The 57,671-nt window shown below is 45.6% G+C and carries 55 protein-coding genes, 1 tRNA gene, 2 rRNA genes and 1 pseudogene (1 of these 59 running past the window's edge); 25 read left to right on the top strand and 34 right to left on the bottom strand.

Annotation, left to right across the window (positions count from 1 at the left end):
- Positions 1-603: 603 nt before the first annotated feature.
- Positions 604-1,254 carry a ribosome biogenesis GTP-binding protein YihA/YsxC gene (gene yihA, locus EXU30_RS10875; RefSeq protein ID WP_130599967.1) on the bottom strand — a complete coding sequence of 217 codons (651 nt, stop codon included), beginning with the start codon at positions 1,252-1,254 and terminating at the stop codon, positions 604-606.
- 255 nt (positions 1,255-1,509) lie between these two features.
- On the opposite strand from yihA, the gene EXU30_RS10870 reads away from it, so the two are divergent.
- The 4 genes from EXU30_RS10870 (at position 1,510) to EXU30_RS10855 (ending at position 5,121) form a co-directional block, all read left to right on the top strand.
- A complete protein-coding gene (locus EXU30_RS10870) occupies positions 1,510-2,133 on the top strand; it encodes a c-type cytochrome (protein ID WP_130599965.1) in 624 nt (207 codons plus the stop codon).
- Positions 2,134-3,165: 1,032 nt separating this feature from the next.
- Positions 3,166-3,831 (top strand): class I SAM-dependent methyltransferase, encoded by a 666-nt coding sequence (locus EXU30_RS10865; RefSeq protein ID WP_130599963.1) that lies wholly within the window; start codon positions 3,166-3,168, stop codon positions 3,829-3,831.
- A 65-nt stretch (positions 3,832-3,896) separates the two neighbouring features.
- The gene (gene yihI, locus EXU30_RS10860; RefSeq protein WP_130599961.1) at positions 3,897-4,436 is read left to right on the top strand and encodes a Der GTPase-activating protein YihI; all 540 of its coding nucleotides are present in this window, start codon (positions 3,897-3,899) and stop codon (positions 4,434-4,436) included.
- Between the two features lie 217 nt (positions 4,437-4,653).
- On the top strand, positions 4,654-5,121 hold the full coding sequence (locus tag EXU30_RS10855; RefSeq protein ID WP_130599959.1) for a DUF2489 domain-containing protein: 468 nt from the start codon (positions 4,654-4,656) through the stop codon (positions 5,119-5,121).
- A gap of 50 nt (positions 5,122-5,171) precedes the next feature.
- Here EXU30_RS10855 and EXU30_RS10850 read toward each other — a convergent pair whose 3' ends face one another.
- Positions 5,172-5,591 carry a YybH family protein gene (locus tag EXU30_RS10850; protein WP_130599957.1) on the bottom strand — a complete coding sequence of 140 codons (420 nt, stop codon included), beginning with the start codon at positions 5,589-5,591 and terminating at the stop codon, positions 5,172-5,174.
- Positions 5,592-5,764: 173 nt separating this feature from the next.
- On the opposite strand from EXU30_RS10850, the gene EXU30_RS10845 reads away from it, so the two are divergent.
- Positions 5,765-6,322: a lysophospholipid acyltransferase family protein gene (locus tag EXU30_RS10845; RefSeq protein ID WP_130603425.1), complete on the top strand. Its 558-nt coding sequence runs from the start codon at positions 5,765-5,767 to the stop codon at positions 6,320-6,322.
- 27 nt (positions 6,323-6,349) lie between these two features.
- Here the strand turns inward: EXU30_RS10845 and EXU30_RS10840 are convergent, their stop codons facing one another.
- Positions 6,350-7,606 (bottom strand): mechanosensitive ion channel family protein, encoded by a 1,257-nt coding sequence (locus tag EXU30_RS10840; protein ID WP_130599955.1) that lies wholly within the window; start codon positions 7,604-7,606, stop codon positions 6,350-6,352.
- Positions 7,607-7,797: 191 nt separating this feature from the next.
- On the opposite strand from EXU30_RS10840, the gene EXU30_RS10835 reads away from it, so the two are divergent.
- Positions 7,798-8,334: a TonB-dependent receptor gene (locus EXU30_RS10835; RefSeq protein ID WP_130599953.1), complete on the top strand. Its 537-nt coding sequence runs from the start codon at positions 7,798-7,800 to the stop codon at positions 8,332-8,334.
- 108 nt (positions 8,335-8,442) lie between these two features.
- On the opposite strand, the gene hutH is transcribed toward EXU30_RS10835, so the two are convergent.
- From hutH to hutC, 3 genes are all read right to left on the bottom strand, one after another.
- Positions 8,443-9,981: a histidine ammonia-lyase gene (hutH, locus tag EXU30_RS10830; RefSeq protein ID WP_130599951.1), complete on the bottom strand. Its 1,539-nt coding sequence runs from the start codon at positions 9,979-9,981 to the stop codon at positions 8,443-8,445.
- Positions 9,981-11,654, bottom strand: coding sequence for a urocanate hydratase (gene hutU, locus EXU30_RS10825; RefSeq protein ID WP_130599949.1), 1,674 nt, complete (start codon positions 11,652-11,654; stop codon positions 9,981-9,983). Before hutU ends, hutH begins: the two co-directional genes overlap by 1 nt.
- A gap of 115 nt (positions 11,655-11,769) precedes the next feature.
- Entirely contained in the window at positions 11,770-12,477 is a 708-nt protein-coding gene (gene hutC / locus EXU30_RS10820) for a histidine utilization repressor (protein WP_130599947.1), read from the bottom strand.
- Between the two features lie 147 nt (positions 12,478-12,624).
- Between hutC and hutI the strand changes: the two genes are divergently transcribed.
- From hutI to EXU30_RS10805, 3 genes are all read left to right on the top strand, one after another.
- On the top strand, positions 12,625-13,851 hold the full coding sequence (hutI, locus tag EXU30_RS10815) for an imidazolonepropionase (RefSeq protein ID WP_130603423.1): 1,227 nt from the start codon (positions 12,625-12,627) through the stop codon (positions 13,849-13,851).
- Between the two features lie 156 nt (positions 13,852-14,007).
- Entirely contained in the window at positions 14,008-15,126 is a 1,119-nt protein-coding gene (locus tag EXU30_RS10810; protein WP_130599945.1) for an acyltransferase, read from the top strand.
- Between the two features lie 94 nt (positions 15,127-15,220).
- A complete protein-coding gene (locus EXU30_RS10805; protein WP_242620196.1) occupies positions 15,221-15,583 on the top strand; it encodes a metalloregulator ArsR/SmtB family transcription factor in 363 nt (120 codons plus the stop codon).
- 169 nt (positions 15,584-15,752) lie between these two features.
- Here the strand turns inward: EXU30_RS10805 and arrB are convergent, their stop codons facing one another.
- The 4 genes from arrB to EXU30_RS10785 form a co-directional block, all read right to left on the bottom strand.
- The gene (gene arrB, locus EXU30_RS10800) at positions 15,753-16,457 is read right to left on the bottom strand and encodes an arsenate respiratory reductase iron-sulfur subunit ArrB (RefSeq protein WP_130599941.1); all 705 of its coding nucleotides are present in this window, start codon (positions 16,455-16,457) and stop codon (positions 15,753-15,755) included.
- Between the two features lie 11 nt (positions 16,458-16,468).
- A complete protein-coding gene (gene arrA, locus EXU30_RS10795) occupies positions 16,469-19,030 on the bottom strand; it encodes an arsenate respiratory reductase molybdopterin-containing subunit ArrA (RefSeq protein WP_130599939.1) in 2,562 nt (853 codons plus the stop codon).
- A gap of 361 nt (positions 19,031-19,391) precedes the next feature.
- Positions 19,392-19,835, bottom strand: a complete 444-nt coding sequence (locus tag EXU30_RS10790) for a dCMP deaminase family protein (RefSeq protein WP_130599937.1) — start codon at positions 19,833-19,835, stop codon at positions 19,392-19,394.
- A 140-nt stretch (positions 19,836-19,975) separates the two neighbouring features.
- Positions 19,976-21,175, bottom strand: a complete 1,200-nt coding sequence (locus EXU30_RS10785) for an alpha/beta hydrolase-fold protein (RefSeq protein ID WP_242620195.1) — start codon at positions 21,173-21,175, stop codon at positions 19,976-19,978.
- Between the two features lie 233 nt (positions 21,176-21,408).
- Here EXU30_RS10785 and mtnC point away from each other — a divergent pair, with 233 nt between their 5' ends.
- Positions 21,409-22,089, top strand: a complete 681-nt coding sequence (gene mtnC / locus EXU30_RS10780; RefSeq protein ID WP_130599935.1) for an acireductone synthase — start codon at positions 21,409-21,411, stop codon at positions 22,087-22,089.
- Between the two features lie 103 nt (positions 22,090-22,192).
- Here the strand turns inward: mtnC and EXU30_RS10775 are convergent, their stop codons facing one another.
- Entirely contained in the window at positions 22,193-23,251 is a 1,059-nt protein-coding gene (locus EXU30_RS10775; RefSeq protein WP_130599933.1) for a hypothetical protein, read from the bottom strand.
- Between the two features lie 197 nt (positions 23,252-23,448).
- On the opposite strand from EXU30_RS10775, the gene EXU30_RS10770 reads away from it, so the two are divergent.
- Positions 23,449-23,877, top strand: coding sequence for an acyl-CoA thioesterase (locus tag EXU30_RS10770; RefSeq protein WP_130599931.1), 429 nt, complete (start codon positions 23,449-23,451; stop codon positions 23,875-23,877).
- A gap of 289 nt (positions 23,878-24,166) precedes the next feature.
- Here the strand turns inward: EXU30_RS10770 and EXU30_RS10765 are convergent, their stop codons facing one another.
- The 7 genes from EXU30_RS10765 to EXU30_RS10735 form a co-directional block, all read right to left on the bottom strand.
- Positions 24,167-24,568, bottom strand: a complete 402-nt coding sequence (locus tag EXU30_RS10765) for an acyl-CoA thioesterase (RefSeq protein ID WP_130599929.1) — start codon at positions 24,566-24,568, stop codon at positions 24,167-24,169.
- A gap of 47 nt (positions 24,569-24,615) precedes the next feature.
- The gene (locus EXU30_RS10760) at positions 24,616-25,404 is read right to left on the bottom strand and encodes a lipase family protein (protein WP_130599927.1); all 789 of its coding nucleotides are present in this window, start codon (positions 25,402-25,404) and stop codon (positions 24,616-24,618) included.
- Positions 25,405-25,568: 164 nt separating this feature from the next.
- Positions 25,569-26,180 carry a GyrI-like domain-containing protein gene (locus tag EXU30_RS10755; RefSeq protein WP_130599925.1) on the bottom strand — a complete coding sequence of 204 codons (612 nt, stop codon included), beginning with the start codon at positions 26,178-26,180 and terminating at the stop codon, positions 25,569-25,571.
- A gap of 138 nt (positions 26,181-26,318) precedes the next feature.
- The gene (locus EXU30_RS10750; RefSeq protein ID WP_130599923.1) at positions 26,319-28,118 is read right to left on the bottom strand and encodes an AMP-dependent synthetase/ligase; all 1,800 of its coding nucleotides are present in this window, start codon (positions 28,116-28,118) and stop codon (positions 26,319-26,321) included.
- Positions 28,119-28,242: 124 nt separating this feature from the next.
- Positions 28,243-29,565: an ABC transporter permease gene (locus EXU30_RS10745; protein ID WP_130599921.1), complete on the bottom strand. Its 1,323-nt coding sequence runs from the start codon at positions 29,563-29,565 to the stop codon at positions 28,243-28,245.
- Positions 29,562-30,431: an ABC transporter ATP-binding protein gene (locus tag EXU30_RS10740; RefSeq protein WP_130599919.1), complete on the bottom strand. Its 870-nt coding sequence runs from the start codon at positions 30,429-30,431 to the stop codon at positions 29,562-29,564. Before EXU30_RS10740 ends, EXU30_RS10745 begins: the two co-directional genes overlap by 4 nt.
- A gap of 75 nt (positions 30,432-30,506) precedes the next feature.
- The gene (locus tag EXU30_RS10735; protein ID WP_130599917.1) at positions 30,507-30,884 is read right to left on the bottom strand and encodes a GntR family transcriptional regulator; all 378 of its coding nucleotides are present in this window, start codon (positions 30,882-30,884) and stop codon (positions 30,507-30,509) included.
- A gap of 87 nt (positions 30,885-30,971) precedes the next feature.
- Between EXU30_RS10735 and EXU30_RS10730 the strand changes: the two genes are divergently transcribed.
- From EXU30_RS10730 to EXU30_RS10715, 4 genes are all read left to right on the top strand, one after another.
- Positions 30,972-32,672 (top strand): alpha/beta fold hydrolase, encoded by a 1,701-nt coding sequence (locus tag EXU30_RS10730; RefSeq protein ID WP_242620194.1) that lies wholly within the window; start codon positions 30,972-30,974, stop codon positions 32,670-32,672.
- A gap of 2 nt (positions 32,673-32,674) precedes the next feature.
- Positions 32,675-33,409: an ABC transporter ATP-binding protein gene (locus EXU30_RS10725; protein WP_130599915.1), complete on the top strand. Its 735-nt coding sequence runs from the start codon at positions 32,675-32,677 to the stop codon at positions 33,407-33,409.
- Positions 33,409-34,542, top strand: a complete 1,134-nt coding sequence (locus EXU30_RS10720; protein WP_130599913.1) for an ABC transporter permease — start codon at positions 33,409-33,411, stop codon at positions 34,540-34,542. The genes EXU30_RS10725 and EXU30_RS10720 overlap by 1 nt, the downstream gene beginning before the upstream one ends.
- 88 nt (positions 34,543-34,630) lie before the next feature.
- Positions 34,631-34,906: a hypothetical protein gene (locus tag EXU30_RS10715; protein ID WP_130599911.1), complete on the top strand. Its 276-nt coding sequence runs from the start codon at positions 34,631-34,633 to the stop codon at positions 34,904-34,906.
- A gap of 120 nt (positions 34,907-35,026) precedes the next feature.
- Here EXU30_RS10715 and mog read toward each other — a convergent pair whose 3' ends face one another.
- From mog to EXU30_RS10695, 4 genes are all read right to left on the bottom strand, one after another.
- On the bottom strand, positions 35,027-35,560 hold the full coding sequence (mog, locus tag EXU30_RS10710; protein WP_130599909.1) for a molybdopterin adenylyltransferase: 534 nt from the start codon (positions 35,558-35,560) through the stop codon (positions 35,027-35,029).
- A 188-nt stretch (positions 35,561-35,748) separates the two neighbouring features.
- Positions 35,749-36,246 (bottom strand): C40 family peptidase, encoded by a 498-nt coding sequence (locus EXU30_RS10705; RefSeq protein WP_130599907.1) that lies wholly within the window; start codon positions 36,244-36,246, stop codon positions 35,749-35,751.
- Positions 36,247-36,293: 47 nt separating this feature from the next.
- Positions 36,294-36,878, bottom strand: coding sequence for a TetR/AcrR family transcriptional regulator (locus tag EXU30_RS10700; RefSeq protein ID WP_165399005.1), 585 nt, complete (start codon positions 36,876-36,878; stop codon positions 36,294-36,296).
- 207 nt (positions 36,879-37,085) lie between these two features.
- Complete coding sequence (locus EXU30_RS10695; protein ID WP_130599903.1) at positions 37,086-38,402, bottom strand: anaerobic C4-dicarboxylate transporter; 1,317 nt, start codon at positions 38,400-38,402, stop codon at positions 37,086-37,088.
- A 290-nt stretch (positions 38,403-38,692) separates the two neighbouring features.
- Between EXU30_RS10695 and gltS the strand changes: the two genes are divergently transcribed.
- Positions 38,693-39,919 carry a sodium/glutamate symporter gene (gltS, locus tag EXU30_RS10690; RefSeq protein ID WP_130599901.1) on the top strand — a complete coding sequence of 409 codons (1,227 nt, stop codon included), beginning with the start codon at positions 38,693-38,695 and terminating at the stop codon, positions 39,917-39,919.
- 49 nt (positions 39,920-39,968) lie between these two features.
- Here gltS and EXU30_RS10685 read toward each other — a convergent pair whose 3' ends face one another.
- The gene (locus tag EXU30_RS10685) at positions 39,969-40,439 is read right to left on the bottom strand and encodes an LPP20 family lipoprotein (protein WP_242620193.1); all 471 of its coding nucleotides are present in this window, start codon (positions 40,437-40,439) and stop codon (positions 39,969-39,971) included.
- 51 nt (positions 40,440-40,490) lie between these two features.
- On the bottom strand, positions 40,491-41,210 hold the full coding sequence (locus tag EXU30_RS10680) for a hypothetical protein (RefSeq protein ID WP_130599899.1): 720 nt from the start codon (positions 41,208-41,210) through the stop codon (positions 40,491-40,493).
- Positions 41,211-41,403: 193 nt separating this feature from the next.
- Here EXU30_RS10680 and EXU30_RS10675 point away from each other — a divergent pair, with 193 nt between their 5' ends.
- The 3 genes from EXU30_RS10675 (at position 41,404) to EXU30_RS10665 (ending at position 44,292) form a co-directional block, all read left to right on the top strand.
- Positions 41,404-42,132 (top strand): flagellar basal body L-ring protein FlgH, encoded by a 729-nt coding sequence (locus EXU30_RS10675; RefSeq protein WP_130599897.1) that lies wholly within the window; start codon positions 41,404-41,406, stop codon positions 42,130-42,132.
- A gap of 3 nt (positions 42,133-42,135) precedes the next feature.
- Positions 42,136-43,323 carry a flagellar assembly protein T N-terminal domain-containing protein gene (locus tag EXU30_RS10670; protein ID WP_130599895.1) on the top strand — a complete coding sequence of 396 codons (1,188 nt, stop codon included), beginning with the start codon at positions 42,136-42,138 and terminating at the stop codon, positions 43,321-43,323.
- 171 nt (positions 43,324-43,494) lie between these two features.
- Positions 43,495-44,292: a substrate-binding periplasmic protein gene (locus EXU30_RS10665; RefSeq protein WP_130599893.1), complete on the top strand. Its 798-nt coding sequence runs from the start codon at positions 43,495-43,497 to the stop codon at positions 44,290-44,292.
- Between the two features lie 15 nt (positions 44,293-44,307).
- Here EXU30_RS10665 and EXU30_RS10660 read toward each other — a convergent pair whose 3' ends face one another.
- On the bottom strand, positions 44,308-45,240 hold the full coding sequence (locus EXU30_RS10660; RefSeq protein ID WP_130599892.1) for a LysR family transcriptional regulator: 933 nt from the start codon (positions 45,238-45,240) through the stop codon (positions 44,308-44,310).
- 321 nt (positions 45,241-45,561) lie between these two features.
- Here EXU30_RS10660 and EXU30_RS10655 point away from each other — a divergent pair.
- A pseudogene (locus EXU30_RS10655) lies at positions 45,562-46,490 on the top strand (sodium-dependent bicarbonate transport family permease).
- Positions 46,491-46,566: 76 nt separating this feature from the next.
- On the top strand, positions 46,567-47,196 hold the full coding sequence (locus EXU30_RS10650; RefSeq protein WP_130599890.1) for a TMEM175 family protein: 630 nt from the start codon (positions 46,567-46,569) through the stop codon (positions 47,194-47,196).
- A gap of 69 nt (positions 47,197-47,265) precedes the next feature.
- Here EXU30_RS10650 and EXU30_RS10645 read toward each other — a convergent pair whose 3' ends face one another.
- From EXU30_RS10645 to EXU30_RS10630, 4 genes are all read right to left on the bottom strand, one after another.
- The gene (locus EXU30_RS10645; RefSeq protein ID WP_130599888.1) at positions 47,266-48,450 is read right to left on the bottom strand and encodes a BaiN/RdsA family NAD(P)/FAD-dependent oxidoreductase; all 1,185 of its coding nucleotides are present in this window, start codon (positions 48,448-48,450) and stop codon (positions 47,266-47,268) included.
- Positions 48,451-48,572: 122 nt separating this feature from the next.
- Positions 48,573-49,589 carry an NAD(P)H-dependent glycerol-3-phosphate dehydrogenase gene (gene gpsA, locus EXU30_RS10640; protein ID WP_130599886.1) on the bottom strand — a complete coding sequence of 339 codons (1,017 nt, stop codon included), beginning with the start codon at positions 49,587-49,589 and terminating at the stop codon, positions 48,573-48,575.
- 5 nt (positions 49,590-49,594) lie between these two features.
- A complete protein-coding gene (secB, locus tag EXU30_RS10635) occupies positions 49,595-50,071 on the bottom strand; it encodes a protein-export chaperone SecB (RefSeq protein WP_130599884.1) in 477 nt (158 codons plus the stop codon).
- Between the two features lie 197 nt (positions 50,072-50,268).
- Positions 50,269-50,703, bottom strand: a complete 435-nt coding sequence (locus EXU30_RS10630) for a rhodanese-like domain-containing protein (RefSeq protein ID WP_130599882.1) — start codon at positions 50,701-50,703, stop codon at positions 50,269-50,271.
- A 270-nt stretch (positions 50,704-50,973) separates the two neighbouring features.
- On the opposite strand from EXU30_RS10630, the gene gpmM reads away from it, so the two are divergent.
- Genes gpmM through EXU30_RS10610 form a run of 4 tightly spaced genes read left to right on the top strand, consistent with a single transcriptional unit; the run spans position 50,974 to position 55,764 of the window.
- Positions 50,974-52,518, top strand: a complete 1,545-nt coding sequence (gene gpmM / locus EXU30_RS10625; protein WP_130599880.1) for a 2,3-bisphosphoglycerate-independent phosphoglycerate mutase — start codon at positions 50,974-50,976, stop codon at positions 52,516-52,518.
- Between the two features lie 10 nt (positions 52,519-52,528).
- Positions 52,529-53,662: a murein hydrolase activator EnvC family protein gene (locus tag EXU30_RS10620; protein WP_130599878.1), complete on the top strand. Its 1,134-nt coding sequence runs from the start codon at positions 52,529-52,531 to the stop codon at positions 53,660-53,662.
- A gap of 58 nt (positions 53,663-53,720) precedes the next feature.
- The gene (locus EXU30_RS10615; RefSeq protein WP_130599876.1) at positions 53,721-54,935 is read left to right on the top strand and encodes a S41 family peptidase; all 1,215 of its coding nucleotides are present in this window, start codon (positions 53,721-53,723) and stop codon (positions 54,933-54,935) included.
- Positions 54,936-54,960: 25 nt separating this feature from the next.
- Positions 54,961-55,764, top strand: coding sequence for a divergent polysaccharide deacetylase family protein (locus tag EXU30_RS10610; protein WP_242620192.1), 804 nt, complete (start codon positions 54,961-54,963; stop codon positions 55,762-55,764).
- On the opposite strand, the gene EXU30_RS10605 is transcribed toward EXU30_RS10610, so the two are convergent.
- From EXU30_RS10605 to EXU30_RS10585, 5 genes are all read right to left on the bottom strand, one after another.
- Positions 55,736-56,194 carry an Rrf2 family transcriptional regulator gene (locus tag EXU30_RS10605; RefSeq protein WP_130599874.1) on the bottom strand — a complete coding sequence of 153 codons (459 nt, stop codon included), beginning with the start codon at positions 56,192-56,194 and terminating at the stop codon, positions 55,736-55,738. The genes EXU30_RS10610 and EXU30_RS10605 overlap by 29 nt on opposite strands.
- Before the next feature lie 43 nt (positions 56,195-56,237).
- On the bottom strand, positions 56,238-56,489 hold the full coding sequence (locus EXU30_RS10600) for a YkgJ family cysteine cluster protein (RefSeq protein WP_130599872.1): 252 nt from the start codon (positions 56,487-56,489) through the stop codon (positions 56,238-56,240).
- A gap of 576 nt (positions 56,490-57,065) precedes the next feature.
- Positions 57,066-57,142, bottom strand: a tRNA-Asp gene (locus tag EXU30_RS10595).
- Positions 57,143-57,229: 87 nt separating this feature from the next.
- A 5S ribosomal RNA gene (rrf, locus tag EXU30_RS10590) occupies positions 57,230-57,345 on the bottom strand.
- 150 nt (positions 57,346-57,495) lie between these two features.
- Positions 57,496-57,671, bottom strand: a 23S ribosomal RNA gene (locus EXU30_RS10585) (it continues 2,713 nt past the right edge of the window).

Genomic DNA, 57,671 nt, shown 5'->3' with positions numbered 1-57,671 from the left:
ACTTCGCACTTAAAAAACAGTAATCACCGCTCGAGAAACTGACTCATTTCCTCAATAGAAACGATTAATCTCAATCATAAGTTAAAAAATTAGAGCAAATACTTTAAATAAGATTAGCAAACGAGTATTCTATAGTCGTTGAGGGTCACCACTATGGTGGCACTTGAGTCTTGTTGAATTTTAGCTTCTCCCCAAAAGAGCTAATTTTTATTTGCCGACAGCCTAGCCTATGGTTGTCGGTTTTTTTTGCCTGAAATTCATGCTTGCCTACGCTAGATTTCATTACCACCGCCTAACTTGGTACAGCCTCTTCTGACTAACCTTCATGATCTATACTTGTGGTGACGTTTAAAGCTGTTGAAAACATGGATGTTTTCGTCGAGCATTCTTGTGAAATAAAGAGGGGGGATGTGCTTGCTGCGTGCTTTAAATGTCATTGCGACGTGAGCAAATAATCAAAGCTGCCAGATATGGAAAAAGCTAGAATTTACAGACAAAGCCAAATCGAATGATAACCACCTACTGAAGTCGGGGGATGGTTTAGGGCCGAAAACAAAAAGGCCAACCTTATGGTCAGCCTCTTTGTTTATCTAAACAAGCTCATTACTCTTGTTCTTGCGTTTGCTCCAGCAACCAATCTGGGTGACACCACTGATTTAAAATGCCTAGCACTTTAGGTTTACCTGTTCCTTTAGTTGATGAAAACGGCTCCACCTTCACCCAATCGCCAAAATCAGCCAGTTCTTTACGCACCTTGTTTACCGCTTTCATCTTGGCACTTTGCGCCAATTTATCTGATTTAGTTAGCAAGGCTAAAACAGGAATTTCACTCGCCACTGCCCACTCAATCATTTGCATGTCTAAGTCTTTGAGTGGATGGCGAATATCCATTAATACCACTACACCACTTAAGCATCGACGCTTCTGTAAATATTCACCTAATGCCGCTTGCCACTTCTTTTTCATCGCAAGTGGTACTTTTGCAAATCCATATCCCGGTAAATCAACCAAACGGCGGTCATCGTCTAAAGCAAACACATTAATCAACTGAGTACGACCAGGCGTTTTACTGGTGCGAGCTAAGTTTTTCTGCTCAGTTAAGGCATTCAATGCACTTGATTTACCCGCATTTGAACGACCTGCAAACGCAATCTCAACACCTACATCACCCGGCAAATATTCGTCTAAATGGGCGATATCTGGGGCACTAATTAAAAATTTTGCTTGGCGAAAGTCAATACGAGATTCTGACACTGTTTGCTCCAGTTAAATTACAAAAAATAGCTATATATGTATAAATGTTTAACAAATGCTGTCTTTTCCACATTTTCGTGTAAAATATTAGCCTGATCACATTATAACCCCAAGCTACAATAATGTGTGCGTTACTGTTTGGCATTGCGCCAATACAGCGCTTTGAGGATGAATGGCTTGGGACGACTATTTTACCACGCTTACAGCTTAACCATGTAAGCTCAGGACAATAAATTAACAAGAAGTTGGAACGCCATGAAAAAGTTAGCTCTTGCGCTGTCTGTACTCGCCACCATGTCATCACCTGCTATGGCTGTAGAAGGTAATGCTGAAGCTGGCCAAGCTAAATCAGCACTTTGTGCCGCCTGTCACGGGCCTGACGGCAACAGCATGATCGATATGTATCCAAAAATCGCTGGTCAACATGCTAATTACCTAGCAAAGCAATTAACTGATTTTCAAGCAGCAATGAAAACAGGCGGTAAAGAAGGTCGTATGGACCCAGTAATGGGCGGTATGACAATGACATTAACCGAGCAAGATATTGCCGACCTGGCAGCATTTTACGCTAGTCAAACTCAATCTACTGTTGACGTTGCAGATGTACCAGCATTAGGCGCATCACTATACAAAACAGGCGATGCAGCTCGCGGCATCACTGCTTGTATCGCATGTCACGGCCCTGACGGCAACGGAACTGAAGCTGCAGGCTTCCCAAAAGTGAGCGGTCAACATGCTAATTATTTAAAAATTCAGCTAACGAAGTTCCGCGATACAAATCGTAACAACGACTTAAACGGCATGATGCAAGATGTAAGTAAAAAGTTATCTGACGCTGATATCGAAGCATTATCTAAATATATATCAAGCATTAAGTAGCTACATCTAGGTATAGAATCCAAACAAGAAAGGGCATTAATTGCCCTTTCTTTTTGACAGCAAGTTGACGTTTACGTCAAGTGCTAAAGATTCTTTCTTGACATCAATCACGCTTTTGGGGTTAAATAGCCCCGTACCGAAATGAACCCAACTGTTTATCCAATAAAAATAAACGCTATTAGACAGATTTCGGCTACTTAACATTTAAGATATAAGAATAAAGTCAACTAATAACAATAATATAATTAAGACCACTCACTAATAATAATAACGAGTAGCGATTTCACCTTGAAATCCCGGTCATTAGAAATTGTAAGACATAGACTAATCTTGGTCGCCTCGCTTTTTAGCACTTTCTTACGCAACAGAGGTGATAAGCCTAACGGATAGCAGTTTGAAGGATTCAAATTGCAGCATTGGATGCTAACGCTGAGGATGCACTCGCTGGATGCTTGTTATCACTGGAAGATCTTGATACACGGATGGTTTACTTACGTCATGGAGACACTTGGATAGTGATGAGTCATTGAGACCATCTACGGAAACTGTGGTCAGGAAGGCAACAGACATTAATAAAGCGTCAAAGAAGACCGATAACTAACTAATAGCACGGAAAGCGCTAAAAAAAAGAAGGATCCGACCGGGAAAGTCGCATAGCAAGTACGGAAACTTGGAATCAGAATAAGGTACTACTTGTACCGACCGTAAGGTGGCTGTTTACAGCCACCTTTTTTTTACTTCAATATTTGCCAAGTCACTAATACCAATTAGCACAAGAATGTGATCATTCTTACTGGTTACTTTTTACTGGAAAAAAGGGCTTATAACTTCGTTAGAAATTTTGTAGGTAGAGCAACTAGCTAGCTGCAATTTCTGCCTTGTTCTAAACGATTTTTCCTGCGTAATATCTGATCACTTATTTATCCCAATTGGTATAAGGTTCTAAAAATTAAAAGCTTAGAGCTTGTTTAACTTTGAATATTGTCGATATACTGAAGTTACCCACCTGCCGATTGGATACTGCTGTCGTTCATGAGCCTTTGCCCTCTTTGTAGCCACCAAGCTGACTTTTTCATCCAAGACAAAAAGCGTGCTTTTTACCTATGCCTACATTGCGGACTTGTATTCGCTGCGCCAAGCTCTCATCTTCTACCGAACGTTGAACGCCAACGCTATGGACGGGCCAATAAGGCCGCCAAGCAAAAGCAACTTTCACAATTTGTATTCCCACTATTAGCGCAAATTACTCAGCAACAACCTCAAACTCATCTTACTGGCCTTAATTTTGGTCGGGTGTTAGATGAAAACAGCATTGACGAAATTAATGCTGCAGGGCACACCTTAAATCAATACGATCCATTTTTTGCAGCCAACCCAGAGGTACTCAAACAAGACTATGATTTTGTTTGCTGCTACCGTGTGTTTGAACACTTTAGAAGCCCGCAAAAAGAATGGCGCTTGTTGTCACAGCTTGTGCGCCCTGGTGGCTGGTTAGCAATCAGCACTCCGCTACTGAGCAACCTCAACCAATTTGCTAAGTGGCACTATAAAACCAATCCGACTCATGTGAGTTTCTATCAGCAAGCAACCTTTGAATATATGGCCGCTGTCAGTGGTTTTGATCTATTATTTGCTTCAAAGGACTTCATTTTGATGCAAAAACCATCAGAATCTGATATAAAGCGCAACCCGATTTAGTATTGCACCTCGTACTACGATACTAAGTCTTTATAGAATTTGATTGATCAAGGTAATACAGCACCATGGCTCGCAGCAGAAAAACTCGCAAAGTTAGTGAAAACGCGGCAAAGCGCGCACCACGAGTAAAAAAAGCCGACCGCAAACAGGTTGAAGGCAAAAAGAAAGATTCAGGACGTAAGTCAGGCAATCGCCACAATGAAGCGCTGCTGAAAACGCAAAACGCTAACAATGCGGCATCTGCAAGCCAAGACCCACGCCATGGCAGCAAAAAGCCAGTTAGCTTAACCTTGCCAAGCAGTATTACTGAGCCACTAAAGCCAAAAGCTAAACAACCAAAACTCACTGACGAGCAGAAACTACTAAAGCTTGAGGAAGACCCAAGACTAAACAAGCTACTTGATATGCTTGAAGAAGGTCGCAGCCTAAGTGACACCGACCAAGCTTGGTTAGATCAACAGCTAGATACCATTGAGCAGCTGATGAAGCGCTTAGGTATGGACGAGTCTGAGCCAGAAGTCGAAACCCGCAAGCCAGCTAGCGATGATGAATTATTTGACCGCTTTGAAAGTGGTGAAGATCTGCTAAACATGTACAAGGACTAAGTTGTAGTTAAGCTTAGTCAGAATTACTCATAGAAAAAGCACCTAAAGGGTGCTTTTTTCATATCTAGCTATGGCAAGCAGTATCTTAAGCGCGACTTGTGCAGTAAAATTAGCCATCAAAACTAGCGTCTCCAATTTGAGCTACCGTGTATTACGCGGGACTTGTGTCTATAGGCAAATTCGCAGGGGCTTTTGCGCAACATAAAAAGGAAAGTGTGTGTCTACATTCGTTATTGTTATTGCCGTTCTCATCCTTGTGGCACTCGGCGGCTACGCTGCTTATTTACTGCTAAAGCTTAAACGTCAAACCCAGGCACAGCAACAAGCTCAAGCTGAGCAACAAAAGCTAGCACATGAACGCCGCCAAAGCGTGTTGACCGATATTCGTTACATCGCTAGCGCCATGTTAGAAGAGCGCTGCGAGTTGTCTGAAGGCGTAATGCGCATAGGTAAACTGTTTGATGCCTTATCAATGTCAGAGCAAGTGCAAGACGACTACCCTAACCTGTTTAAACACTACAGACTCATTGAGTCACACCCGATTAAAGAAGCGCGTAAGGCTTTACCAAAACAGCAACGAATGAAACTTGATTTCACTCGCATGAAATCTGAGGCTGAGCTTGAACAAGCCATCTTAGGTGAGGTCAAAAAAATCAGTGAGTTTGACGAGCCAGCGCTGCACTAATTGCATAAATATAATCAGCATACTCGCAGCGACCGCTAGCCTCAGATAAATTAATCCGACGAATGGTCATGGGTGATCAGCCACTGACCATCAATGCGTTCAACGAGTAAGGTCGATGCGCCAGTTGGCTGGTCTTTATCTCGCGCTAACGTCCATTGCCCAGTCACTAATGCTGAATTATCCGACAGCGATTTAACGCTTTGAATATCAAAACTAAGCTCACCCATGGCGGCTTTGTTAGGGTAACTTTTCTTATAACGACGATACAATTCACCCCAGCCATAAACCAGCTCACCACGGCTTACAAATTGCAGCTTGTCTGAGCGCCAATAGCTTTGCATGTAATCGTCAACATCGCCCTGATTCCAAGCCTGAGTTTGCTTTTGAAATAAGGATTGAATTTGCTCAACTGGTTGCGCACTGGCAAAACAAGCATACATAAATAGGCCAATCGCTAAACAATACTTCATGGCTTACTCCCACAATTAGGTTGTCGAAAATAGCATTTCATGCTTGGATTAGAGTATAGGAAAACAGCTTATAACCACATAAAAATATCATTAAAACCAAGTATGTGCTTAGCCAAATTGGCAGGCATTCCTAATATCAATTGGAGCAGTACTTGGAAAAATGGACTCAAACTATGATGACTGCACTATCTCGATTTATTTTAAAACTAATGGGTTGGCGCTTTGAGGGCGAGCTAGACGCTGACAAGCCTTGCATTATGGCTGTAGGGCCACACACCAGTAATTGGGACTTCATCATCGGAATAATAGGCCGCAGCGCTTTAGGTGTACGCATTCATTTCTTGGGTAAACACCAGCTATTTATACCGCCTTGGGGCTGGCTGTTTCGCGCCATGGGTGGCAGCCCAGTAGATCGCCGCAAACATAACAATCTCGTTGATGCTGTTGCCCAGCTTTACCAGCAACATGACAACTACAAGCTGGCGCTTGCTCCTGAAGGCACCCGTAGCCCAGTTAAGCGTTGGAAGACTGGCTTTTACCATATTGCCGTCAAAGCCAATATCGATATTGTTCCTGTAGGGCTCGACTTTGCACGCAAAACCATAGTCTTAGGTGAGCGCTTTACTCCTACTCAAAACATTGAGACCGATATGGAGCAGCTGATGACATTTTTCAGGCAAATAAAAGGCCGGCATCCCAAACAGATCCCGACCTTTAAACTTGAAGATTAATAGTTGGCCTAATTAGGCGCTAATTTCTCAATTAGGCTTTAACGCACCAAAATCACTACCTGATGGCTGCTGGAAAGCGCGTAAGCCAAACTCTGGCAAGATGGCAAAAATATGGTCAAAAATATCTGCCTGAATGCTCTCATAGTTAAACCACACAGTATCGTTAGTGAAGATATACAGCTCAATTGGCACACCTTCAGCCGTCGGCGCTAATTGACGTACCATTAGCGTCATACCTTTATGAGTTTTCGGGTGCGCCTCTAAATACGCCTGTAAATAAGCCCTAAAGGTGCCAATATTGGTCAAATGTCTACCGTTAATCATTAACTCAGCATCAGCCACATTAGCGTTATCTGCACTAATCTCTGCGATGATGCTCGGCAGGTATTGCTTCAAACAATTAACTTTACCTAAGCGCTCAATATCTGACTCAGTTAAGAATCCGATGCTGCTAATGTCGATATTGATTGAACGCTTGATGCGGCGACCGCCTGAAAGCGACATACCCTGCCAGTTTTTAAAGGCATCTGAAACCAGCGCATAAGCAGGGATCATGGTAATAGTCTTATCCCAATTTTGTACCTTTACGGTAGTTAAGGTGACGTCCGTAACCTCGCCGTCAGCGCCATACTTATCCATCTGAATCCAATCGCCCTTACTCACCATGCGGTTAGCCGCTAGCTGAATACCAGCAACAAAGCCCAAAATCGTATCGCGAAACACCAACATCACTAAACCGGTGGCAACACCTAAACCACTAAAGAAATAAACGGGTGATTTATCAGACAAAATAGCCACCACCACAATCAAACCTATGATAAACATAAACAGTTTGATCAGCTGCACGAAGCTCTTCACTGGAATGCGGCGATTCACTCGATTGATATCAGAGATATCATCAACCGCATTTAAGCCGGCAAACGCCGCGCGAATCGCTACAAAAACCAGCAGCGCACTTAAACCACGGTCAAAAAATGTACTCAGTAACTCATGCTCAGTTAGAACAATTGGTACCACTAAATCAAGCAGCAACACAGGTACAAAAAGCGCCAAACGCTCAAAAACACCATGACTAACAAACACATCGTCCCACTGTACAGCGCTGCGTTTGATCACTAAATTAACCCCATGCACGACAAAGCGGTGGGTTAAGTAATAGCTGATAGCTGCAACTATCAGGCATACAACAATAATGATGCTTGTGGTAAGTAAATCAGAAGGTTGGGCATTTATGCCGATACTGGTTAACCAAGAGGTTAACTCGACACGAAGATCTGTATTCACAATCGGGTTCCTTTTATGGAAATATTTAAACCGAATATCATTAGCAAAAACCGCCACAGTAAATAACAAGCGTGCACTGCAACGTAACAAGCACTCAACAAGCCCTTATTTTAGCTCGTTTTTCCTTGTCGTTATTTGACCAGTTTCAGTGATGCATTAACAATACGGGCAACTAAGAACGGGAGTCAATCATGAAATATTATTCTTTAGTTGTCGCGCTCACCCTCGCTTGCCTAGTTGCAGTACCAAACGCTAAGGCTAATGATGACCAACAAGGTTATCAACCTGCAGTGGCGCTTCTTTTTGATTACGTGAATACTCCAAGCAAGATGTATGGCGTAACCCTTGCTCCTAGGCATTATGACCGTGACTACGCAGATTGGGGCTATTACATTGGTTATGCTAAAGGTCAAAAAACCGATCTAGAACTACAAGAGCCAAGTGAAGGTTACATTCAAGAATACATGTGGCGCTTTGGTGTTAGCTATAGCATGACCGAAGATTTCAGCATTTACTTTGGTGCAACCAACTATGTCTATGAAACCAACACCACCAATAATATCGTGCCATTGATTGAAGGTGGTGAACCAGTATGGGAGCGAAGCAATGACCGTTACTGGGGTGCAGAGGCGGGTCTACGCTACCGTATCGCTAACTCGTTTATGATTGGCGCCGGCTATGACACTCGTACTGAGTCAGCGGTTATTAGCTTTGGCTTTACCATGTAGTTATGTACTGGTTTAAATCGCATTAACAAAAACGGCGTCTCAATCGACGCCGTTTTTCATTTTGAGGCTTAGTAATTAACTTAAGCGTTATTAGCGCAATATCTAGTACTAAAAGCTAGCGAGCATATGCGCTGGTAAGTATTGATTAAAGCTTGCCGTGTTGAGTAAGTCGGTCGCGTTGTCGATATCTGGCGCAAAATAGCGGTCTTTGTCGTAAAACGCCACTAGCTCACGTAACTCAGCTTTCGCTGCAGCCACAGCCTTACTCGGCTCTAATGGCGCTCTAAAATCTAAGCCTTGCGCAGCCGCTAGCAGCTCAACAGCAAGTACGCCGCGAGTGTTATCACTCATGTCACGCAGGCGGCGGGCTGCAAAGGTTGCCATCGATACATGATCTTCTTGGTTTGCTGAGGTCGGCAAACTATCTACCGAGCCTGGGTGAGCAAAAGTTTTGTTCTCAGAAGCAAGCGCAGCCGCAGTTACCTGAGCAATCATAAAGCCTGAGTTTACCCCGCCGTTATCCACCAGAAATGGTGGTAATTTCGAAAGGCTTGAATCAATCAATAACGCAATGCGACGCTCAGCAATCGAGCCAAGTTCGGCAATGGCTATCGCCAGATTATCTGCTGCCATAGCAACAGGTTCTGCGTGGAAGTTACCACCCGAGATAATGTCGCCAGTATCTTGGAATACTAACGGGTTGTCGGTAACGCCATTGGCCTCAACAGCCAGTACTTCAGCAGCCTGACGAATTTGGGTCAAACATGCCCCTAGTACCTGTGGCTGACAGCGCAGCGAATAAGGATCTTGCACCTTTTCACAATCAACATGACTTAGACTAATCTGCGACTCATCACCTAATAAGTGACGGAAAATAGCAGCTGAGTCGATTTGCCCTTGCTGACCACGAGCCTCATGAATACGTGCATCAAATGGGCTACGACTGCCCATTGCCGCTTCAACACTCATAGCGCCAACGACTGAGCTTGATGCGAATAAGTCTTCAGCGTTGAATAAGCCTTCAAGCGCTAATGCCGTCGATGCTTGAGTACCATTAAGTAGTGCTAAGCCTTCTTTGGCAGCCAGCTCAAGCGGTTTAAGCCCGGCAATTTCCAGTCCTTCTTGCGCGCTGATAATTTGCCCTTGGTAGCTCATTTCGCCTTCACCAAGTAGTGGCAAACACATATGAGATAGTGGCGCTAAGTCACCAGATGCACCGACAGAGCCTTTCTCTGGCACACAAGGGTACACGCCAGCGTTAACCAGCGAGATAAGAAACTCAATGACTTCAAGGCGAATACCTGAAAAGCCGCGGCTTAGCGAGTTGATCTTTAATACCATCATCAAGCGCACTGTTTCATCTTGCATGTACTGACCGGTACCTGCGGCATGAGACAACACAATGGAGCGTTGCAGCAACTGCAAGTCATCAGGCGCAATCTTAGTATTAGCTAGCAAGCCAAAGCCGGTATTAATGCCGTAAACAGTGCGACCTTCGCGGATAACATTTTGTACCAGCTCCGCACTTGAGTTGATGTTCGCAATCGCGCTATCAGCAAGTTTCATTGTCACGCCATGACGGCTTACTTGGCGCAGCTGCGCTAACGATAATGTCCCTGGCTCCAGGGTAAGCGATAACTTAGCCATTACTTCGCCTCCATCATAGGTAAATCTAGGCCCTGCTCTTTAGCGCAGCTTTTAGCGATGTCATAGCCAGCATCAGCATGACGCATCACGCCCGTTGCTGGGTCATTCCACAGCACACGCTCAACACGCTTGGCTGCAGCATCAGTGCCGTCACACACGATCACCACACCCGAGTGCTGGCTAAAGCCCATACCTACGCCGCCGCCATGGTGCAGAGACACCCAGGTTGCGCCGCTTGCCGTGTTTAGTAAGGCGTTAAGTAAGGGCCAGTCAGACACAGCATCAGAGCCATCGAGCATAGACTCAGTTTCACGATTCGGACTCGCTACTGAACCAGAATCAAGATGATCACGACCAATCACAACCGGCGCAGACAGCTCACCGTTTTTAACCATTTCATTGAATGCTGCCGCAAGGCGCGCACGGTCTTTTAAGCCCACCCAACATATACGTGCAGGCAAGCCTTGGAAGGCAATACGCTCACGCGCCATATCAAGCCAATTATGCAGATGCTTATCATCTGGGATCAGCTCTTTAACTTTGGCATCAGTTTTATAAATATCTTCAGGGTCGCCAGATAGCGCCGCCCAGCGAAATGGACCGACACCCTCACAGAAAAGTGGGCGAATGTAAGCAGGCACAAAGCCTGGGAAGTCAAAGGCATTTTCAACACCCACTTCAAACGCCATTTGGCGAATGTTGTTACCATAATCGAGTGTCGCAGCGCCATTTGCTTGTAGCGCTAGCATGGCTTTCACTTGCACTGCCATCGACTCTTTAGCCGCCTTAACCACAGCAGCTTCATTTTGCTGGCGCAACTCTGCCGCTTGCTCGAGGGTCCAACCTTGTGGCAAGTAACCATTTAATGGGTCATGGGCTGAGGTTTGGTCGGTGACCACATCTGGAGTAATGCCGCGCTCAACTAACTCGGTAAATACATCCGCTGCATTGGCTAATAGCCCGACAGATACAGGCTTACCCGCTTTGTTGGCTTCATCCATCATAGCTAGCGCTTCATCTAGGCTATGGGCTTTTTTGTCGACATAGCGAGTCCGCAGACGAAAATCGATACGAGTTTCATCAACTTCACAGGCCAGTACCGAGAAACCAGCCATGGTGCCAGCTAGTGGCTGCGCGCCGCCCATGCCACCAAGACCACCGGTTAAAATCCACTTGCCTGCTGCATCACCGCCAAAGTGTTTCTTGGCCACAGCAACAAAAGTTTCGTAAGTACCTTGAACAATGCCTTGGGTGCCGATGTAAATCCACGAACCAGCGGTCATTTGGCCGTACATCGCCAACCCTTGCTTATCTAGCTCGTTAAAATGTTCCCAGTTTGCCCAGTGCGGCACTAGGTTTGAGTTGGCGATCAGCACTCTAGGTGCATCAGCATGAGTGCGGAACACACCAACTGGCTTGCCCGATTGCACCAGTAGGGTTTCATCGTCTTCTAGACGCTGCAGTACTTCAACGATCTTGTCATAACTTTGCCAGTCACGGGCTGCACGGCCAATGCCGCCATATACCACTAAATCTTCTGGGCGCTCAGCAACATCAGGGTGCAAGTTGTTCATTAACATCCGCATTGGCGCTTCAGTTAACCAACTTTTACAACTTAACTCGCTGCCATGGGGTGCAATAATCTTGCGGCTTGGGTCGTGTCTTGTACTCATGCTAAATCACCTTTTCGGTTGTTATTAGGGCAATCTTTGCTGATTGCTCCGTTGCTATTATTTATGCAATGTCTAACAGCTCTCCTTGAGCTGCCTAGTTAATCTTTATTAAGCGCTAGCGCTTAAACGTTAAGTGGCCGCCTAGGCGGAACTTGCTGCCCGGATGTACCAGCCGTGCAAAGCTCACCACTCCTTGGCGTGACCAGGTGCGTCGAAGCACTTGCAAACAAGGCTCAGTGGCCTCAATTTGCAGATGCTGCTGGACTTGCTCACTCGGAATTACGGCTTCAACGGTATGACGCGCCTCGGTTAACGGCGCAACTTTAGATAAGTATTCATGGGGCGTTTGCTCGCTAAAATCTTGTGCAAGGTAATCAGGGATCAACTCTGGGTTAACAAAGCGCTCCTCCATTTGCAGCGGCACACTTTGCTCGCAGTGAACGATTAATGAGTAGCTCACCTTAGCGCCAATCTCTAATCCCAAAGCAATGGCAATTGGCGCTATGGCGATAATTTCAGTTTGCTCTAGGAGCTCAACACTATAGCCATGGCCACGCTCTTTAATCTCATCAGCAATGTTACGAATGCTCAATAAGGACGATTGCGACTTAAGCCCTGCGACAAAAGTGCCTAAACCTTGAGTGCGAGTTAACACCCCTGCTTCCACCAGCTCAGTCAAAGCGCGGCGCGCGGTCATGCGGCTACAGGCAAACAAATCTGTTAGCTGATTTTCAGACGGCACTCGATGGTTCTCTTGCCATTCACCTGACTCTACTTTTGCTAAAATAAACTGTTTAATTTCAGCAAACTTTGCCAACACCATTGCTCGCTCTCCTTGTTGGTAACACACTCTTGCCAGCAGATATAACCAAGCTAGCGGTGATGAATGATTAAACATCCTACCTTGTATATACAAGTAAAAACAAGTATGGTGATTGGCGACAAAAACAACAACGAATTGAGGGATGCTATGTCGTGGGATCAGGTCTGGTTAGATATCAATATCGCCACCATGGACACAGATTTATCAACAGCTTACGGTGCAATTACCGATGCTGCACTGGCAGTAAAAGACGGTAAAATTGCCTGGGTAGGCCCACGCGCTCAGCTGCCAGAATTCGATGTTTTGTCAACTCCTGTTTACAGAGGCAAAGGCAAATGGCTCACTCCAGGCTTAATTGATGCCCACACCCATTTAGTATTTGCAGGCAACCGCGCCAATGAATTTGAAATGCGCCTTAACGGAGCTAGCTATGAAGATATTGCCCGTGCTGGCGGCGGCATTATTTCAACGGTTAAAGCCTGCCGCGAGGCTGATGAGGCTGAGCTGTTTGAGTCTGCCCGTAAACGCTTAAATGCCCTAGGTAAAGAAGGGGTCACAACGGTTGAGATAAAGTCGGGTTACGGCTTAGATACCGACACTGAACTAAAAATGCTGCGTGTCGCTCGCGAGCTTGGTAAGCACCACCATGTGGATGTGCAAACCACCTTTTTAGGTGCTCACGCCATTCCACCGGAATATAAAGATAACGCCGATGCTTATGTCGATTTAGTGATTAACGACATGCTGCCGAAGGTGATTGAGCAAGACCTTGCCGATGCCGTGGATGTGTTTTGTGAAGGCATCGCTTTTGACTTAGCACAAACTGAAAAGGTGCTAACAGCAGCAAAACAGGCAGGACTTAAAATCAAACTGCACGCCGAGCAGCTGTCTAACATTGGCGGCTCTGAAATGGCAGCTAAGCTAGGGGCTAAATCGGTCGATCATATCGAGTACCTTGATGAACAAGGTGTCAAAGCTATTAGCGACAACGGCACCTGCGCGGTATTACTGCCCGGTGCTTTTTACTTCCTACGCGAAACCAAGCTGCCACCGATTGAGCTGCTACGCCAACATAAGGTGCCTATGGTGGTCGCCAGTGACTTTAACCCTGGTTCATCACCGTTATGCTCAACCCAGTTGATGCTCAATATGGCGTGTACGCTATTTAGATTAACGCCGGAAGAAGCACTCGCAGGCGTGACTGTGAATGCGGCAAAAGCGCTAGGGCTGGAAGATAAAGTCGGTCAGTTAAAGCTAGGTATGCAAGCAGATTTTTGCTTATGGGACATCGACTCACCAGCAGAGCTCGCCTACAGCTTTGGCGTAAACCCATGCATTAATGTGGTCAAAAATGGTCAGTTGGTGCATCAATAAACCGAGTTAGCCTCACTCACCTTCTCGTTGTTGTTTCCCGCTAAGGTATATCGGCCTGCATTCGTATGCAGGCCTTTTGCTCTTGATGCCTGCTTAAATAACCCACAACATTAGTTATCCCTTTTATACCACCTTGGCAAAGGCAATGGACTCGCTATGTCAGCACAACAACGTATCGAACATCTTCATAGTTTTCGTGGTGTGGCGATTATTACCATAGTGGCTGCGCACGCCTGGTCATTTGCGATTTTTTGGACCGGCCAATTAGATGACAGCTTAGAGTGGGTATTTGCTGTCACCGAGATGCTGTTTCACGGCTCAACCCTATTCTTTGCCATCATTTCAGGGCTGTTATTTACTCAGGTTCTACACCGGAAACCCTGGCGTCACTTCTACCGGCAAAAACTCTCAAAGGTAGTACTGCCCTATATAGTAATGAGTGCGGTGATGACCGCCATGTACTGGCAATATGTCAGCGCCGATAACCCTGACGCCAATATGTTGCAGGTGTATTTGAACAACCTACTGGTCGGAAAGGCGAGTATTCAATACTGGTATATCCCTGTATTAGTGGTGTTGTTTGCGCTAACGCCACTATTTCAGTGGTTATTAAATAAGTTATCTACGCAGCCTCGCGGCATTGTTGTCGCATTCGCACTCACTTTACAGCCGTTAGTCATTACTCGCAGCCCGTTTCCAGACTTTATTGAGCCGCAGACCTTTGTGTATTTTAGTGGTGCCTATTTGCTGGGGATGATTATCGGCAGTCACTATAAAGCGACGTTAACGCTAATTGAACGCTATCAAATGCCAATATTCACCATAGTGGTGATATCTAGTTTGGCACTTGTTTATGGCTATCTGGTTGATACTTGGAGCTATGGCTTTTTCAGCTTGCGCGAGAGCTTGTACTACCTGCAAAAGTGTTTGCTCGCACTGTTAATACTTCATTGGCTGCACAGCTGGCATCAGCCAACCCGGCAGCAATCAAATCAAACGCCGAAGCAACTAGCTAGGCGACAAGCCAAACCAAAAACTAAACGCCTGTTAAGCCTGTGCGCCGACCACGCCTTTGCTATTTACTTTATCCATGTCGTGCCTATGGGCTGGTTAATTGGCCTTGCCTGGCAAACATTGGCTGATCATCGCAGCCCGTGGTTAATTGCAAGCTTTGGGCTAGCAAGCCTGACTTTGTCCATCACTCTGAGCATCGTCATCAGCCGCATAATACGACTGCTATTTAAACAGCACTCAAGCAAGCTTATTGGCGCCTAGTTTCCAGCAAAAATGTAAATGCAGCGGCTACAAATTGACTCCAATGCCCAAAGGGCATATTGTTAGCGCAAAATTTGTTAATTAGATGACTCGTATGATGCAACTCGACCCAATTAGCCTGTTCAAATCCCTGTCTGATCCTTCACGCTTGGCGATTATTATGATGCTGAAAGCGGAGAACGAGCTATGTGTGTGTGAGTTTACTGAAGCATTAAACGAAGTGCAGCCAAAGATCTCCCGTAACCTTGCATTACTAAAAACCAATGGTGTGGTCGTTAACCGCCGTGAAGGGCAATGGATCTACTATTCAATTAACCCTGAATTGCCTGAATGGGCGCAAGAAGTGGTAAACCAAACCTATGCCGGCAATCACCAGTTAATTGCCGATGCCATGACTAAGCTAGAAAAAGTCGGCCCAAGCGCAGACAGACCAAACATTCTTTGCTGCGGTAGCTAACCCTTTCATCAAGCATAGAAAATGGGACATATAGCCTTAGCAATATGCCCCACCTTGCTCCCAAAACGTTATTCAAACTTTTGCAGCTAACGCATTACTCTTAGCCGCTAAAGTTAGACGTCCTTGTCGTTAACTCTAATCAGCAAAATCATCAGCCAATGCAAAAAACCTAGTAAATACTCTTCACGTTAAAGCTGCGAATGTAGTACACATTAGGCTTAGTGTTGGCTTCTAGATTCAGCTGCTGCGCGCTATTAAGCTTAAGCATGCGTGACGCTTCACTAGTCGGGTCGTCCAAATCACCAAACACACGAGCGCCTGCGGGACATGCCGACACACAAGCTGGGCTTAAGCCTTGGTCTAAGCGGTGGTCACAGAAGGTACACTTCTCAGTTGTGCGACGTGGACGCGTAGCTGGGTAAGTATCGCCACGCGCTGGGTTCATATAAGGGAACACCTTGGCATTCGCTTGCTTAACCAGCGCTTTAGGTGAAGCGGTTGCTCCGGCGACAAGTGCTTCATCATCTTGCCAATTGCGATGCGGCACCTGCTTGTTGTAACTAATCACGCCATACGGACAAACTCGCTCACACTTACGGCAACCAATACACTTGTCGTTGTCTTGCAAGGTTAAGCCACGATCATCCTTGTACATAGCACCTGTTGGGCACACTTCCACACACGCAGCATTCGAGCAGTGGTTACACATGGTCGGGATATAGCTGTACTTCACATCAGGAAAACGGCCTTCAGTTGTATTGATATGATTCGACCACTTAATTCCATCAGCAGTGTTGTTTTCAGCTTTACAAGCTAAGTCACAGCCGCCGCAGCCTACGCACTTTTGTAGGTCAATTACCATTCCGAGTCTCATAATCAATTACCTCAGGCTTTTTTCATGTTAATACGAATGTGACCATAGAAAGCAGACGCGCCGCTTAGCCTGTCATACCTATCGGCAATCAGGTCATTGTTAGAGCCTCCTCGCTCTTGCTGACCAAATACCGCTGACGCATTACGGCCATAAGCCCAGTGGCCTTGACCAAAACACTTCGCTACTGTGCCTGGACGAACCCCTTCCCACAGCACGGCAGTACAACTGACTTCACCTACTGGGCTAGCAATGACCACTTTGTCGCCAGTTTTAATGCCTAACTTCTCACCATCAATTGGATTGATTTTGGCTGAGTCGACACCAGCTAGATCACCCGGGTCAACATCCTTAAACTCGTAGAACCAAGGGGTATTTGCTGAGCGACCTTCTTTGCTCAAGCGTGACTTTTGATCCACCAGCAATAGCGGGAATTTAGTTACGTCACCAAAGCGGTAAGGTTCTTCATAATGAGGCACAAACGCCAGCTCACCGCGCGCCTGGTAGTCACACACTTCCATCACCTTGTCGATGCTGACGTGGTGCTTCTTGGCGTGCTTAGATAGGGCTTTTTGTAAGGTTTTACTGTAAAACTCAAACTGCTTGGTCTCGGTTTTAAACTTGCCCCAGCGCGCTTGATACTTGTACGGATGACTGTTCCAAACCCCGGCATCGGTAAACTGCTTCCAGGAGGTCATTGCCTCACCGTATTTACCGGTAGCATCAGACCAAAGTGGGTAAGTCACGTACTTCACTAACAACTCACCAAACTGGCGCTCATCTTTAGCAGCTTGCTTCGTTTCAGGGTCAAGTAGTTGCTCGTTGATGTAACGCCAAGGCTTATCAAAGCCTTTATCGGCTAGCTTCTTAGCAAGCAAATATGGGATTTCTGACTCATCGTCTTTGGTGTCCCATAGACGCTTAATCGACGGTTGCTGCACCGATACCTGGTGAATACCATTACCAATCGAGTCAAGCACGCCCCACTTTTCAAACATATGATGATTAGCAGGCAGAATGAGATCGGCAAACCAGCTGAACTCAGAAATATTGGTGGTCACATGTGCCATGAAATCAACTTGGCTTAACGCTTCGTTCCAACGTTGGCCTTCTGGCGCAGAAAAGTTGAAGTTATTGAAGTAAGCCAGTAATACCTTGATGTCATATGGGTCAGCCGACAACATGCCGTTAGCGGCGTTACTGGTTACCACACCGCCGCCAGACTTACCCTTCTTAAGCGCTGGGAAGGCAAGCGTACCGCGCTGGTCAATCTTGGTATGTTTAACGCCTTTTTTAGCAATATCATCTAGATACGGCTTAGAGTCAGGGAATTTCTTATTCAACTTAATCTTGTTGCCAGGGAACAAACCACCCTTGCTGTCGATACCGCCGAATAAGCCATTGAGTGAATGACAAGCCATCGCGGTATAAGTGCCACGGGTATGCATGACTGCACCGCGTGAAGTCCAAACCTGTACCGCTGGCGCGGCTTTGCCCATATCACGTGCAATCGCAATAATGGTTGCTGCTGGAATTTGGCTGATTTCTTCAGCCCACTGCGGCGTGCAATCTTTGAGAGAAAGGTTCCACCAATCAACTAAACCATGGGTATAGCGCTCTTCAAACGCTTTTGCATCAACAGTTTTACCAGCCACAAACTGGTTTTGCTTGTTAGCAAAGTCACCCACAAACGGTTTGTGCCATAACCCCTCAACTAAGGCAACGTGAGCAATGGCTAGCGCTAATACGCTATCTTGCGCTGGCTCGATTGGGATCCACTTATGCGCCTTACTTGCTGAAGCAGACAAACGCGGGTCGACGACCACAACTTTGGCGTTATCTAATGCCGCACCAAAGGTTTTTGAGTAGTAAGACACCTGGCGGTTACTGGCAACAGGGTCTGCACCAAAAGACAGAATAAACTTGGTGTTCTCTATGTCATATTGGTTATAGCCCCAGTTGCCATCTTGATAGTACGGCGCCATTTTATGGGCTTCGGCACAAATAGAACTGTGAGAAATGTTATTTGGCGAGCCAATCATATTGGTCAAATGCTTGTACATGAACTCATTGATATGCGAGTAACGACCGCGCATGAGTGCATACTTATGAGATTCATCATTGTTTCTTAGCTTGATGATCTTATCAGCCAATATATCTAATGCTTCATCCCATGAAATTGGCTTGAACATAGGATCATGCTGTTTACCCTTTTTCGGGTTAGTACGAATAAGCGGTGTTTTCACCCGGTCTGGGTCGTACACCTGCTGCAAACCTAATTGCTCGCGCGGACAACTAGAACTACCGTGCACTTTCGAGTTCACGTTACCACGTACTTTTACGGCTTTGCCGTCCATAATATAGGCTTGCTTAGCACACCAGGATGTACACCCTTGGCAAGTGGTTGCAACCCATTGGCCTGTACCTGTTAATTTCGCCTTAGCTGGCAATTCACTCTCAATACCTTTGATTACTGGCTCAACAGTATTGCTGCTGCACCCCACTCCAGAGAGAGCGGCCCCTGCTACTGACGTTTTTAATAGCGCTCTGCGGCCTTTATTTACGTTATCAGTCATTTCTACCCCTCGATATATAACACTAATCGCATATACACATTTATAGATATACCCCTAAAGCGGTACTTTTGACAGTTTTATTACAGGGGCTAATTCACAGTTTTGAACTTTGTGATTTGCTTAATTAATCGACAGGGAAAATTACTTTGTAAATTTATGCAGTTCAGCCGACTAACAAACTAGAACGGCTCATTAGGGAATGATTGAATGCTGCGCTGTTATCACTTACTTAATTTGATATAGGCAACAAAAAACCGACACTAGGTCGGTTTTAGATAAAACAATATAGCGAGCTAACACTTAGTTAACGATAGTTTCGTTATCGATAACATGGTTAGCGATGACTCACGTGATTTAATAATTATTCAAGCTCGTCAACAGGAAGCCAGTTCACTTTTACTCCGGCTTGCAAGAACATATCTTGGCTGATTTTGATTTTATCGCCCCAGCGCGATAAGAAGTCCTGACTTTGCTCTGGGCAATACACGCCGGTAATACCTGTTTGGATAATCTTCGCCGCGCAGTTTGGACACGGAAAATGAGTCACCCAAATATCGCAACCATCAAGGTCGCGCTTAGCGAACAAAATCGCGTTTTCTTCAGCGTGCAAGGTTTTCAGTAGCTTCATATCACGATCGTCAGTCTCTGCACTGTCCGATATGCCATGAGGGTAGCCATTGAAGCCAACAGAGACGATGCGGTTATGCTTAGTGATCACCGCGCCAACCTGAGTCGAGGGATCTTTACTCCAAGAGCCAACTAGCTCCGCCATTTGAAAAAATCGTTTCGCCCATTTTGAAATCATAATCACAGCCCTTATTATCTGAACTCAGGATTTACCTGAACTCTGGGTACGCAAAATGCCCTAACCTACTGATGTATCATACCTTAACTAGATAATATTGCAGAAAGAATTATCAAAGCTAATTAAGCGGCTATCGAAACTTACTCTTTCACCAACTTACCCCATTTATTAAGCCAAAATGGATGCTCGGTCAGGGTCATGGCTTGGCGCAATAAGCTATTGGCTTTGGTTTGATTATCTAACTCGATATAGATTTCAGCGAGCGCGGCTAAAGCGTGTGGATTAGTCGGGTAGTTGGCAATGGCAAGTTCTAGCGTAGCAATAGCTTGCTCGGCATCTGCGGTAAATTGCGACTGCGCCAATGCTGTTAGCGAGCCAACCGCTGACACCTCAAAGCCGTAGACTTGCTGCGACAAGGTTTTATAGTGCGCTAATATCGCCTGCGCCCCTTGTTTACCGAGTTCAGAATCTGGCTGCACTGTGTTGTGGATATCATTGAAGATCATCTCAATACCCATAGCAGTTGCCAACACAGGTTGGGTCATATAATAGCTGCCATCAAACCTTTGCACCTTATAGTTAAGCATCGAGTCATCAGCTTGTTTAAGAAGACTTTCTAACTCAGCAAACGACGGCAACTGACCCTGCTCGTAGCCACTATCGCTAGTTGATACAAACAAGAACCGCTGCTGCTTTAGTTTGAGGTTTTTGAGTTTTTCAGGGGCATCTTTAAGCACATAACCAAAGTCACGGCTCAGCACTGGGCTAGCAGCGATATAAGCGTTAAATAGCTCAGGGCGATTAATCAGGGTATACAAACCAAGCCCTGCGTTACCGGTAAAGCCGTTTAAGATTTTAAAGCCATTAGTACGATAAGTGCGATCAATTGCTGGCAACAAGTCTTGCTCGAAAAAGTCCAACAGTTGCTGATTGCCCTTTTCTTCAATGGCTAACTCTTTTAATTTGCCTAACCCCTGATGCCCATCGGGTGCAGTTATAATGATGGTTTCTAACCAAGGCCAGCCACCGTTGTGACTCATCCAATCGTGCATGCCTGTGTGCAACAAGTGCGAGCGTGGGTGTAAATCAAGCATCACCACATAGGACTTAGCTGAATTTTGCTGATAGTTGTGGGGTAAGCTCACCATAAAGTCAGCGCTTTTTTCAGTAAATAACTCTGACGCAACGCTCAATACCTGCTGTATCGGCTTAGGATAAGCTTCATGCTGCTGAATATTCGATGTTGGCTCGGCAAGAACCTGCGGCATGAACAGCAGCGCAATAAATAGCATGCCTAAAAGCATCAGCGTTGATGACAAGCGATATGATGAAGTAATCATGTGGCTCCTAAAGTTAGCTTGATTAGCTTGAATTAGTAAATGCTAACCTAACAGCTCAAATACAATAGGACAAATCTTAAGCAACCTATTCCTTTGTAACTCATCAACTTGCATTACAAATACGTTTATCTATAAATCCTCAACTAACGAGCAACAAATTCACTAGCCATAAAGGCTAATAAAGCATAGGATCGAGGCTAAGCAAACTTTGTTATTTGGAGTCGTGACACACTATGAGTATTCGAGCAATCATTGTTGATACTGCAGGTACTACTACCGATTTAAACTTTATTCAGGATGTATTATTCCCATACTCCAAATCAGCAATGGCTGAATTCATTAAACAAAACCAAGACAATGTGCTTGTTGATTACTGCATTAGCGACGTGAAAGACATTGCCCTAGAGCAAGATGCCGATCTGGAACGTGTTATTGAGATTTTAGAATCTTGGATTGATGAAGACCGTAAAGTCACGCCACTGAAAACCCTGCAGGGTTTAATTTGGAAGCAAGGTTATGACCAAGGTGAGTTTACTGGCCATATTTACCCAGACTTTATCGAGTTTTTACCAAAGCTTGAGGCTCACAATGTGCGCTTATATAGCTTCTCTTCAGGCTCGGTTGATGCCCAAAAGCTGTTATTTACCCATAGCGATAACGGCGACCTAACACCTAAATTTAACGGCCACTTTGATACTCGCACCGGTAACAAGTTAGACAAGCAGGCCTACAGCAATATTTGCAACACCATCAGCTTGACGCCTAAGCAAATTCTGTTTGTGTCAGACGTAGTTGAGGAGCTAAAAGCCGCTGAGTCTGCAGGTATGGTAACTTGCCAAATGGTACGTGACGATGCGCAGCGTACTGGCAATTTTAAAACGATTAGTAACTTTGCCGAGCTGCAATTAGGCTAATAAATTTGCGTTCTTAACGCCTAAGATTCGGGTGATAAAAGAGAACAGACTTAAAAACAAAACGACCGCTTGCGGTCGTTTTTTGTATTGAGCCTCACGTTAATTAACTCGCAGGAAATGCCGGAGATACGCATTTCTTCACTTCAAAATCAAAGCCATACTTTGCCTTGTTATTTGGAGTTATCTCTAAAAACTCATAATCATTGAGCTCCATCACCTTACTATTCTGCGCCTTACTACAACGAGAGAAACTATCGGCTTCTAGATAAAAAGCAAAAACGGCAATGGCTTCTCGCACCGCGTTAAAATAGTCATCACGAATCACCTGATACTGAATTTCATCGGTCGCAAGATCAGAGTTAATCACCACCAGCCCCGTATCATCTCGCTTCTCATCTGAATCAGCTAACACCTGCACCTCACCTAATTGGTTGTCTTGTGCAAGCTCATCCTTTGACTCTCCAGTATTAACGGCGACTTTAGTTTGCTCGTGGTCTTCAGAGGGCTGCACAAGCTCAGATTGAACTTGCTTTGCCTCTTCGTGTCCATCGTCATCTAAATCATTTACGCCGATAAACATGAGTAAGTGATACATGATCACCCAGGCTAACACCAAACGAACCCAGTAAGTGATTCGATGATAATCTTGATGATCGGTTAGGCGCTTAAATTTAACTCCCATCATCTGAAGCAACCACACGCAAAATGCGTAAACAGGCAGCAACATCTGCATCAATATCAGTGCAAAGCAACTGGTGATAATTATCCACTTAGGGATATAAAGCAAAATGGCGAAGTTATGAGTGTAATTAAAGTGGCTAGCAGAAACGCCAACAACCTCATTTACTACACTGCCAGCAGTGGCTAGTGCAAAATTGGCAACTATCGCATAAAACAGCAAGAAAAACGCTTTGCCTGCTAGGCTATGCCACATACGCTCGAAGATAGGCCAAAACTCAATTGCCATGCCTATCACGCTGAAAATACCTACCCAGGCTAATGACTGAGTGGTAATCAAGATAATCAGAGCCACCAAATAAAGTTTTTGCGACATTGAGAGTTTATCTCTAAGTACTTTAAGCGGTTGCAGCAGGGTTTCGAAGAATGAAGCAACTAAAGCACGACCAGCAACAATTTTAAAGTTGGGCAAGGATTTAAGCACGACTGTTCCTAACAGCTAGATAAACAAGCCTTTAACATATCGCGTTTTAGTGGTTGTTGTAAAAGTAACTTATTGGTAGATTATTTATTCAAAACGACCGTTTGAATAATTTACTTGTCGTATTATCGACAACGAATTCTACAAGACTAAGAACTTAAGCTAATAACTAAGCTAGAAGCTAAGCCAAGGACTGCATCATGGAACAATTTATTGCCAAGTACCCAATTCACACCCATATTCCTGTCGCCTGGGGTGAAATGGATGCCCTGCAACATGTGAACAATGCCAACTACTTTCGTTACTTTGAAACCGCAAGGCTAGACTTTTTCACCCAAATCAACTTTCTCAAAGACTTGCATCAATCAGGTATTGGCCCCGTAGTAAGCGAAACTAATGCTCGCTTTAAGCGCCCAGTGATATACCCAGACAACCTAGTAGTAGGCGTTAGCGTGAGCGAGATTCAGCAAGACCGTTTTACCATGCACTACCATGTTTACAGTAAATCGCAGCAAGCTGTGACCACTCAAGGTTGGGCAAAAATAGTGATGTTTAACTTTAAGACAGGCCAAAAAGCTGATATTTCACCTGAGCTATTAGATGCACTCAAAACCCATGAGCAAGCATAATACCAATTAGCATAAGAATGTGATCATTCTTACTGGTTAAAATCGCTTATAACTTCTTTGCAAATTTTGTAGGTAGAACAACTAGCTAGCTGCAATTTGCGCCTTGTTCTAAGCGATTTTTCCTGCGTAATATCTGATCACTCATTTATCCTAATTGGTATAAACGCGGGTAGATTAAAGCGCAGATACAACAACGGCTTTGTTAATCTGATAATTAACAAAGCCGTTTTTATTCGGTTGGCAGCCTAGAAATAGCTACTCACTGCTCGCCGCTATTAACCCTTCACTATTACTCGCCCGTCAATTGGGCTAGCTGAGTTTTTACCTGCTCCGATAATGGCTCGCTTTTCTCGGTTTTATAGTTGTAGTGCACCATAGTGGTTTGCGCTTCAGCAGTTTTTTTACCTTCTTGCCAGCAGCTTTGGGTGATAACAAAGCTACTGTTACCGATACGGCTTACGTGGGTTTTCACTGTTACAGTTTTACCGTAGAAGGTTGGCGCGGCAAAGGTAATGTTGAAGCCAGCAAGGATCATGTTCCATTTTGTTAAATCTTGCCCTGGATTAACGATTTCAAAAATCGGCTCACGACCTGCTTCAAACCACACTGGGATCACTGTGTTATTGATGTGCCCTAAAGCATCGGTTTCACAAAAGCGCGGGGTAATATCCAGAGAAAATTGAGTCGTCACAGTACATATCCTTATTCAATAATGCTGCGGGCATTGTAGAGCAAGGCTTAAATATCATCAAAAAAGTCCTTATCTCTGATGTATTTGTGCATGTAATGATAAGTAAACGGCGACAATACCCAGCTAACAAGGCTTAATATAAAGCGGTTAACGGGATGAATGTTGTCGTATATGCGCTCATTGTGCAGCCACAACATTTTTCCCACATGAAAGTAGATCCCAGGTAAAGGCGGCAGAAAAGTCACCACATCTAAATCGCAACAAATACGATAGGTTCGTCTACTCAGTAAATAGTGTTTGGCAAAACTGCGAAAGCCAACCGACGGCTGACCGAAAGTCACCACGCGCTTAATTGCGCCAGGGTAAGATCGCTCTAACCTATCGGCCGCCAATACTGCCATAGCGCCGCCTGATGAATGCCCGGTTAAGGTGATGCGCTTACCTTGTGTGATTAATGGGGCAAGCACTTGTTGCAACTGTTGATATACGGTTTCATGGCTTTGATAATTTGGCGGGAGAGGATTAGCTTGTTGCTCTAACAAATAGTTAAAACCCGAGTGCACATTATAAAATCCACCGCGGAATATATGCTTGCTAGGCCAGCACCTTAGATTAATAAACCACTCATTGAATGTTTGCGAACCTCGAAACACCACCAGCACTTCTTGGCGCTTGGGTTGCCACAGTATTCTTGCGCAAATATGCCCCCAGCGGTTGGCAACTTGATGATAATGCTCACTATCAAACCCAAGCTTGAACGGCGTAAAGTCGCGCTTGTAGACCACTTTACACAGCACTGCGTAGCGCTCATATTGGTAGCGTTTGAGTTTCTTCACTAGGCCGCTTATCTTGGCTAACTAGTTTAGGAACTATTGCTGCCAAGCCTCATACATATATGACTCAGCCCAGCTTAAAACACAAAAGTGACAACTCAGTGACTATGGGAAAACGCTAATGACTGTGCTGGCAGCTCTAGAGACAGATCTGAAAGCGCACATTGCTATGCTGAATACGGCTGACGGATAATGGTTTTCCAGTTTTCAGGGCGAGCGCGGCGAATATCAGACAAGTACACCTCTTTATGGCGACCACTCAACTGCCCGCCTAGACTTTCAATATGCTGATGTACGCGCTCAACGGTTGGCCCCTCTTCACTAAACGGCCCCACATGCAGGGTTTGCGCACACTTCCCTTCGGCAATAGATTGAAACTGTACCTTATCTAAGGCAGGTAAGTCTTTCTTGACAGCTACCGTTTGCATGGCTTGCTCAACCAACTCGCGAGTAATTAACTCAGGTTGCATGATCATCATTTGCCATTGCCAGTTTTGCTTATTGCCCGTGATGAAATCATTCATATCATCTGCCCACCACTGACCTTCAAGTGGCATTACCCCATAGTCGATAGCTAATTCAGACTTCTTGATCATAAATTTTAAGGTGTAGGCCACGCTATACAGGGCTTCAATCGCCTGCTGGTGCGACTCGCTACCAGGTTCACCTTTGCCGGTTACGATGAGAAAATTCATTGCAGGTACATCAACCACCACCACTTTCTTGGCAGACGCTTTGTAAAACTCACTCAACAGCTTTTTATAATCTCGTTTTTCCATCGCTAACCTCTATGTATCTTGGTGGCACTCTAGATTTCACTGTTTGCCCACTAAATCGTGCGAAACATCTGCAAATTGTAGGCAATAAAAAAGGACGTGCTTGCACGTCCTTTCAAGTAACTTACGCTCCAACTAACGTTAGTAAGTTTTGCCGTACATGGCGTTAATCTCGCTCATGTATTTGGCATAAATGTTCTTACGGCGCAGCTTCATAGTTGGCGTAATCAAACCTTTCTCAGCCGAGAAAGCTTCAGGCAACAAGGTGAACTTTTTAATTTGTTCAAAGCCTGCAAGCTCTTTTTGCAGCTCTTTTAGGCGCGCTTCAAAGTGTTCAACAACTTGAGAGTGGCGTAGTAACTCTAGTGAGTTTTCAACCTTAATGCCTTTCTCGTGCGCCCAAGCTTCGAGTGACTCAAATGCCGGTACAATCAAGGCTGACACATAGTTGCGCGCATCGGCCACAATCGCAACCTGATCGATAAACGGGCAACACGCCACTTTACCTTCAACACGTTGCGGCGCAATGTACTTACCGTTTGAAGTCTTCATTAACTCTTTAATACGGTCGGTTACGTATAGGTTACCGTGCTCGTCAAAGCGACCCGCATCACCGGTTTTTAACCAACCATCTTCAAATACTGCAGCGGTTTCTTCTGGGCGGTTGTAGTAACCACGCATGACGGTATCGCCGCGCACCATGATTTCGTTATCTTTACCCAGCTTAACCTGAGTTTCCTGCAGCGGCTGACCATTTGAGCCAGGCACGCGGTTGTCTAGAGTATTACAGGTTACAGTCGCTACGGTTTCCGTCATGCCATAGCCGCACAATACAGGCACACCAATAGCATGGAAGAAGTTACCTACGTTATGGTCAAGTGCCGCGCCGCCACATGGCATAAACTTCAAACGTCCGCCCAGTACTTGCTGTAGCTTGCTAAACACTAGCTTGTTAGCCAGCTTGTGTTGCAGTGACAAACCAAGGCTACCTTGAGCGCGATTTTGGCCGACTTCAAACACCTGGGTGCCAACATTAATCGCCCAACCAAATAGCTTTTGACGTACTGCAGGCGCTTTTGCCACCTTGTCATGTACGGCGCTATATACCTTCTCAAGGAAACGCGGCACTACACAAAGGGTATGTGGGCGCACAGTAGCAATGGCTTCTTTAACACGGTTAGTGTCGTTTAGGTAAACGTTGTGACCACCACGGCATAACACATAGAAGCTCCAACCACGTTCAAATACGTGCGAAAGCGGTAAGAAAGCAAGTGACACATCACCAGGATTAAAAGCAAGTTTTTGGTCATGTTGCAAAATCGTTGATGCGATATTGCGGTAGTCCAGCATAACGCCTTTCGGATCGCCTGTTGTACCAGAGGTGTAGATAAGTGTAAGTAGGTCATCTAGCGAAGTTTGCCCTAGGCGCTCAGTCAGAGTCAGGCTATCTGCAGCGCTAAAGGTACGAGCTAAAAGCTCATCAAGATGAATATGCTTGTCAGAGTTAAGCTCGACCTCACGGTTGAACACCACAATGTGCTCAACGCTGTCGCATTGCGCTTGTACTTCGCAAGCCATTTTATACTGAGCGTCGTCACCAGCAAAAATCACTTTCGCCTGAGCATCGTTAACGATATACGCTGCTTGCTCAACTGTGCTGGTTGGATAAACAGGTACCACAACACCGCGAGCTTTCAGAATGCCGATATCGGCACAGGTCCATTGCGGGCAGTTAGCAGATAAGATGACGGCTTTATCTTGTACATTAAAGCCGACTTCAATCAGGGCAAGCGCGATAGCGTGAGAGATCTCATCAAAGCGACGCCAGCTGATTTGCGCCCATGGCGCAGACATTTCAAAGCCCTCTAACGCGACCTTATCGCCTAGTGCGCGGCTTTGTTGCTGCAGTAATCGCACCACATGGTAGTTTTCTAAAGACATCGGCTATAACCCTTTTAGCTTACACGTGTACCGTTTTGACGGCATTCTACATCAAGGGCGGGCGATCACTAAGCAATTTTCGGTAATTCAGTTGAGCAAGATCAGTTTTTCAGTTGATTTGTTATCAGCTACGATCGATAACACCGTTTTGCCATAGTCTGCGTTTACCAAACATTAACAATAGTTGTGCAATTACCACTAAAACCACATCGGCAACTAACCAAGGTAGCAAGCTTTCGCCGTCTCTAAAGTCAACAAAGCTGAATGACATCACACCTGAGTGAACACCAACAATAAACATGGCTAGTGAAATGTGTAAACTAGTCCGACTTGCCGAGCCTGCGCCTAGGGCAAAACCACAGCCCCAATAAGCACTTAAGCCAATGTGTAAGGTAAGTTGCCAAGAGAGATTTTGACTAAGCAAACCGTCAACTAAGCTGCTAAATAGCATGATGGTGACCATCACCGCGATAAGACGATACTGCCCTTGATAAAAGGCTTGCTGCAATCCAGACAAACCATTGAAGCAAGGCAACATAAACAGGCTTTCTGATGCACGTGTACGCTGTACCCGGCTCCAATGCACAATACCGCAAGTGATCACCACAATTTGCCCAATAATAAACTGCAGTGGAAAATCAAAATCAAACATCATGGTTGCCACGCCAATCGCAATGGCAATAAATGGCAGCAGTACAATCACCACGACTAGCGCGGGTCCCATAAAATAATTGACCGGAAATAGCCACTGCTCAAGCTTTTGACTTAACTTGTTGTGGTGCAAACTGGGCAGCCAAAACCAACCCGCTTCCATCCCATTAAGGTAAGTCACTCTCGCCTCACCTTGCCACTCAAAAGCGCTTTTACTAAGCAGCACATAGCCTAAGCTGGCAATCGCCAACAAGGTAGTCAGATAAGGATTTAAATACTCAACAAAAGGCACGGCAAAAAACACTAAGACCGCTGCGTTAAATAGCTGGCTGCGGTGCAGAGTTAACGCTAAAAACACTATAGTAACCGCGGCAGATGAAATCACTTTAGGCCATACTTCACTCAAGCCTAAATAGTTGATAAAACATACGAGATACAGCCACATCACTCCATAAACAGTTGCCGACTGCACTAGTATATTGCGCCGATAATAAGGCACGAGTTGACTCCACTCAGTACCTTTAAGGCGATTGATTTGCCAGATAATAGCAATAGAAATTGACACCACAGCCACTGAAATGATGATCCCTGCGACTTCGACTTTTTCAGGCTCAACCAGAAACGGCAGTAGTAAAAAACCGCCAACGCCAGTCAGTAAAAAGCTTAAACAGCCAAGATCATAAAACCACAAGCGCCACATGCCTTTAAATGGGCTAAATTGCACTCTTGTTGCTGGAGTGAACTGCTGAGCCTCGCCAATATTATTGTCGATATTATCGCCTATCTCACGACTCATGGATGTAGCTCCATAAACAGCTGCTCTAGATTCATTGCCTGTACATTGGTGACACCAGCAACGCCATCTAATGGGGTTTGAGTATCGACGACCCAGCGACCAGAGCGTTGACTCAATATCTGCATCTCATCAGTTAATTCACGCAACGCTGCATCATCGGTAAGCGTGAGTAGTTTGACATCCTGACGCAGATCATCGATTTCTTTAAACAGCACCAATTCGCCATCTTTAATCATGGCAACATGGCTGGCAACTCGTTCTAAATCTGAGGTGATATGCGACGAAAACAGCACTGCAGCACCAGAATCTAGGGCTAAGTCAAACAAGTCACCCATAAACTTACGTCTTGCTGCTGGGTCTAAACTGGCAACTGGCTCGTCTAAAATCAGCAGTTTAGGACGATAGGCCATCGCCATAATTAACGCCAAAGATTGTCTTTGACCGACAGATAGCTTTTGTACTGACTGCTTAATATCTAAATCAAAGCGCGCCAGCCAGTCTTGCTCTAGCTCGGCATCCCAATCAGGGTAAAAGCTGCGGTGTAACTCAAGCGCGCCTTCAACGGTAAAGCCTTCATAGCCAAAGGGTTGCTGCGGCACGTAACCTATTTGGCTTTTAGCCGTGGTAGATAACTGTAAAGGGTTGGCGCCCAGAGTGCTGATGTCGCCACTATCAATCGGCAGAATACCCAAAGCGCAGCGCATCAAGGTCGACTTCCCCGCGCCATTTTGCCCGAGCAAACCCACGACCATGCCTGGATACAAGGTCATCGACAGCTTATTTAACGCTGTTTTGGTTACCTGCTTGGTATTGAACTGCTTTGATACCTGCTGAAAATCCAGTATCGCTGCCATTTCATGTTCCATTAACGACATCCTTTGTTGAAAAATGGTTGCTGCTATAACTCACTGCGCGAGGCTTAAAAGCCGGTGACTAATTTATCAGTCTTGGGGCCACTGCTCGCGAATTAACTCAATCAAGTCTTGTTGTTTTACCCCAAGCTGGCTTGCCTGCTCAACTAATGCAGTCACTTGAGGCTGAAGTAAATTCTGACTATTGCTGGACTCAGGCACATCGCGGTGAGCAATACGAGAGGGTTGACCACGGCGGCGTTCAACCCACCCTTGCTCAACTAACTGCTGCATCGCTCGCGAAACCGTCATCGGGTTCACGGTTAAATGCTCCGCTATTTGCCTAACTGATGGCAGGGTATCGTCGGGCTGAACTTGCCCACCCACAATCAATCGCACGATTTGATCATGTAACTGGCGGTAAATTGGTTCCCCACTACTGGGGTTGACATTGATAAGTTCTAACATTAGCCTAACTGTATTAATACATTGATACACCCATACACTTAGTGTAAGGTAACATAATCATCCTGAATTGCAAAAAGGAAATGCACCATGAACCACAGGACGTTATTCACCCAAGCAACGGCATCACAAGCTGTTACTACTACGCCCAAGCGCGCTGTAGCTAAGGGGTTAAAGACGCTGACGCTAGCAATGGGGTTGGCTACTAGCTCGCTATTATGGGCTGATGTAAGCACTGGCGCTGACACAAAAGATGAAGCTCAGCCAAAGACCGCGGCGGTGAATGAAGCCACTAATACACCGACTAATACACCAACTTCGATTGCTGACGACACTAAAGCCAATGGCGCGATAAAGAGTACTGCAAAAACCCAGTCTTGCTACCTAGATGGTTTGGCTGAGCAGCTCGAGTGCGGCAAGATCAGCGTACCTGAAAATCCAAACGAGCCAGATGGCAAACACATTGATGTTCACTTTGCCATTTTGCCTGCAATCAAGAACTCTTACCCAAATGAGGCGCTACTTGCTATCGCTGGCGGCCCGGGGCAATCAGCGATTGAAAACGCAGCTGGGTTCGACCGCATGCTGACTAAGGTTCGTCAAACGCGCGATATCTTGCTGATTGATCAACGCGGCACAGGTCAATCAAACCAGCTTCAATGCCAAGATGACGCCATGTTTACCTTGTCGTTCAACGATGATGAGCTGAATTTAGGTGAGTCGACCCAAGCCTGTATTGATGAGATAGCGAAGAACAACCCATCAGATATCAGCCAGTACAATAGCGTAACCGCACTAAAAGACTTTGAAGCAGTGCGTGAATACCTTGGCTATCAGCAACTGCATCTTTATGGCATTTCTTACGGCAGCCGCATGGCGCAGCTTTACATGCGTCACTACCCGCAAGCGCTTAAAACCGTCACCCTTGATGGTATAGTGCCGATGCAACAAAGCGTAATCGCCATTGGCGGCGCCATTGAACGCGGCCTGAACCTGTTATTCAGCGATTGCCGCAACAATCAGGCATGTCAGCAAACCTTCCCTGATCTTGAGCAAGATTTTCGCGATGTTGACAACAAGCTTGCCAACGCGCCTATCACGGAGCAAGTTCGCGACCCACTAACCAATTCGCCAGAAACCTTGCTCATGACTCGCGGCAAATTTAACGGTGCAATTCGTATGGCCATGTATTCGCCAACAACCCGCGCACTGCTGCCACACGCGATTCATCAGGCGAAGCAAGATGACTTCCAACCAATTTTAGGCCTTTACGCTCTCACCGCAGACAGCACAGGTATCGCTATGGGTATGCACGCCAGCGTGGTATGTAGCGAAGATATTCACCGGGTGACTGAGCAAATGCGTAAAGATGCCAAGGTGTCTTACATGAGCGGCAGCATGCTTGATGGTTTAGAGAAAACCTGCGATGTGTGGCAAATGCCGTTAATGGACGACAGCTTTAGCGCGCCAATTAACAGCGACATTCCAACACTACTGCTATCGGGCGAAATTGACCCTGCAACGCCACCCAACTGGGGCGCAATGGCTACTGAGCAGCTAAGCAATGCGCAGCACTTTATCGCCCCGTATGCGACACATGGTGTCGCGTATCAAAGTTGTGGCAACGACCTCATTGCCGAGCTAGTCGACACCGCAGACGTAATGAGCATTGATGGCAGCTGCCTTAATAAAGATGTACGCCGCAGCTTTTATCTTAATGCCAATGGAGTCGAGCTGGTGACAGATAGCGACACTAGCACATCAACTACTGCCACCGCTGATAAGGAATAGTCATGATTAAAGTAGAGAATTTATCGAAGAAGATTGGCGATGTGCAGGCGCTTAATAACCTAAGTTTTAGCGCTGAAAATGGTCAAATTACCGGATTGCTTGGCCCAAATGGTGCCGGCAAAACCACCTGTTTACGCACGCTTTTCGGCCTATTAAAACCAGATGCTGGCGTATCAAGCGTTGATGATATTGATGTCGCTAAAGATCCTATTGGCGCAAAGCAACAACTTGGTTTGTTCCCTGACCCATTTGGTCTGTACGAGCGTTTAACGCCAAGAGAGTACATCAGCTACTTTGCCGAGCTAAGTGGCATGGGGCGCAAAGATGCCAAAGCTGCCACTGCCAAAGTGATTGAGCAGCTTAATCTTGAAGATATTGCCGACCGCCGCTGTAAAGGTTTCTCTCAGGGTCAACGCATGAAAACCGCGCTTGCTCAGGCAATCGTTCATCAGCCAAGCAACATTATCCTCGATGAGCCAACCCGTGGGCTCGACGTAATGAGTACGCGCTTGCTGCGTGACATCTTGCTGGAGCTAAAAAGTCAGGGGCACTGCGTGCTGTTTTCAAGCCACGTGATGCAAGAAGTCGCCGCACTGTGTGACCGCGTTATCGTGATGGCAAAAGGTCAGGTTGTGGCTATTGGTAGCCCAGATGAACTCTGCCAACAAACAGGTAAAGACTCACTAGAAGATGCCTTTATCGCTCTCATTGGTACTGACGAAGGAATTGCAGCCTAATGAAAACAATATTTGCTATGGTGCGCAAAGAGCTAATTGATGCCGCGCGCGACAAACGTTCAGTCATGGCGGGTTTATACTACGCCATCGGTACGCCGCTATTAATGTGCGGCATGTTTATGGTGCTGATCGGTCAGCTATCTAGCCCAGAAGACCTGAAAATCACCATTGAAAAAGCTGACAACGCACCTGATTTAGTGCGCTACCTCGACAACAATGGCATCGCCCACGGCGAAGGCGAAGATGTTAAAGACATCACCTTGCGGATCAGTGATGACTACGCCAAAGACATGTCGCAGGCCAAAGCTGCTGAAGTATTTGTCATTGCCGATCAATCAAACGAGAAATTGCAGCAGTCTATTCGTCGCCTGGAAAAGCGCTTACAGCTATACAGTCTCGAAATGGGCAGCTTGCGTTTAATTGCTCGCGGTATTAACCCGCAAGTGGCTGCGCCAATTAAAGTCACAGTGTACGATCAGGCAACATCCGACTCTAAAGGTGGGTTTATTTTGGGTATCGCGATTTTCACCATGATTTATTCGGTGTTTATCTCGGCGATGAACCTTGCCATTGATACCAGTGCCGGTGAGCGCGAGCGTGACTCTTTAGCCTTGCTGCTAAGCCACCCGATCACCACCCGCCAGCTAGTGTGGGGTAAGGTTATTGCCGTGACTTGCTTTGCTATGTTGGGGTTAATACTCATCATGCTTATCTCCAAAGTCGCCTACACCTTTGTGCCTTGGCATGAGCTTGGATTTAGCGTCAACATCTCGATGGACTTTATCGGCTTGATGTTCGCCATTGGTGCGCCAGTAGCCCTGCTAGCGGCAACTCTGCAACTGTTCGTGTCATTTATGGCAAAAACCTTTAAAGAAGCGCAGTCATACCTAACCATGGTGCTGTTTGTACCAATCGCGCTGTCGATGGCTGCAAGCTACAACATCGCGCCCGATATGTTGCAATGGCTGCCAGTATCAGGTCAGCAACAAGCACTAATGGCATTTATTAAAGGCCAAGCGCTACCAGTGACCCAGTTAGTTGTATCAACTGTCGCCACGCTAGTCATCGCCTTAGGTCTTGCCTTTGGTATGGAGAAATCACTTAAAAGCGAAAAGGTGGTATTTGGCTTGTAGTGCTCAGCACCTAAAGCGCCACCTTGTAATTAACCGCTGCCCGATGTTTTTGAGCACAAATAGGCAAAAGGCAGCTAGTGGAGGAAGTATGGAAAACGATATCGCAATCATCACCTTAGTGGCATTGATAGTTATGGGAACCACCGCCACCGAGCTATTTAAATACTATATGAAAGCCAAGTACCCAAAAGGGAAACTCGCGGGTCAAGCAGCTGAGGCATCATCAAAGCAAGATGCCCAATTCAGCAGTCATGTTGCCGACCTACAAGCGCAAAACCAGGCATTAAAAGAGCGTGTGCAAGTGCTAGAGAAGTTAGTCACGGATGAAGGGTTTGAGGTTAAGCAGCAAATTAATCGTTTGTAGAATAAGTTTGAACAGCTAGCCCCGTTTACTCAAAGAACAAGGCAATAGAAAAAGCCGCGACTGTATATGTACAGGCGCGGCTTTTGTTTGCATGCAGCTAAGCCGCTTAGCGTCAGAAAGCTACTTAGCTTTTGGACGGAACGGCTTAATAACTGACTCGTCGCATTCCAGGAAAGGTCCTTCCATCAGATCGATACAGTAAGGAATCGCTGGGAATACCGCATCTAGACACTCGCGGATAGACTTTGGCTTACCTGGCAGATTCACAATCAGGCTATCTGCACGTAAACCTGCAGTCTGGCGCGACAAAATTGCCGTTGGTACGAACTTTAATGACTCAGCGCGCATTAGCTCACCAAAGCCAGGCATCATGCGGTCACACACAGCTTCTGTTGCTTCTGGGGTAACATCACGCTTAGCAGGGCCTGTACCACCGGTAGTAACTACTAAACAGCAATCTTGGTTATCTGCCATATCGATAAGCGTTGCTTCAATCACGTCTTGCTCATCCGGGATCACCTTATAAACCGGCTCCCACTCAGAGGTCAGGTACTCATTTAGCACATCAATAATCGCTTTACCTGAGATGTCTTCATACACACCGGCACTGGCGCGGTCACTCACGGTAACAATACCGATTTTTGCTTTCGTCATTAATCTATCCTCATATTCATACTTGTCGCCTCAGCGCACTGAAACACTCACTCATTCACATAAGCGACGACAACTTATCTGTCTTTGTTGTATTCAATTTTTTGTATTCAGCTTTTTGCATTCAAGAGTGGCCATAAACTAGCACAATTCGACGCAAGATTGGCGATTAGTCGCCGCGCAGCATTAGGCTAATTAACTAAGCGTGACGCAAACCAATATCTTGGCTGCCAATACACGTTATCAAGACTCGAAATCATCACGCCGCGGCTACTCGATACATGTAAAAACTGCCTATTTGAAAGGTAAATACCCACGTGCCTGCCACGCCAAGAGGTTTTAAAAAACACTAAATCGCCTGCCTGTAATTCCGACTTGGCTACCTTATAGCCTAAGCTGGTTTGCTGCTCAGTAGTACGAGGTATACTGCCGCCAACTAACGACTGGTAGGCCAATACCACCAGACCAGAGCAATCTGTACCACGCTTATCCATGCCGCCAAGACGATACGGCACGCCTTGCCACTGCTGATAAAAAGCGCGAATGCGTGCTTCGTTCCAGTTAGCTTGAGTAACCTTGCTTGTTTGAGATGAAGGGGTGGATTGAGGTGGCGGCGCTGAGCTACATGCAGTTAGCGTTAGCAGCACTGCCACAACAATGACGTTTAGCACCCGAGCAAAACTACACATTTAAGCTCACCTCAAACTTCAATAACGACTCATGCGGATGCATTAAACTAGCGCGTCATTAACTGCACGCTTTGCACCAAACTGCGCTTAGCAGCTTGCTTGTCGCCATCTATCTTTAAGCGCAACACCACGCCTTGCCACTGATTCCAAAACACATGCGCCATAAATGAAGTGTCACGCTCTTTCGCGATAAAGCCTTGTTGTTGTCCCTGATAGAACAACTGCGCAAGCTGCTCAATCCAGCGCTCATACAGGCTATTAACCGAGGCTTTGAGCTCTGGGAAATTATCGGTGGCTTCAATCATTAAATTCGCCAACAAGCAGCCCTTAATCGGGCTCACGCTGGTTAAGTCATCCAGCATGCCATGGTAGGCCGTCAGCATGGTCGATAGATTTTCTTTAAAATCTAACTGCTCATCGAACTCAATAGATGCCAGTGTTTGCTCAAAGTATTGCTCAGCCACACACACAGCAAAGGCTTCTTTGCTTTTGAAGTAATGATAAAACGACCCTTTGGGGATCCCCACTTCATCAAGAATAACCTTGATACCCACAGCGCTTAAACCAAACTGCGAAAACAAACGCTCTCCGGCACTGCAAATAACCTGACGGCTGGTAGACGACTTTTTCATAACTCTCATCCGTAGCTATGTCACTCACACAGCTAATGTCCTTGTTTACTTTTAATATGACTAAACTGACACTAATGATAGAACAAAGTAGACCGACCGCCTAGTTATTAACGAATCGCAAATTATCTTGTGCAACTAAATACGCTTTAAAGCAAAAAGCTGCCCTTGGGCAGCCTTTAAATTTAATAGTATTGCGTGAGTTTGTACCTAGTTCACCGCCATTGAAATAAAGTAACCGGTAACCGTTGCGGTGATCACTCCAATAAAGCCCGGAATTAAAAAGCTATGGTTAAGCACATACTTACCGATTCGGGTTGTGCCAGAGCGGTCGAAGCTGATTGCAGCGAGATCGCTTGGGTAAAACGGAAAGAAGAAGTAAGCGTAACAAGCCGGCAGCACACCAATAAGCACAGGCGCAGGAATGCCGAGACTAAAGCCCAGTGGCAACATAATGGTTAATACCGCAGCCTGACTTTTCAAGAATACCGATACCACAAACATGGCAATCGCGAATGTCCACGGGTATACCTCCACAATGTCTTTCACCGCATCGACCAAATCGCTCTTGTGATGGCTAATAATGGTGTCGCTCATCCAGGCAATACCAAAGATGATGATCACTGCGCTCATACCTGCGGTGAATACATTGCTGCTAGCAATTTTCTTTGGACTAACATTGGTTGCCAGTAAGATGATGGCGCCTACTGACAGCATCATAAACTGGATCGCCACCGACATTTTCACGCCTTGAGGCAGAATCTCCTTGCTGAACATGGCAACTACGATTACCGACAAGATACCCAGCAAGAACACACCTAGCCCTTTTTTAGCAACCGACTGCTCTGCAGCGGTTTGCTCAATGGCATCGGTTTTATCCACCAGCCCTGCTTTAAATTCTGGATCTGCTAAACGTGCTTGAAACTCAGGGTCTTTATCTAAGTCTTTACCGCGCTTTAAGCTCCAAATACAGGCAACTAAAAGACCGGATAGCGTTGCGGGAATGGTCACCATAAGCACATCAACTAGGCCAATATCTAGGTTGTTATCAACCGCAGTAGCCATCACCACAGCGGCTGCGGCCGCAATTGGGCTAGCAGTAATCCCCATTTGTGAGGCGACCGAGGCCATCGCAAGCGGACGTTCAGGGCGAATGCCTTTTTTGTAAGCTACATCGTAAATTACCGGCAGTAATGGATAAACCGAATGGCCTGTACCCACCAGCACAGTGAGCGAATACGTACATAAAGGCCCGAGGAAGACAATGTGCTCAGGGTGTTTACGCAGCAGCTTCTCAGCAAAGCGAACTAACAGCTTTAAGCCACCGGTTGCCTCAAGTGTGGCAGATGCCGCAACCACGGCAAGGATGATTAGCATCACTCCAATTGGCGGCGTACCTGGCGCAATACCAAATACAAAAGCCAGTACCGAAACCCCTAAACCACCTAATAAACCGAAGGCTATTCCACCATAGCGAATGCCAATAAAAATGACGCACAGCAGCAATAACATGTGTAACGTAAACATAGTCTCCCCGTCAGACTTGCAGAACTTTGTGCAGGTATACCATAGGGAAAAAAGCGATTAGTGATACGTGTCATGCTTCTAGGGTGAATAGAAAGTGCACCCTTAAATTCGTGATCAAATTCACAACTACTTCAGCAGTTAGGTTCACCATACGGAAAAGCCAATTCGAGCCGATAACACAGAAGCTACATAAACCGCTGACTTGCAGAAAGTTATCAACACTTTCTCAAGGGCATAAACTCTGTTAGCTTGAGCATTAACTAATTAAGTAACCTGGTTCTGAGGGATAGATGGAATTTACAGACGGCGTACTACAGCTTAACTCATTCTTCACCGTGACCATCGGCATCATAGTGCTGTTTATTGGTCGTAGGTTAAATCAGGTTATTGGCTTTTTAAAAGAGTTCAGTATCCCCGAACCAGTATCTGGCGGAATCATTTTTTCGCTGCTTTTTAGCCTTATCTATGCCCTCGCCAACGTCGAAGTCAGTTTTGACCTCATGGCGCGAGACGTACTACTGGTCTATTTCTTCACCACTATCGGCATAAACGCCAGCCTGGGGGACCTGTTCAAAGGCGGTAAACCACTCATCATCTTACTTGCTGTTACCATCGGCTATATGATTTTACAAAATCTCACTGGTATCAGTGTGGCCGCCGCTTTTGGTCAAGAGAGCGTAGTCGGCATGTTAGGCGGTAGCGTATCGCTCATTGGCGGACATGGTACAGCCATCGCCTGGGCACCTAAAATTCAAGAACAGTTTGGACTGACAACCGCCATGGAAATTGGTATCGCCAGTGCAACCTTCGGACTCATTCTAGCCAGCTTGATGGGTGGACCTATTGCCAAATACTTGATCAACAAGCACCAACTCGCTCCAACACCTCAAACAGATATTGCTGAAACGAAAGGTAAAGAAACGGAAACGCCGGTACGAATGACGTCATTTGATTTTCTCGACGCACTACTGGCCATTCACATCTGTGTGATTTTGGGATTCTTTTTAAATGAGCTAGTTAGTGAGTTGGGACTAGATTTACCGCTGTTTGTTACCTGTTTATTTGCCGGTATTGTTATCACCAACCTAGTACCGAAAACCTATCCAAGACTCACAGGTACGGCATGGCCAACGCGCACTGCCGCAGTCGATTTAATTGCCGATATATCTCTAGGTACCTTTTTAGCCATGTCGTTAATGAGTATGCAGCTATGGACACTCATCGATCTTGCCGGGCCTATTTTCGCAATCTTAGCTGCGCAGTTTATTATCGCGATTCTGGTCAATATTTTCGTGGTATTTCCAGCAATGGGGAAAAACTATGATGCAGCAGTGATTTGCTCAGGTTTTGGTGGGATCTCGCTCGGCTCGACACCAACGGCGATGGCCAATATGGCAGCTGTATCACAACGCTACGGCCATAGCGCACAAGCATTTATTATCGTACCGCTAGTTTGTGCCTTCTTTATCGACTTGGCTAACGCCTTGATCATTCCTTACTTTCTTAATCAGCTGTAATTTAAGCGACTGCTTAGGTTGGCAGCGCTAGCCTAAGCACATTAAATCACTAAAAATTTTTCACCGGCTCAACAATCAAGGTATTGGATTGAACTGGGCTTTCAGATTGCATATATAAATCACGCACAAGTTTAAAATCTAGCTCTAATTCAGTGACATAAAAGCCATCAACCGGATAGGTTTTAACGACTTTGGCACCTTTGATCACGCCTTGTATTTTAACCTTAGTGTCTATGCTATTGAGAAAGTAACCCTTGGCGGCTGAGCTCGAGCTAAGTTGCATTCCATAAACTTGCTCAGCTAACTCCCGATAAGCCAGAATTTTTGACGCCTCCATGGCTTGCAGCACCTTTTCTTTCTCCAAAAGCGCGGGTTGCTGTGATATGGGTGCATAACCAACTGCGGTTAATACCGGATAGTCTGACTTATCGCTGTCATTAGTATAGCCAACGCTTTCACAGCCAAATAGCGATAGACCAAACAACAATAAACAGCCAACCCACACGATTCGATTAAACATAGCTCTCCCGTTCATTCTGTTGCTGCAATTGCTTGGCAACACTATTGGTATCTACTCGTTGTTCGCGTTATCAGATGCCGCCTGCTCGCTAAACATCGAACTCATTGCAGACCATAATCCTGTAGAGTGATTTTGATTAAAGTAATCAACACCAAGCTCAACAGCCGTCGCGCCCGCTGCCATTGGTCCTGCATATAATGCACTGCCAACAACATTGGCAGCTGGGCTAACTTCTTTCCCCGTAAGCCCTTGATACACGCTAGAAACGATAGGTGTGTGATTAAGCACATTAAGCGTGTCGATCGCATCTTGAGCGTTCAGCCCGTCATCACCAAAAGCATAAGTTGCAAAACTATCTAAGCCATCGCCTGATTCTGCTTGCTGCTCAGCATCTGTGGTTGCCGCAACATTGTTACTAATGGCACTTTGCACCATGCTCGTTTGCAGCGACATCAAAAAGCCTTGTTGTAACTCTGATATCACCGCATCACTTACGTTAAGCGACAAGCTATTTAAGTCGGCTAAGCCAACTTCTGATAACAACTGCTGCTGAATTGCACTCACTGAAAAGCTACTGACAGACGATAAGGACTCAGGTACATCAACACTAACCATTCGCGACATAGACTGTGAAACAGCCGCTTGCTGCAGGATGCCAGTAAACTCATCAGCAGACTGTTGCTCAGAGGCCGCACTCACCTCATCAACATTACTGCCAATTGAAAAGCTCATAGTAGATTGCAGCCAGGACCAAGAATCTTGTATCGACATATACACTCTCAAATTAGCTCACGCCTTCAAGCTTTGCTCAAAGGCCATTACCGATAACTGCATGATAATGTGCAATTAAATCGAGATTGTGCAGAAAAAAAGGAGAACCCAAGGAGTTATTGTAAAGGGCGTAGATTCGCTAATTTGTTTAGTTTTAAATGGACTACCTGAATACCGTACTGAGCTGAACATAATGAAAATAAACACTATTTTGCTGGCATTGTGCTTGGTTACCATTACTGCTTGCAGCAGCACAGAAGTTGCTGAAATCAAGGTGCCAACCAAAGAAGACACCACGGTCAATGTGGCCAGCACTAAAGAAGAAGTGCAACGCGGCGATCCTCAATATCGCCCGGTAAGAAACAACCATATCCAACAAGCGCAACAAGTTACCGGCTCATTGTTCAACCCCAACAATATCTACAGCATTTACCAAAATAACAATCGCTACGAAGTCGGCGATATGATTTTGATCCGCCTTAATGAAGCCATGACCTCAAAAAAGTCCATCAGTTACTCAAAAGACCGTTCTGACGAGTTCAATATGTCGCCCAACATTAACGCTGGCAGCATTAGTATTAACGAGGGCAATCTTAGTGCCGACTACTCGCAAGAAGAAAACTTCGATAGTTCATCTGCTAGCAACCACAATAACTCGCTGACGGGCACCATTACCGTAGCGGTTAGAGAAAAGCTGCCAAACGGCAATTTGATCGTGGCTGGAGAGAAGTGGTTCAAACTCAACAAAGGTGATGAATATGTGCGCTTTTCAGGGGAAATTAGAGTGACCGACATAGCAGCTGATCACTCCATTGACTCACAAATGGTGGGAAATACTGTGATAGAAGTCAGCGGCAAAGGCGAGCAACAAGATAACCAAGACGCGTCACTGATTTCTAAATTGCTCAGCGTATTTGGTTAACTAATGAAGCACTTTCTATCCCTTTGTTTAATCGCCTTATTGCTGCCTGTGTCACCAGCTTTCGCCAAATGGTATTTAGGCCAGGCATCTGTCACCTATGATGGCAATAACTATAACCAAATCCGCAAGCAAGCGATCGAACAAGCTATTGAGAATGCGTCCTTGCAAGCAAGTAGCTTTATCAGCATTGAAAACACCGTCACTGGCGGATTACTAACAAGCACCCAAAGCAAATTGGTGTCGAATCAGCAGATCAGCGAAATCGTCATTCTTAATGAGGCGATTGCTGGCGGTAAGCTGACAATTAACCTCAAAGTGAATATGCACACTGCGGCCAATTGCGTCAAAGACGATTATCTAAAGCAGCTGATTGTCGCTCAGTTCCCGATGTTAACACCTGCCCAGGCTGCTGCCGGTGATATTGCAGCCCTGCCATTTCATGTGGCTTCTCGCATTAAAAATGAACTGAGTAATCAACCAAATATCTTCGTAGAAGAGTTAATTCCAGAAATGGTATTCCAGCCGACATCGAGCTTTGACAGCATCAACCTCAAGTCGGTTAAAGATATTTCCCACGGACTCAACAACCAATTTCAGAGCCAATACCTGGTGTTTGGCTACCTGCGCGACATCAGCCTATTCGACCAAATTACTGCCAACTTGGTCAGTGAGACTAAAGTACCGATGCGAAACTTCACCATTAAAATGTTTATGTATGACCGTATCAGCGACAGCATCTTGTTAGAAGAGGAATACCATGGTGAAGGTGCTTGGTCGTTTGACAGCTATAGTCGTGTCGATATGGCTAATAGCTTATTTTGGCGCAGCGAATACGGCAAAGCTGTGGTGAATACCTTGTTTAAAGTGGCGCAAGACATTAACCGCAAACTCAGCTGCGAGTCTACCAAGGCTATCGTGATCAACAGCGGTGATGAATATGTCACGGTTAATATCGGCACCTTACATGGCGTAGAAAAAGGCGATAAATTCCAGCACATTAAGTTGAACAACATCCCTCTCAACAACGCCGTATTGTCGACCTGGATGCCACCTGAGCAGCCGGTTTACCTTGAAGTGATGCAAGTAAGTAACAAAACCAGTCTGCTTAAAGTGCCAGATCATCAAGACGTTACCGGTGCCAAGCAAGATCAAATTGAGCTTTATGATGCCGTAATAGCTGCGCAGCACTAGCCCCTATCTTAATATTGCTAGCTCCACTTATGTTATGAGTAAGTAATGGGGTTAGGCTAAGCGTCTCTATTCGTACAAGCCAGACAAATATATCGCCACCTTTTGACTCCTAAGCCCGTTAGACTAAGCTAATACTATTAAAAATAACAATAATGGCGATGTACTAGACCTATGACCACTTATGCTCGCATCCCTCCTAACCTACTTACTCGACTTGGCAGTTATTGTTTAACTGCAATCACTGCCATATTGCTAACCATAACCTTGGTATCTACAACCCAGGCTACGCAAATAGATCGAATCATCACCATTAGCACCCAGGAATGGCCGCCTTATCAAATGCAAACCGGCAATGATCAAACCGGCGCAGCAATTGATGCGCTAGCATGTGTGATGCGACGGCTGCAGCAGCCGTATAAAGTGATTTTCTTACCCTGGGGAAGAGCGCAATTTGCCGTTGAGCAAGGTAAGTATGATGGATTTTTCTCGGCAGCCAAAAACGACCAACGCGACAGCTATGCGGTATTCTCTGAACCCTTTATAGCGCAAACCTGGAATTATTACCTGCTAAAGGGAACTCAAGTACCACTCGATCCACAAACCATTAAGCAACAAGCCTATTTTGGTAGTCGCAAACATTCAAACACCACCTATTGGCTTAAACAAAATGACTTTCAATTAATTCATCAAGCGGACCATATCAATGAGCTACTCGCTCTACTACAAAAAGGCCGAATCGACGCTATGATGGAAAATAAGTTGCTGTTTGAGGATGCAATTGCTAAAGCCGGTTTACCAATGGAAATGTTTGAAGTGGTACACAACCGCACCTTGCCGCTAGGAGTGTATTTTGGCAATCAGTTTGTTAAACGCTACCCAGAATTCGTCGAGCAATTTAATCGCCATACTCATGCCTGCCGCTTTGAAGAAACGCCAACCATGGCAACAGGGAAAACCACCAGCAACTAATTATGCGGTTCAAGCCTATAGACTAAATGCTTGCTGCATTTCGCTACGGCCTTGAGTGTTCACATAATCAAGAAACACCTGCGCAATGGGTGATAACGCGCGCGATTTTGCCCAGGCAAATGTCCACTGCGACACAATCGGCAAAGATTCTACATTGAGCACCTTAACATCGTAATTCTCACCAAATGCCAAGGTGTGCGCTGATAGAATCGACACACCTAAACCAGATAACACTGAATGGATAATTGCCTCATTACTGGCAATGGTCATCTTAATATTGGGCTGTAACTGTTGCTGCTTAAAGAAGTTCTCAATTGAATAACGGGTACCAGAACCCGCTTCGCGCATTAAAAAGTCTGCCTGACAAAACGCCTGCAGCGACACTTGTGACTGTTGCGCCAATGGATGGTCGGCCTTAGCAATCGCGACCAAATCATTAGGCATAAACTCAGCCACCTCAATATCTAACCCTTCAGGTACATAACTGAATACGTAAAAGTCATCCAAGCCTTGCTCTAATCTATCTATCACCTGTTGGCGGTTTGCCACAGTAAATTGCACCTCAATCCCAGGATAACGTTCACAAAAAGGCCCCAGCAAATGTGGAATAAAGTACTTAGCCGTGGTTGCACAAGCGATGCGCAGCGTACCTGATCGCAAGCCCTTTAAGCTTGAAAGCTGCATGTCTAATTCTTCACAGCTTTGCAGAATTTGCTTAGCCGTAGCAACTGTTGCCAGTCCCGCATCAGTAAACTGCAACTTGCGCCCTACTTGCTGATAAAGCGGCATACCAATGGCATCAGCAAGCTTTTTTAGCTGCATCGAAACGGTAGGCTGAGTCAGAAAACAAGTCTCAGCAGCCGCCTTGACACTGCCTTGCTCATGTAGTGCCAGAAGAATCTCAAGCTGTCGAAAGGTACCAATATGTGCATGCAATCGTGAAGACATGGCAACCATCCATAGATAAAAATCTAATTAAATATTAGTAAATATCTATTTTTATCTAATCAAATGTAAATGTAAACTTTGGCGAAATTTCACTCAAGCATGAATGAGGTAGTACATGTTAAGCAGAACATCAGCACTGGCAGTTATCACAAGCCTAGTACTTAGCGGCTTTTATGTTTTAAGCTCTTTGATTGGGCAAACAATGCCTGCATTTGCAGCCTTAGCACTAACACTATTCAGCCTGGCTGTGGTTAGCTCTCTCAAACAGCTCAAACTTCAACGCGCAAGCTACGCTAACCAATACTCTCGCGAGAAATAGCCATGATTGATGCAGTGGTAGCATTTTTTATCTTAGGTGCCGGCAGTCAATTGCTTGGTGCAAAGCTGAGCTTTCCAGACAGCTTATACAAGTCACTTAGCTTGTTTTTAATGGTGGCAATTGGTCTAAAAGGTGGTATTGCACTGCAACAACACGTTGACCCTGCCTTATTTAGCATGTCGCTCGCCGTCATAGGCTTTGGCCTGATTATCCCGCTTATCGCCTACCCGCTGCTGCGCTACTTTGGTCAGCTAGATAAAATCAATGCTGGCGCAGTTGCGGCGCACTATGGTTCAGTCAGTGTTGCCACCTACGCAGTTGCAGTTGCTTTACTTGAAGCGGCGAACATCAAATATGAAGCTTACTTTCCGCTGTTCGTCGTCTTACTGGAAATGCCAGCCATTGTTGTTGGACTCATTCTGGCAAAAGGCAGTTTTAAAATCGTCAATGCTGAATTTATCAAACATGAACTGGTTGCCAATCAAAGCATATTGCTGATGCTCGGCAGTCTAATCATTGGTTTTGTGGGTGGTGACAGCGTGCAAAAGCTCGCGCCATTCTTTATGCAGCTTTTCTCTGGTGTACTGGCGCTATTCTTATTAAAAATGGGTATGGTCGCTGCAGAGCAATTATCAACATTAAAGAGCAACAGCCTGTTCTTAATCAGCTTTTCGGTATTGATGCCACTCATTGGCGGTAGCGCGGGTATCGGTTTAGGGGTGCTGATGGGCTAAGCGCAGGCGGCGTTGCACTTATTGCCGTGTTAGGCGCAAGTGCTTCTTATATTGCAGTGCCTGCGGCGATGAAACAAAGCTTACCCGAGGCCAACGCCGGGCTGTCTATTACTGCATCACTTGGGATCACCTTTCCATTTAACGTGCTTGTCGGTGTGCCATTTTTTATTGCACTGGCAAGCTATATTAAGGGTTAGAGCACAAAGTACTAATTAGTGACTTTCTAAAGTAGACTAAAATCCAGGTGTGTGACTAAAGCAAAGGAAAACGAATATGCTAGACCCACAACTGGCAAAAATGCGTCTGCAGCGATTAGCTGACAATGTATTCGCACTCAGTCTTATTCTACTGATAAGTAATGTCGAGTTACCCGCAATTAGCAGCGAACCTTCTGCGAGTGAAATCAATGCGCTACTCATGGCAAACCTGCCGGAAATGGGTGTCTATTTACTTACATTTGCCGTAATAGCAGCTAACTGGGTTAAACACGTTGAATTGTTCTCTGTCATGAAGCATGTAGACCGCAGCTTGATGATGCAACAATTGTGGTTGCTGGCCTTTCTGATGCTGATCCCGGTAACTAATCAGTTCATAAATGTGGATGACAGCCAAACCCTAATTTTGGTGGTCTATAGCTTGAACCTATTAGCTGTGGGCGTCATGTTGTGGCTAGGGTGGCGCCGATTGGCTAACCACCCAGAGCTTCGTATAGAAGGGCTTGATATTGACAAGTTACAAGCTCGCAGTAAGGACACACTATCTGAGCCCTTAGTTGCAGCACTAAGTATAGTCGCAGCGCTGCACTCAAGTTTGGCCTGGGAGTTAACCTTTGTGCTGATCCCTATCTTATTTGCTAAACGTCATCACTTGGAGCCGCTTAAAAAACGTTTGTCAAAGCAATAGCTTGATTAAGGCGTGTTGATCGTTCAAACCATAGCATTTGAGTGTGCACACAAAATGCTAGTTCTACCTTTACACCGCCATTCCCACAGCCACACCCGATGACCATGCCCACTGGAAGTTAAAACCGCCGAGCCAGCCGCTGACATCCATTACTTCACCGGCGAAGAATAAGCCCGGTACTTGTTTCGCTTCCATGGTTTTTGACGATAACTCATTGGTATCAACGCCGCCCAAGGTTACCTCTGCGGTGCGATAACCCTCAGTGCCGTTCATCACTAACGACCATTTGTTTAGCTGCTTGGCAATAGCATCACGCTCACCGTGACCAAGTTGATTGAGCGCTTTATCTAATTGCGCACTGCCAAACAGGGCTTCTACTAAACGCTTTGGCAGCCACTGACTTAGGGTGTTACGCAGGCTTTGTTTAGGGCTACTTTCTAAAGCAGATGTCATTAACTCGATGGCATCATCATTAGGTAGTAGGTTGATGTGGATTGCTTGCCCTGGCTTCCAATAGTTAGAAATTTGCAGTACCGCGGGGCCTGATAAACCGCGATGGGTAAATAGCAAGGCTTCACTAAACTGAGTGCCGTTTTCGGCAGTAATGGTCGAAGGCACAGCGATGCCAGATAATCCCTCAAACTGCGCTTTTTGCTCAGCATGCCAGGTAAATGGTACTAAGCCTGCACTAGTTGGCAGCACCTTTAAGCCAAACTGCTCAGCTAATTGATAGCCAAACGGTGTCGCCCCAAGTTTTGGCATCGACAAGCCACCAGTGGCAATGACCAGCGAATCACAACTATAGTCACCATTAGAAGTAGTCAGTTTGAATTGACCAGAAGCTAGCTTTTCAACTTTAGCGATCTCGGTGCGCAGCTGCACATTGACACTCGCCCAATCACACTCAGTCATCAGCATGGTGACAATTTCTTTGGCTGAGTGATTGCAAAATAGCTGGCCGTGATCGCGCTCGTGGTACTCAACCCCATGACGCTCAACCAGCTCAATAAAGTCGCTCGACTTATAGCGCGCCAGTGCAGATTTAACAAAATGAGGGTTGGCGCAAATAAACTGGTGCGGCTCAACTTTTTGGTTAGTGAAGTTACAACGCCCACCACCACTGATCAAAATTTTACGCCCTGCTTGCTTGGCATTATCTAGTACCAGCACTTGCTTGCCGCGATAACCCGCCGTTGCGGCGCACATTAAGCCTGCCGCTCCCGCGCCAATAATGATCACATCTTGATGTTTCACGTTTGTTCTCACTTACCACTAAAATCAGCCAGCCAAATGTTGGGCGATTTTTAATCAGACACAAAAAAGGGCGCTATATTAGCACCCTTTTATCGATAAAACACTGCTCGTTATCAAGCCAATTAGCTCTCTGGCGTTTCCATCTTTTTGTCACGCCCAAGCAGCTCTTTAGCCGCATCAGCCGGATGCTTACCTTGGTATAGCACCTGATAAATTTGCTCAGTAATCGGCATTTCAACACCTAAGCGTTTAGCAAGAGTGTAAACCTCTTTAGTGTTGCGATAACCTTCAACCACCTGGCCAATTTCAACTTGCGCGGTATCAACGTCTTTGCCTTGACCTAACGCCAAACCAAAACGACGGTTACGCGATTGGTTGTCGGTACATGTTAATACCAAGTCACCCAAGCCAGCCATGCCCATAAAAGTGTTGTTGCCAGCACCTAACGCCACGCCTAAACGAGTTAACTCAACTAAGCCACGAGTAATTAACGCTGTGCGAGCATTAGCACCAAAGCCAATACCGTCAGACATACCCGCGCCAATTGCGATAACGTTTTTAACTGCACCGCCAAGTTGCAGGCCAATAAAGTCCTCATTCGCATAAACGCGCAAACGCTTAGGGCTGTGCAGAAGGTCTACTAAGTCCTGCGTAAACTCAGGGCAAGTACCGGCTACAGAAATTGCAGTTGGCATACCAGCAGCAAGCTCTTTGGCAAATGTCGGGCCCGACAATACCGCTAGCGGGAACTGCTCACCAAGCTGCTCGCGAGCAACATCTTGCAGTAAACGACCGGTTTCAGGCTCAAGGCCTTTTGTCGCCCACACAATACGCGCATCGTCACGTAGCAAAGGTTTTGCTAATTGCAGCACTTCACCAAACACATGGCTTGGCACCACAACCAGCACATTATTGCTGGCAGCTAGCGCAGTTGCTAAATCAGCTTCAATTTCGAGACTGTCAGGAAAATCAATCCCTGGCAAAAACTCGTCATTACGGCGATCGTTTGCCAATTTGTGCATGTGCTCAGGCTCATGACCCCAAAGCAAGGTTCGGTGACCATTACTCGCAAGAGAGATGGCAAGGGCGGTGCCGTAAGACCCCGCCCCTAGTACCGTAATGTCGGCAGTGTTACTCATAGTAATTATGCGTTTGCTTCTTCAGTTGACGCTTCAGCTTGGCGCTGTTGAACGTATTGAGCAAATAGTGCGTCAAAGTTAACTGGCGCTAGGTTTAGTTGTGGGAAAGTACCTCGAGAAACTAAGCTGCTAACTGCTTCGCGAGCGTATGGGAATAGTACATTAGGGCAGTATGCACCTAGTGAGTGAGCTAGTTGTGGCTCAGTTAGACCAGCGATTGAGAAAATTCCCGCTTGCTGAACTTCACATAAGAACGCAGTTTCGTCGCCATTATTAGCAGTCACAGTTAGCGATAAAATCACTTCATAAGTGTCATCAGCTAGCTTGTTACTACGAGTATCTAGGTCCAGTTTAACTTCTGGCGTCCACTCTTTTTGGAAAACAGCTGGGCTGTTTGGCGTTTCAAAAGACACATCTTTCATGTAGATGCGTTGAATGTTGAACTGTGGGTTTTCTGCGTTGTTTGCTACTTCTTCAGCCATGATGTCCTACCTAATAATATAATTTGTTGATGCTTATTTATCGGGTTTATTGTTAGTGGGTTAAGTGAATCACCTAACCCTTATACCCGTCTCGGTCTACCTAATTGAAACTTATTACTAAGCCCTTTGTTTAAGCAGGATCCTATGTTTTTACCTTCGAATGCATGTCTGCAAACGCGGTTTTATTTGTCAGCTACTTATCGCTTACCTGCAACTACAGGCAGGTTTGCTGCTTTCCAGTCAGTCATACCGCCAGTTAGGTTAGATACGCTTTCAAAGCCTTGTTTAACCAGTAGTTGCGCTGCTTGCGATGAAGTCATGCCAGCGTTACATACAACTATAATGGGACTAGTTTTATGCTTTTCAAGGCTTGTAGCTTGATTATTTTTGATTTCAGACATAGTGACGTTTTTCGCCCCTACGATGTGACCTTTTTTAAACTCATCTTTTGAGCGCACATCTACCACAATGGCGTCTTGCTTATTCACCATTTGAGTCAATGTTTGGTGATTGATGTTGGCTACTTTTGAGGTTGCTGACTTAACCGTGGTCACAATAAAAGCCACAAATAAACCAACCCAAGCCAGACTTAGAATTGGGTTAGCTTGAAAAAATTGAATGTATTCTTGCATGTTTACAGCCTATTTAGAGACATTGACGCTAATAACGAGCCACGAGTATATAGTTTTGCTATTGAAGTTTCACCAAAGAATCGCTTCAAATCAGGCATCGACCAGCATTGCAGCGTTTTTTGTAATTTAGATTGAAAATTTATAACACCAGACGCATCAATACGCCCTTTGATCTTTTTACACCGCAGGATAAGTAGTAATATTCATACAATTCAAAATTTCATCGCCAATTTCTTAACATTCAAACTTTGCTTACTAAGAGGTAGCACAATGACAACTGCAAAACGCCCATTGGCGTTATTGATCCTCGATGGATGGGGATACCGTGACAATCCAAAAGATAACGCAATTTATCATGCCAACACGCCAGTGCTAGACAAGCTTAGCGCCACTTACCCTAGTAGTCTGATTTCGGGCTCAGGTATTGACGTAGGTTTGCCTGATGGTCAAATGGGTAACTCAGAAGTCGGCCATATTAATATCGGTTCAGGCCGCATTGTTTACCAAGAACTCACCCGCATTAGCAAAGCCATTGCTGACAATGAGTTCGACCACAACCCAGCATTAGTTACAGCTGTTGATAAAGCTATTGCTAACGACGGCGCGGTGCACATTATGGGCTTATTGTCACCAGGCGGTGTACATAGCCACGAAGAGCATATCGAAGCTATGTGCAAGCTTGCCATCGCGCGCGGTGCCAAAAAAGTTTATTTGCATGCATTCCTAGACGGTCGTGATACGCCACCTCGCAGCGCCAAAGGTAGCCTAGCGCACTTTAGCGAGATGTTTGCCGAGCAAGGTTGCGGTCAAGTGGCATCGATTATTGGCCGCTACTACGCCATGGATCGTGACAACCGCTGGGAACGTGTGACTAAAGCCTATGAGCTAATTACCGAAGGTAAAGCTGAGCATACTTATAGCAACGCGGTTGATGCACTAGAAGCCGCTTATGCCCGCGATGAAAACGACGAATTTGTGGCGGCATCAGCTATTACTAACGCTAATGGTGACATCGCCACACTTAATGATGGTGACGCACTGATCTTTATGAACTTCCGTGCTGACCGCGCGCGTCAAATTACTCGCAGTTTCGTCAATGCTGACTTTGATGGTTTTGCTCGTAATAAAACGCCTGAAGTTAACTTTGTTATGCTGACCGAGTACGCTGCAGACATTAACGCCCCTATTGCCTACCCGTCAGAAGATTTGGTTAATACCCTAGGTGAAACCTTACAAAACTTGGGTAAAAAGCAGCTACGTATTTCTGAGACTGAGAAATATGCACACGTCACTTTCTTCTTCAACGGTGGCAAAGAGCAGCCATTTGAGGGCGAAGACCGTATTCTTATTGAATCACCTAAAGTGGCAACTTACGACTTACAGCCAGAAATGAGCTCTACTGAGCTAACCGACAAACTTGTCGGTGCTATCGAGTCTACCGACTATGACGTGATCATCTGTAACTATCCTAATGGCGACATGGTTGGTCACACTGGTAGTTTTGATGCGGCAGTTAAAGCCTGTGAGGCGGTTGATAGCTGTATTGGTCGCGTAGTTGAAGCGCTACAAAAAGTAGGCGGCGAGTGCATTATTACTGCCGACCACGGTAATGCTGAGCAAATGGCTGATGAAAGTACAGGTCAGGCACATACTGCCCATACTAGCGAGTTAGTACCATTTATTTATGTCGGCCGTGAAGCACAAATAAAAGCTGACGGAAGATTAAGCGATATCGCTCCGACTATGTTATCGTTGATGGGACAAAAGATTCCTGCTGAAATGTCAGGACGTTGCATCATCGACATAACAGAGTAAAAGAATAAACGTGATCCTTCGACACCTTGTTAAAGCCAGCGTTATCGCTGGCTTTTTATTGCTAACCTCTTCTGCCCAAAGTGCTGATCTTGAAAAACGTCAATCAGAGCTTAAAGCAATTCAGGCTCAGATCTCCAAGCAGCAAAGCTCACTACAAGACACCAGCAAACAACGTGAAAAGCTGATCGCGCTGCTACAAAGCGATGAAAAGGCCATCGCCAAAGCCGCGCAGCAAGTTAATCAAACTAAGACTGAGCTCGCCTCGCTAAACAAACAGCTCGAAGAATTAAACCTGCAGCGTGTTGAGCTAGATAAACGCAAGCAGAAACAACAAAAGACACTCTCAAAGCAATTATCAAGCGCGTACCTTGCCGGCAATCACGACTACAGCAAAATGATGCTCAACCAGCAAAATCCTGCCACAGTTGAGCGTATGCTAACTTACTATCAATACCTCAATAACGCCCGCATGCAGGCTATCGCTGATTTAAAATCTACTGCGCAAGAATTAAATCAAGTGGTAAGCCAGCAACAACAACAACAGCAAAAGCTCAACTCAACCATATTGAGTCAACAAAAGTACGCCAAAACTCTTTCAGCCGAACAAAATCAGCGTCAGCAAACCCTAACTCAGCTTCAGCGCACCCTATCAAGCAAAGGTGCTGAGCTTGAGCAGCTGCAAATCGAAGAAGCCAGCCTTAAGCAAATCGTGCAGCAGGCAATGCGCGCCGCTAAGAACAGCCCAAGCATGGATGGTCTTGCTAAATTGAAGGGCAAACTAAAATGGCCGACCAAAGGCCGGACATCGAAAAAATTCGGTAGCCGCCGCTCAGGGCAAATTAACTGGAAAGGCACCATCTTATCTGCACCTGAAGGCCAAGATATTCAAGCGGTTGCCGACGGAAAAGTCATTTATTCAGACTGGTTACGCGGCTTTGGTATGGTTTTAGTCATTGATCATGGTGAAGGCTATATGAGCCTCTATGGCCATGCCCAGGCGCTTTTACGCGAAGTCGGCGATGCAGTGAGCAAAGGCGAATCCATCGGATTAGTAGGACGTTCAGGTGGACAAGCAGAACCTGGCCTATACTTTGAGATAAGGCACAAAGGGCAAGCCGTCAACCCAGCGAGATATTGTCGCTAACCAATCTGGTTTATAAAGCACACGTGATGACGCCGCCCTTGCTTCACAAGGGGATGTTATGCACCAGTCTTTGCGTTATCTAGCATGCTTTATTTGCGGCGTACTTGTTGCAATGTCAGTGAGCTTATCTAGCTCAGAACATACTTTCATTCGAGCAGAATCCAGCGGCCAAGAATATGATTTAGCGCTGCTATATGATGTTATCGACACTGTCGAAACTTATTACCTTAATCAGGTCGAGCGCCCAGAGCTTATCAAGGCGGCAATTGATGGTGTGTTTAAACACCTCGACCCCTATTCAGGCTTCCTTAATCGTCAAGCGTTCCAATCCCTTACCGACAGCAATAAAGGTGAGTATTTTGGTTTTGGCTTCGAGGTTGCGACTGAAGGCGGCAAAATAACCGTCATCACTCCTTTTGCAGGCTCCCCTGCAGCTAACGCCGGTATTATGCCCGGTGATGTGATTTCTCACTTCAATGAAGTAGAGGTAACTGAGAGTAACCTCAACATGGTGCTCACGGGTATTAAACAACATAGCCAGCAAAACCAGGCGATAAACTTAACTGTAGTATCTGATGCTTTAGATGAGCAGCGCGAGTTGATCATATCACCAAGCCACGTGCACATTGAGTCAATCCAGGCGAGAGTAATCAACAATATTGGTTACATTAATATCGCCAATTTTCAGTCTGATGCAGCCAAGGCCATTATTAAACAGTCTATAGCCTGGCAAGAGCTGCAGCTAGATGGCGTAATCTTGGATGTGCGCAATAATCCGGGTGGGTTGTTAGATCAAGCTATCGAAATCGCCGATTTATTTCTCGATAAAGGACGCATCGTCTCGACTCAAGGACGCTTTTTTGATGCCAATGAAGACTACTATGCTTCTAAGCACACTATTTTCAACCAGTTGCCAGTCGCGGTACTGATCAATAAAGGCTCGGCTTCGGCCTCAGAGGTGTTAGCAGCGGCGCTGCAAGAAAATGACCGAGCCGTGTTACTGGGAGAGAAAAGCTTTGGCAAAGGAACTGTACAAAGCCTTATTCCTATGTTGTCTCAAGGAAATGCCATCAAACTAACCATTGCCAAATACAACACACCTAAGGGCAATGACATTCACAGTGTCGGCATCGCTCCAGACATAAAAGTCGACTTTAACACTGTATCAACAAACACAAATGTGCCTATAATCACAGCTTATAATTTAGATGATCCTCTTAAAGACCTACATATAAGCTCTGCAATTAATTGGATTTCGCAAAATAATAACTAAAACTATATACCGATTACTCAGAACCGTGCGCTTATTACTATTAACAGTTACATGTTTACTGACATGCTTTCCGGCATTTGCCGCCAATCTCGCCATTATTATTGACGATATTGGTTATCGGCAAACGGACAAAGCTGTGCTGTCATTAGATCCTAATATCACCCTTGCTGTGCTACCACATACGCCACTAGGCAAAACTTTGGCTCAGCAGGGCTACAGTAATGGTCACGAGATCATGCTGCACATTCCTATGCAGTCGCTTGACGGTCGCAAGCTAGGTCCTGGTGGGCTCACCAATCAAATGAACGAGCGGCAAATCAAACAAACAGTTATTGATGCCGTAGAAGACATTCCGTTTGCTAAAGGCGTTAATAACCACATGGGTAGTTTCTTTACCCAGCTATCAACGCCAATGAAGTGGGTCATGCAGAGCCTAAAGCAAAAGAATCTCTATTTTGTCGACAGCGTAACCACTAAATTTAGCAAGGCAACAGTACAAGCTGAAACAGCAGGCGTACCGCTGCTATATCGACAAGTGTTTTTAGACAATGACAAACGTTATAGCGCGCTAGACAAACAATTCAGATTAGCTATTGATCAAGCAAAGCAGCTAGGGCAAGTCATCCTAATTGGTCACCCATACCCTGAAACGGTGAGTTACTTAAAGAAGAATATGAATTTACTCACCCAGAATGGGGTGAGGCTAGTCAGCGCATCTAGCTTATATGACGCTAATGGTGAGATTGTGGCAAATGTGCTTGACCGTAATACCAAGCCTAACTTAATTGCAGAACAAGTGACTACGACTCAAGCGTCAACACTGGAATAGCAAGATCAGATAAAGTCGACATCAACTCTGACTTATTCACTACAATGTCAGCAAGGGTATATTCATCTAACACGGCAAGATAAGCAGCAACAGCCTTACCAAGTATGCCTTTGAATGCGCATACAGACGTGAAGCGGCATCTTGGTTCATCACAATCAATCGGGGCCAATGAGTTTTCCAGCTCACGTATTAATTGCCCTAAATTGATCTCGCTAGGTAACACTGCCAGTTTAAAGCCGCCGCTTTTTCCGCGAATGGTATTGATATAACCGAGCTTGCCTAGGTGGTGAATAATCTTTGCCACATGATTTGACGACAGAGTAAATACCTCGGTAACTTCTGCAATACGAAACAGCTTTTCACGCTCGTGCTGCATTGCCACGTACATCAAAATACGAATGCCGTAGTCTGTATATCGAGTTAGTTTCATACTTCAGTTACTCTACTTCTGTTGCTACTTCTACTGCCAAGAGTTAGCCAGTACTTTGTTCAAGCTCAGTGATTAAGATCAATGCTTGCTCATTAGTATCACCACAAACATCTTCACAAGGCACAAAAGCACCACAAACATCAGGGCGTTCGGGCTGACCAAAAATCTTACACAAGTTATCGTCATTTAACTGGACGCAACGCACGCCAGCAGGCTTGCCATTGGGCATTCCAGGTATTGGGCTAGTTATAGATGGCGCAATACAGCAGGCACCACAACCTAATCGACAATCCACTTGAACAACCTAAAGACAAAGCATTAAACACTTGCCTAGTGTACTGAGTTTCACATTATAAGGAAGCACTAAAACAAATATTTGTTATGTATGTTTTAGTTTTCAGAAAATAAAATCAGATAATCTGCATATAGAAATATGTCGTGCTGAAAAACACTTCACCGACCTCGAAAGGCCATTCAGGATGTTTGGATGCCAGAAACATAAAAATACCGGCACCTACGAGAAAAAGCTTTATCTAAGCACCGTGGGCGACTATTGGTACTAGCCAACCCCTAACTGACGTGGGGAGTGAAAGCACTTATCTCCAGACCAACTATGATTTTTGAACGCGTAAAACAAAAAAGCCCCATCAATCGGTGAGGCTTTTTTCTTTATGTTGGTGGGCGAGGGTGGCGATAGCCACAAGCTCACGAGCGCGTAAGCTGGGGCGGACTTGCTTTTAAGCCCGTGTGCCTTCGGCACACGAGACAGGCCGCTTGCTATTCAAAAGAGTCTAACCAACTGAACTACCGCTTTTTCGAACGTGCAAAACGAAAAAAGCCTCATCAATCGATGAGGCTTTTCTCTTTATGTTGGCGGAGCGGACGGGACTCGAACCCGCGACCCCCGGCGTGACAGGCCGGTATTCTAACCAACTGAACTACCGCTCCTTTAGACCGAAGTCTAAATTCTTTTTTAGTCGCTAACGTGTCAAGGCTAGGAGACTCGCTTTCACTTATAGTAAAAGCTAATTAGGCGTCTGGAAATGACCTACTCTCACATGGGGAAACCCCACACTACCATCGGCGCGATTGCGTTTCACTGCTGAGTTCGGAATGGATTCAGGTGGGACCACAATGCTATTGTCTCCAGACAAATTTGTTATCTAACCGCTACTTTATTCTCTGTAGCCATTAGATTAATTCGGAAAGCTGTTATTGCTTTTTGTAATTGAGTCACACTATCTAAGTGCTCTATCTAAAATCTAAGGTTATAACCACCTAGCAAAACCCATCTGGGTTGTATGGTTAAGCCTCACGAGTCATTAGTACATGTTAGCTCAACGCCTCACAACGCTTACACACCATGCCTATCAACGTCCTAGTCTCGAACGGCTCTTTAGAGGTCTTAAAGACCTAGGGATGACTCATCTTAGGGCTCGCTTCCCGCTTAGATGCTTTCAGCGGTTATCGATTCCGA

Origin of the sequence: Shewanella maritima, from assembly GCF_004295345.1 — a bacterium.
In the GTDB taxonomy this organism is placed as follows: Bacteria; Pseudomonadota; Gammaproteobacteria; order Enterobacterales; family Shewanellaceae; genus Shewanella; species Shewanella maritima.
The sequence above is the reverse complement of the archived record's forward strand: the minus strand, read 5'-3'. Positions and strand labels throughout refer to the sequence as shown.

Excerpts from the sequence above, each read along its gene's own strand:
- EXU30_RS10870 (WP_130599965.1), top strand. The coding sequence starts at position 1,510 with ATGAAAAAGTTAGCTCTTGCGCTGTCTGTACTCGCCACCATGTCATCA.
- EXU30_RS10865 (WP_130599963.1), top strand. The coding sequence starts at position 3,166 with ATGAGCCTTTGCCCTCTTTGTAGCCACCAAGCTGACTTTTTCATCCAA.
- yihI (WP_130599961.1), top strand. The coding sequence starts at position 3,897 with ATGGCTCGCAGCAGAAAAACTCGCAAAGTTAGTGAAAACGCGGCAAAG.
- EXU30_RS10850 (WP_130599957.1), bottom strand. The coding sequence starts at position 5,591 with ATGAAGTATTGTTTAGCGATTGGCCTATTTATGTATGCTTGTTTTGCC.
- EXU30_RS10845 (WP_130603425.1), top strand. The coding sequence starts at position 5,765 with ATGATGACTGCACTATCTCGATTTATTTTAAAACTAATGGGTTGGCGC.
- EXU30_RS10835 (WP_130599953.1), top strand. The coding sequence starts at position 7,798 with ATGAAATATTATTCTTTAGTTGTCGCGCTCACCCTCGCTTGCCTAGTT.
- hutH (WP_130599951.1), bottom strand. The coding sequence starts at position 9,981 with ATGGCTAAGTTATCGCTTACCCTGGAGCCAGGGACATTATCGTTAGCG.
- hutU (WP_130599949.1), bottom strand. The coding sequence starts at position 11,654 with ATGAGTACAAGACACGACCCAAGCCGCAAGATTATTGCACCCCATGGC.
- hutC (WP_130599947.1), bottom strand. The coding sequence starts at position 12,477 with ATGGTGTTGGCAAAGTTTGCTGAAATTAAACAGTTTATTTTAGCAAAA.
- hutI (WP_130603423.1), top strand. The coding sequence starts at position 12,625 with ATGTCGTGGGATCAGGTCTGGTTAGATATCAATATCGCCACCATGGAC.
- EXU30_RS10810 (WP_130599945.1), top strand. The coding sequence starts at position 14,008 with ATGTCAGCACAACAACGTATCGAACATCTTCATAGTTTTCGTGGTGTG.
- EXU30_RS10805 (WP_242620196.1), top strand. The coding sequence starts at position 15,221 with ATGATGCAACTCGACCCAATTAGCCTGTTCAAATCCCTGTCTGATCCT.
- arrB (WP_130599941.1), bottom strand. The coding sequence starts at position 16,457 with ATGAGACTCGGAATGGTAATTGACCTACAAAAGTGCGTAGGCTGCGGC.
- arrA (WP_130599939.1), bottom strand. The coding sequence starts at position 19,030 with ATGACTGATAACGTAAATAAAGGCCGCAGAGCGCTATTAAAAACGTCA.
- EXU30_RS10790 (WP_130599937.1), bottom strand. The coding sequence starts at position 19,835 with ATGATTTCAAAATGGGCGAAACGATTTTTTCAAATGGCGGAGCTAGTT.
- EXU30_RS10785 (WP_242620195.1), bottom strand. The coding sequence starts at position 21,175 with ATGATTACTTCATCATATCGCTTGTCATCAACGCTGATGCTTTTAGGC.
- mtnC (WP_130599935.1), top strand. The coding sequence starts at position 21,409 with ATGAGTATTCGAGCAATCATTGTTGATACTGCAGGTACTACTACCGAT.
- EXU30_RS10770 (WP_130599931.1), top strand. The coding sequence starts at position 23,449 with ATGGAACAATTTATTGCCAAGTACCCAATTCACACCCATATTCCTGTC.
- EXU30_RS10755 (WP_130599925.1), bottom strand. The coding sequence starts at position 26,180 with ATGGAAAAACGAGATTATAAAAAGCTGTTGAGTGAGTTTTACAAAGCG.
- EXU30_RS10750 (WP_130599923.1), bottom strand. The coding sequence starts at position 28,118 with ATGTCTTTAGAAAACTACCATGTGGTGCGATTACTGCAGCAACAAAGC.
- EXU30_RS10745 (WP_130599921.1), bottom strand. The coding sequence starts at position 29,565 with ATGAGTCGTGAGATAGGCGATAATATCGACAATAATATTGGCGAGGCT.
- EXU30_RS10740 (WP_130599919.1), bottom strand. The coding sequence starts at position 30,431 with ATGGAACATGAAATGGCAGCGATACTGGATTTTCAGCAGGTATCAAAG.
- EXU30_RS10735 (WP_130599917.1), bottom strand. The coding sequence starts at position 30,884 with ATGTTAGAACTTATCAATGTCAACCCCAGTAGTGGGGAACCAATTTAC.
- EXU30_RS10730 (WP_242620194.1), top strand. The coding sequence starts at position 30,972 with ATGAACCACAGGACGTTATTCACCCAAGCAACGGCATCACAAGCTGTT.
- EXU30_RS10725 (WP_130599915.1), top strand. The coding sequence starts at position 32,675 with ATGATTAAAGTAGAGAATTTATCGAAGAAGATTGGCGATGTGCAGGCG.
- EXU30_RS10720 (WP_130599913.1), top strand. The coding sequence starts at position 33,409 with ATGAAAACAATATTTGCTATGGTGCGCAAAGAGCTAATTGATGCCGCG.
- EXU30_RS10715 (WP_130599911.1), top strand. The coding sequence starts at position 34,631 with ATGGAAAACGATATCGCAATCATCACCTTAGTGGCATTGATAGTTATG.
- mog (WP_130599909.1), bottom strand. The coding sequence starts at position 35,560 with ATGACGAAAGCAAAAATCGGTATTGTTACCGTGAGTGACCGCGCCAGT.
- EXU30_RS10705 (WP_130599907.1), bottom strand. The coding sequence starts at position 36,246 with ATGTGTAGTTTTGCTCGGGTGCTAAACGTCATTGTTGTGGCAGTGCTG.
- EXU30_RS10700 (WP_165399005.1), bottom strand. The coding sequence starts at position 36,878 with ATGAAAAAGTCGTCTACCAGCCGTCAGGTTATTTGCAGTGCCGGAGAG.
- EXU30_RS10695 (WP_130599903.1), bottom strand. The coding sequence starts at position 38,402 with ATGTTTACGTTACACATGTTATTGCTGCTGTGCGTCATTTTTATTGGC.
- gltS (WP_130599901.1), top strand. The coding sequence starts at position 38,693 with ATGGAATTTACAGACGGCGTACTACAGCTTAACTCATTCTTCACCGTG.
- EXU30_RS10685 (WP_242620193.1), bottom strand. The coding sequence starts at position 40,439 with ATGTTTAATCGAATCGTGTGGGTTGGCTGTTTATTGTTGTTTGGTCTA.
- EXU30_RS10680 (WP_130599899.1), bottom strand. The coding sequence starts at position 41,210 with ATGTCGATACAAGATTCTTGGTCCTGGCTGCAATCTACTATGAGCTTT.
- EXU30_RS10675 (WP_130599897.1), top strand. The coding sequence starts at position 41,404 with ATGAAAATAAACACTATTTTGCTGGCATTGTGCTTGGTTACCATTACT.
- EXU30_RS10670 (WP_130599895.1), top strand. The coding sequence starts at position 42,136 with ATGAAGCACTTTCTATCCCTTTGTTTAATCGCCTTATTGCTGCCTGTG.
- EXU30_RS10665 (WP_130599893.1), top strand. The coding sequence starts at position 43,495 with ATGACCACTTATGCTCGCATCCCTCCTAACCTACTTACTCGACTTGGC.
- EXU30_RS10660 (WP_130599892.1), bottom strand. The coding sequence starts at position 45,240 with ATGTCTTCACGATTGCATGCACATATTGGTACCTTTCGACAGCTTGAG.
- EXU30_RS10650 (WP_130599890.1), top strand. The coding sequence starts at position 46,567 with ATGCTAGACCCACAACTGGCAAAAATGCGTCTGCAGCGATTAGCTGAC.
- gpsA (WP_130599886.1), bottom strand. The coding sequence starts at position 49,589 with ATGAGTAACACTGCCGACATTACGGTACTAGGGGCGGGGTCTTACGGC.
- secB (WP_130599884.1), bottom strand. The coding sequence starts at position 50,071 with ATGGCTGAAGAAGTAGCAAACAACGCAGAAAACCCACAGTTCAACATT.
- EXU30_RS10630 (WP_130599882.1), bottom strand. The coding sequence starts at position 50,703 with ATGCAAGAATACATTCAATTTTTTCAAGCTAACCCAATTCTAAGTCTG.
- gpmM (WP_130599880.1), top strand. The coding sequence starts at position 50,974 with ATGACAACTGCAAAACGCCCATTGGCGTTATTGATCCTCGATGGATGG.
- EXU30_RS10615 (WP_130599876.1), top strand. The coding sequence starts at position 53,721 with ATGCACCAGTCTTTGCGTTATCTAGCATGCTTTATTTGCGGCGTACTT.
- EXU30_RS10605 (WP_130599874.1), bottom strand. The coding sequence starts at position 56,194 with ATGAAACTAACTCGATATACAGACTACGGCATTCGTATTTTGATGTAC.